The 49,175-nt window shown below is 65.3% G+C and carries 44 protein-coding genes, 1 tRNA gene and 1 pseudogene (1 of these 46 running past the window's edge); 24 read left to right on the top strand and 22 right to left on the bottom strand.

The genetic code is table 11. The annotated features are described in order from the left end of the window. Positions 1-367, top strand: a pseudogene (locus QX010_RS17140) (hypothetical protein); the annotation flags it as partial. A 240-nt stretch (positions 368-607) separates the two neighbouring features. Here the strand turns inward: QX010_RS17140 and ybaL are convergent. Next, positions 608-2,356, bottom strand: a complete 1,749-nt coding sequence (ybaL, locus tag QX010_RS17135; protein WP_316180731.1) for a YbaL family putative K(+) efflux transporter — start codon at positions 2,354-2,356, stop codon at positions 608-610. 165 nt (positions 2,357-2,521) lie between these two features. On the opposite strand from ybaL, the gene QX010_RS17130 reads away from it, so the two are divergent. Further along, positions 2,522-3,085 carry a DinB family protein gene (locus tag QX010_RS17130; protein WP_316180729.1) on the top strand — a complete coding sequence of 188 codons (564 nt, stop codon included), beginning with the start codon at positions 2,522-2,524 and terminating at the stop codon, positions 3,083-3,085. 142 nt (positions 3,086-3,227) lie between these two features. Here QX010_RS17130 and QX010_RS17125 read toward each other — a convergent pair whose 3' ends face one another. From QX010_RS17125 to QX010_RS17100, 6 genes are all read right to left on the bottom strand, one after another. Next, positions 3,228-4,397 carry an acetyl-CoA acetyltransferase gene (locus tag QX010_RS17125; protein ID WP_316180728.1) on the bottom strand — a complete coding sequence of 390 codons (1,170 nt, stop codon included), beginning with the start codon at positions 4,395-4,397 and terminating at the stop codon, positions 3,228-3,230. Between the two features lie 75 nt (positions 4,398-4,472). Continuing rightward, on the bottom strand, positions 4,473-5,456 hold the full coding sequence (gene denD / locus QX010_RS17120; protein ID WP_315803138.1) for a D-erythronate dehydrogenase: 984 nt from the start codon (positions 5,454-5,456) through the stop codon (positions 4,473-4,475). Between the two features lie 271 nt (positions 5,457-5,727). Beyond that, a complete protein-coding gene (locus tag QX010_RS17115; RefSeq protein ID WP_316180726.1) occupies positions 5,728-6,663 on the bottom strand; it encodes a carbohydrate ABC transporter permease in 936 nt (311 codons plus the stop codon). Next, the gene (locus tag QX010_RS17110) at positions 6,660-7,616 is read right to left on the bottom strand and encodes a sugar ABC transporter permease (protein ID WP_315803136.1); all 957 of its coding nucleotides are present in this window, start codon (positions 7,614-7,616) and stop codon (positions 6,660-6,662) included. The genes QX010_RS17115 and QX010_RS17110 overlap by 4 nt, the downstream gene beginning before the upstream one ends. 242 nt (positions 7,617-7,858) lie before the next feature. Next, positions 7,859-9,181 carry an ABC transporter substrate-binding protein gene (locus QX010_RS17105; RefSeq protein ID WP_315803135.1) on the bottom strand — a complete coding sequence of 441 codons (1,323 nt, stop codon included), beginning with the start codon at positions 9,179-9,181 and terminating at the stop codon, positions 7,859-7,861. A 69-nt stretch (positions 9,182-9,250) separates the two neighbouring features. Beyond that, complete coding sequence (locus QX010_RS17100) at positions 9,251-10,312, bottom strand: sn-glycerol-3-phosphate ABC transporter ATP-binding protein UgpC (RefSeq protein WP_315803134.1); 1,062 nt, start codon at positions 10,310-10,312, stop codon at positions 9,251-9,253. Between the two features lie 288 nt (positions 10,313-10,600). Between QX010_RS17100 and QX010_RS17095 the strand changes: the two genes are divergently transcribed. The 7 genes from QX010_RS17095 to QX010_RS17065 all read left to right on the top strand — a co-directional run bounded on the left by QX010_RS17095 (position 10,601) and on the right by QX010_RS17065 (position 17,075). Continuing rightward, positions 10,601-11,680: a LacI family DNA-binding transcriptional regulator gene (locus tag QX010_RS17095; RefSeq protein ID WP_316180724.1), complete on the top strand. Its 1,080-nt coding sequence runs from the start codon at positions 10,601-10,603 to the stop codon at positions 11,678-11,680. Between the two features lie 138 nt (positions 11,681-11,818). Next, a complete protein-coding gene (locus QX010_RS17090; RefSeq protein WP_316180723.1) occupies positions 11,819-13,642 on the top strand; it encodes an IlvD/Edd family dehydratase in 1,824 nt (607 codons plus the stop codon). A gap of 137 nt (positions 13,643-13,779) precedes the next feature. Further along, a complete protein-coding gene (locus tag QX010_RS17085) occupies positions 13,780-14,514 on the top strand; it encodes an SDR family oxidoreductase (RefSeq protein ID WP_315803131.1) in 735 nt (244 codons plus the stop codon). A gap of 126 nt (positions 14,515-14,640) precedes the next feature. Beyond that, positions 14,641-15,387 carry an SDR family NAD(P)-dependent oxidoreductase gene (locus QX010_RS17080; protein WP_316180721.1) on the top strand — a complete coding sequence of 249 codons (747 nt, stop codon included), beginning with the start codon at positions 14,641-14,643 and terminating at the stop codon, positions 15,385-15,387. Positions 15,388-15,484: 97 nt separating this feature from the next. Next, entirely contained in the window at positions 15,485-15,874 is a 390-nt protein-coding gene (locus QX010_RS17075) for a GFA family protein (RefSeq protein ID WP_316180720.1), read from the top strand. 54 nt (positions 15,875-15,928) lie between these two features. Beyond that, positions 15,929-16,609: a site-2 protease family protein gene (locus QX010_RS17070; protein WP_316180718.1), complete on the top strand. Its 681-nt coding sequence runs from the start codon at positions 15,929-15,931 to the stop codon at positions 16,607-16,609. Between the two features lie 61 nt (positions 16,610-16,670). Continuing rightward, positions 16,671-17,075, top strand: a complete 405-nt coding sequence (locus tag QX010_RS17065; RefSeq protein ID WP_316180740.1) for a hypothetical protein — start codon at positions 16,671-16,673, stop codon at positions 17,073-17,075. Positions 17,076-17,096: 21 nt separating this feature from the next. Here QX010_RS17065 and QX010_RS17060 read toward each other — a convergent pair whose 3' ends face one another. From QX010_RS17060 to QX010_RS17030, 7 genes are all read right to left on the bottom strand, one after another. Further along, a complete protein-coding gene (locus QX010_RS17060) occupies positions 17,097-17,885 on the bottom strand; it encodes a TonB family protein (RefSeq protein ID WP_316180716.1) in 789 nt (262 codons plus the stop codon). Between the two features lie 16 nt (positions 17,886-17,901). Further along, on the bottom strand, positions 17,902-18,381 hold the full coding sequence (exbD, locus tag QX010_RS17055; RefSeq protein WP_316180715.1) for a TonB system transport protein ExbD: 480 nt from the start codon (positions 18,379-18,381) through the stop codon (positions 17,902-17,904). A 6-nt stretch (positions 18,382-18,387) separates the two neighbouring features. Continuing rightward, positions 18,388-19,347: a tonB-system energizer ExbB gene (gene exbB / locus QX010_RS17050; protein ID WP_316180714.1), complete on the bottom strand. Its 960-nt coding sequence runs from the start codon at positions 19,345-19,347 to the stop codon at positions 18,388-18,390. Between the two features lie 11 nt (positions 19,348-19,358). Then, positions 19,359-20,048, bottom strand: coding sequence for a Fe2+-dependent dioxygenase (locus QX010_RS17045; RefSeq protein WP_316180712.1), 690 nt, complete (start codon positions 20,046-20,048; stop codon positions 19,359-19,361). Positions 20,049-20,050: 2 nt separating this feature from the next. Next, positions 20,051-22,471, bottom strand: coding sequence for a TonB-dependent receptor (locus QX010_RS17040; RefSeq protein WP_316180709.1), 2,421 nt, complete (start codon positions 22,469-22,471; stop codon positions 20,051-20,053). A gap of 259 nt (positions 22,472-22,730) precedes the next feature. Further along, the gene (locus QX010_RS17035) at positions 22,731-22,991 is read right to left on the bottom strand and encodes a hypothetical protein (protein ID WP_316180739.1); all 261 of its coding nucleotides are present in this window, start codon (positions 22,989-22,991) and stop codon (positions 22,731-22,733) included. A 375-nt stretch (positions 22,992-23,366) separates the two neighbouring features. After that, positions 23,367-23,828, bottom strand: coding sequence for a MarR family transcriptional regulator (locus QX010_RS17030; protein WP_315803121.1), 462 nt, complete (start codon positions 23,826-23,828; stop codon positions 23,367-23,369). A 146-nt stretch (positions 23,829-23,974) separates the two neighbouring features. Here QX010_RS17030 and QX010_RS17025 point away from each other — a divergent pair, with 146 nt between their 5' ends. Both QX010_RS17025 and QX010_RS17020 read left to right on the top strand, forming a co-directional pair. After that, positions 23,975-25,156: an efflux RND transporter periplasmic adaptor subunit gene (locus QX010_RS17025; RefSeq protein WP_409997941.1), complete on the top strand. Its 1,182-nt coding sequence runs from the start codon at positions 23,975-23,977 to the stop codon at positions 25,154-25,156. Then, positions 25,153-28,299, top strand: coding sequence for a multidrug efflux RND transporter permease subunit (locus tag QX010_RS17020; protein WP_316180707.1), 3,147 nt, complete (start codon positions 25,153-25,155; stop codon positions 28,297-28,299). The genes QX010_RS17025 and QX010_RS17020 overlap by 4 nt, the downstream gene beginning before the upstream one ends. A gap of 26 nt (positions 28,300-28,325) precedes the next feature. Here the strand turns inward: QX010_RS17020 and QX010_RS17015 are convergent, their stop codons facing one another. Then, complete coding sequence (locus tag QX010_RS17015) at positions 28,326-30,605, bottom strand: arylsulfatase (protein WP_316180705.1); 2,280 nt, start codon at positions 30,603-30,605, stop codon at positions 28,326-28,328. A gap of 168 nt (positions 30,606-30,773) precedes the next feature. Here QX010_RS17015 and QX010_RS17010 point away from each other — a divergent pair, with 168 nt between their 5' ends. The 3 genes from QX010_RS17010 (at position 30,774) to QX010_RS17000 (ending at position 34,195) form a co-directional block, all read left to right on the top strand. Continuing rightward, complete coding sequence (locus QX010_RS17010; protein WP_316180704.1) at positions 30,774-31,484, top strand: TetR/AcrR family transcriptional regulator; 711 nt, start codon at positions 30,774-30,776, stop codon at positions 31,482-31,484. 181 nt (positions 31,485-31,665) lie between these two features. Further along, a tRNA-Gln gene (locus QX010_RS17005) sits at positions 31,666-31,739 on the top strand. Positions 31,740-31,966: 227 nt separating this feature from the next. Next, the gene (locus QX010_RS17000) at positions 31,967-34,195 is read left to right on the top strand and encodes a tetratricopeptide repeat protein (RefSeq protein ID WP_316180701.1); all 2,229 of its coding nucleotides are present in this window, start codon (positions 31,967-31,969) and stop codon (positions 34,193-34,195) included. Positions 34,196-34,215: 20 nt separating this feature from the next. On the opposite strand, the gene QX010_RS16995 is transcribed toward QX010_RS17000, so the two are convergent. Continuing rightward, the gene (locus QX010_RS16995) at positions 34,216-35,520 is read right to left on the bottom strand and encodes a sulfotransferase (protein ID WP_316180700.1); all 1,305 of its coding nucleotides are present in this window, start codon (positions 35,518-35,520) and stop codon (positions 34,216-34,218) included. A gap of 265 nt (positions 35,521-35,785) precedes the next feature. Between QX010_RS16995 and QX010_RS16990 the strand changes: the two genes are divergently transcribed. Further along, entirely contained in the window at positions 35,786-35,941 is a 156-nt protein-coding gene (locus tag QX010_RS16990; protein ID WP_315803114.1) for a hypothetical protein, read from the top strand. A gap of 26 nt (positions 35,942-35,967) precedes the next feature. On the opposite strand, the gene QX010_RS16985 is transcribed toward QX010_RS16990, so the two are convergent. The 3 genes from QX010_RS16985 to QX010_RS16975 form a co-directional block, all read right to left on the bottom strand. Continuing rightward, positions 35,968-36,486 (bottom strand): hypothetical protein, encoded by a 519-nt coding sequence (locus QX010_RS16985; protein ID WP_315803113.1) that lies wholly within the window; start codon positions 36,484-36,486, stop codon positions 35,968-35,970. Between the two features lie 168 nt (positions 36,487-36,654). Continuing rightward, positions 36,655-37,572: a 3,4-dihydroxyphenylacetate 2,3-dioxygenase gene (gene hpaD, locus QX010_RS16980; RefSeq protein ID WP_315827378.1), complete on the bottom strand. Its 918-nt coding sequence runs from the start codon at positions 37,570-37,572 to the stop codon at positions 36,655-36,657. A gap of 170 nt (positions 37,573-37,742) precedes the next feature. Then, a complete protein-coding gene (locus QX010_RS16975) occupies positions 37,743-38,264 on the bottom strand; it encodes an Hsp20/alpha crystallin family protein (protein ID WP_315714485.1) in 522 nt (173 codons plus the stop codon). A 488-nt stretch (positions 38,265-38,752) separates the two neighbouring features. On the opposite strand from QX010_RS16975, the gene QX010_RS16970 reads away from it, so the two are divergent. Both QX010_RS16970 and QX010_RS16965 read left to right on the top strand, forming a co-directional pair. Beyond that, on the top strand, positions 38,753-40,507 hold the full coding sequence (locus QX010_RS16970) for an ATP-binding protein (protein WP_315803111.1): 1,755 nt from the start codon (positions 38,753-38,755) through the stop codon (positions 40,505-40,507). 158 nt (positions 40,508-40,665) lie between these two features. Continuing rightward, on the top strand, positions 40,666-41,250 hold the full coding sequence (locus QX010_RS16965) for a peroxidase-related enzyme (RefSeq protein WP_315803110.1): 585 nt from the start codon (positions 40,666-40,668) through the stop codon (positions 41,248-41,250). Positions 41,251-41,255: 5 nt separating this feature from the next. Here the strand turns inward: QX010_RS16965 and QX010_RS16960 are convergent, their stop codons facing one another. Next, on the bottom strand, positions 41,256-41,882 hold the full coding sequence (locus tag QX010_RS16960) for a ParB-like protein (protein ID WP_315803109.1): 627 nt from the start codon (positions 41,880-41,882) through the stop codon (positions 41,256-41,258). Between the two features lie 239 nt (positions 41,883-42,121). Here QX010_RS16960 and QX010_RS16955 point away from each other — a divergent pair, with 239 nt between their 5' ends. The 7 genes from QX010_RS16955 to QX010_RS16925 all read left to right on the top strand — a co-directional run bounded on the left by QX010_RS16955 (position 42,122) and on the right by QX010_RS16925 (position 47,450). After that, the gene (locus tag QX010_RS16955; protein ID WP_315803108.1) at positions 42,122-42,472 is read left to right on the top strand and encodes a hypothetical protein; all 351 of its coding nucleotides are present in this window, start codon (positions 42,122-42,124) and stop codon (positions 42,470-42,472) included. A gap of 216 nt (positions 42,473-42,688) precedes the next feature. Beyond that, positions 42,689-42,970, top strand: coding sequence for an acyl carrier protein (locus tag QX010_RS16950; RefSeq protein ID WP_006609130.1), 282 nt, complete (start codon positions 42,689-42,691; stop codon positions 42,968-42,970). Between the two features lie 9 nt (positions 42,971-42,979). Beyond that, entirely contained in the window at positions 42,980-43,450 is a 471-nt protein-coding gene (locus QX010_RS16945) for a 3-hydroxyacyl-ACP dehydratase FabZ family protein (protein WP_315803107.1), read from the top strand. Further along, positions 43,447-44,652 (top strand): beta-ketoacyl-ACP synthase, encoded by a 1,206-nt coding sequence (locus tag QX010_RS16940; protein ID WP_315803106.1) that lies wholly within the window; start codon positions 43,447-43,449, stop codon positions 44,650-44,652. Before QX010_RS16945 ends, QX010_RS16940 begins: the two co-directional genes overlap by 4 nt. Positions 44,653-44,690: 38 nt before the next feature. Further along, positions 44,691-45,965 (top strand): beta-ketoacyl-ACP synthase, encoded by a 1,275-nt coding sequence (locus tag QX010_RS16935; RefSeq protein ID WP_409997940.1) that lies wholly within the window; start codon positions 44,691-44,693, stop codon positions 45,963-45,965. 16 nt (positions 45,966-45,981) lie between these two features. Next, the gene (locus QX010_RS16930) at positions 45,982-46,914 is read left to right on the top strand and encodes a lipid A biosynthesis lauroyl acyltransferase (RefSeq protein WP_315803105.1); all 933 of its coding nucleotides are present in this window, start codon (positions 45,982-45,984) and stop codon (positions 46,912-46,914) included. A 158-nt stretch (positions 46,915-47,072) separates the two neighbouring features. Further along, complete coding sequence (locus QX010_RS16925) at positions 47,073-47,450, top strand: VOC family protein (RefSeq protein WP_315803104.1); 378 nt, start codon at positions 47,073-47,075, stop codon at positions 47,448-47,450. A 102-nt stretch (positions 47,451-47,552) separates the two neighbouring features. Here QX010_RS16925 and QX010_RS16920 read toward each other — a convergent pair whose 3' ends face one another. After that, positions 47,553-48,659: a polyamine ABC transporter substrate-binding protein gene (locus tag QX010_RS16920; protein ID WP_316180696.1), complete on the bottom strand. Its 1,107-nt coding sequence runs from the start codon at positions 48,657-48,659 to the stop codon at positions 47,553-47,555. Positions 48,660-48,671: 12 nt separating this feature from the next. Then, on the bottom strand, positions 48,672-49,175 hold the 3' portion of the coding sequence (locus QX010_RS16915) for an aminotransferase (RefSeq protein WP_316180694.1). It continues 660 nt past the right edge of the window; 504 of the gene's 1,164 nt are visible here — the last part of the coding sequence; the start codon falls outside the window, past its right edge — the gene reads right to left on this strand; its stop codon occupies positions 48,672-48,674.

Raw genomic sequence — 49,175 nt, 5'->3', positions numbered from 1 at the left:
GAAGGCGGTGGCGCGCCTTCGCGCCAGCCTTGAGGCCGGCCGATCACCGGTCTACAAAAAAGACAGTTGCTCCTCGGTGCACCGGCTTTTGGCCACCGTCGCCCTTGGGCTCATCATCACCCGCAGGCTTGGCATCAGCGTCGGGATGCCGGGACCACGCGACTTCACGTCCGCAACCTGCCGTTCGTCCACGCGAGCCAAGCTGCGCTGCGACACGTCGCGGCCACCGCATCCCTGCCTCAACGTTCGTGACGATCGCGAAGCGCCCCTCGTGGCGAAGCAGGATGGGGAGAGTGAAACATATTTTCTGGAAAAGCGAAACATGAATATTTTCCGCGCAGGGACTGGACAGCCCAAATCAGCTTGAACGCGCACGAGAAATTCGCCGCTCGGCGCAGCCACGGTCACCGTCATTCCACCAATCTGAGTTTGTTGCGAAACGGTTCCACGTCGTCATGCCCGGGCTCCGTCCCGGGCATCCACGTCGTTCTCGGCACGCCGAGCGATGTGGATGGCCGGGACAAGCCCGGCCATGACGACGCTGAGGGAGATGGGCACAAAACAAAGCTGCAGCCCTTGAATCCGTAGTGACAAGCCTGCGCCCGGGCTACGCCTGGACCTGCACGCTCTCCGCCGCTCGCTGCGGCGCCAGCTCCGGCGCTGGATCAGGCGGCCGCGTATCCAGCTCCTCGATCATGCCGCGCGCGATCTCGCGCTCGCCCATGATCACCATATCGGCGCCGAGGGATCTGAGATGCTCGACCTCGGCATCGGAATGGGCGCGCGCCACGATGTGCAGCGCCGGATTGGCGGCGCGGGCCTGCTCGACGATCTGTCCGGCCTCGAACGCCTCGGGAATGGCAATGACGAGCGCATGCGCGCCGGCCAGATTCGTCGCCCGCAGCACGTTGCTGCGCGCGGCGTTTCCGGTGATGGTCTCGACACCCGCGCTCTTCAGCTGCTTCAGGATGTCCTCCGACGTTTCCACCGCAAGGAACGGATGCCCGCGCTGCTGCAGCGCCTCGCCGACGAGGCGTCCGACGCGGCCATAGCCGACGATGATCGTGTGCTCGGTCAGTTGCGTCACCGGGATCTCGGCCGGCGGTGTTGCTGAAGGCGTCGAGGCATCGGCCCGGCGGCGCTCCAGCCGCGGCATCAGCCAATCGAGCGCAGCGAACATCAGCGGATTGAGCATGATCGAGATGATGGCGCCGGCCAGGATCAGGTCGCGCCCGGCTTTCGGCAAGAGATTCGAGGCGCCGCCGATCTCGGCGAGGATGAAGGAGAATTCGCCGATCTGCGCAAGGCTCGCGGAGATCGTCAGCGCGGTCGAAGCCGGGCGGCGGAAAGCGATCACGATCAGGAACGCGGCAACCGATTTGCCGAACAGGATGATGAACAAGGTCGCGAGCAGCGGCCAGGGCTCGCGGATCACGCTTCCCGGATCGAACAGCATGCCGGCGGAGACGAAGAACAGCACCGCGAAGGCATCGCGCAGCGGCAGCGATTCCTGCGCGGCGCGCTGGCTCAGCGGGGACTCGCCGAGCATCATGCCGGCGAAGAAGGCGCCGAGCGCGAGCGACACGCCGAACAGCTTTGTCGAGCCGAAGGCGACGCCGAGCGCGATTGCGAGCACCGCCAGGCGAAACAGCTCGCGCGAGCCGGTGTGGGCGATGTAGTGCAGGATCCACGGGATCAGGCGGCGGCCGACCAGCAGCATCACCGCCATGAACACGCCGATCTTGACGAAGGTCAGCAGCAGCACGCCGGTCAGCCCGAGGCCGAAGCGGGCGGCGAGCGGGTCGGCGGCGGCGATGTCGCCATTGCCGTTCTGCAGGCTGGCAAAGGCCGGGATCAGCACCAGCGCCAGCACCATCGCGAGATCCTCGACGATCAGCCAGCCGACCGCGATGCGGCCGCGCTCGGTGTCCATCAGCCGGCGCTCCTGCATCGCGCGCAGCAGCACCACGGTGCTGGCGACCGAGAGCGCGAGACCGAACACGAGGCCCCCGCCGATCGACCAGCCCATCGCCCAGCTCAAGGCCATGCCCATCAGGGTCGCCACCGTGATCTGCACGATCGCGCCGGGCACGGCGATGGCGCGCACCGACATCAGGTCCTTGAGCGAGAAATGCAGGCCGACGCCGAACATCAGGAGAATGATGCCGAGCTCGGCGAGCTCGGTCGCCAGCGCCTGGTCGGCGACGAAGCCGGGTGTGAACGGGCCGACGGCAACGCCGGCGAGGAGGTAGCCGACCAGCGGCGGGAACCGGAACCGCTGCGCGAGCGCTCCGAAGACGAAGGCCAGTCCAAGGCCGGCGACGATGGTCGCGATGAGGGGTGTGTCGTGCGGCATCTCAACTTGTTGCACAGGAGGCGCAGCGATGCACCGCGACCAATTGTGGCAGAGTTCCGCAAATGCGCATGGGGATGGTGCACGGACGGCTGCGGAAATCGGTGGTGAATGGCGTCATCAGTTCCGTATGATGTGAAGCGAGCCATCACGGGGTGCCCTGTCCCAATGCCCGCCGATCTCGTTCAGACGTTTCGCGCCTTCGCCTATAACAACGCCTGGGCCAATCACCGGCTGCTGACCTCCTGCGGCCAGCTCAGCGCCGAGGACTTCGCCGCCGAGCGCACCGGCTTCTTCCCGAGCCTGCAGAAGACGCTGAACCACATCTACATCATCGACCTGTTCTACGTCGACGCGCTGGAAGGCGGCTGGCTCGGCCCGATGGCGTGGCAGAACGAGGTGCCGTTCCCGCGCCTCGCAGATCTTGCGAAGGCGCAGGGCGCGATGGACCGCCGGCTGATCGCATTCTGCGAGGCGCTGACGCCGGCCCGGCTCGACGACACCGTCCGCATCAACCGCGAGAGCCGGGTGCAGAACGAGCGCTGCGACCGGCTGCTGCTGCATCTGTTCCAGCACGACATCCATCACCGCGGCCAGGCGCATGCCATGCTGTCGAGCACGTCGGTGAAGCCGCCTCAGCTGGATGAGTTCTTCCCAGCGGACGATGCGGCCTTGCGGGCGAAGGACTTCGCCGAGCTCGGCTTCAGCGAGGAGAAGGTGTGGAAGCCGTAGCCCGGATGAGCGCAGCGATATCCGGGGTCACACGAGCTATCGCGATGGACCCGGATATCGCTCCGCCCATCCGGGCTACAGGGCGGCATGCGCGGCCCTGGATTGCGTCGCTGTGCTCGGAATGAGGGAGGACGGACCTCGCCTACTTCGTCGGCTCCAGAATCGACACATAGTTGGCCACCGCGGCGCCGCCCATGTTGAAGATGCCGCCGAGCTTGGCGTTGGGGAGCTGCATGCCTTCGGGCGCGGTGCCGGTGAGCTGCATCGCCGTCATGACGTGCATGGAGACGCCGGTGGCGCCGATCGGGTGGCCCTTGGCCTTGAGGCCGCCGGATGGATTGACCGGCAGCTTGCCGTCCTTGAGCGTCCAGCCCTCCTTGATGGCGCGGGCGCCCTGCCCCTTCGGGGTGAGGCCCATCGCCTCGTACTCGATCAGCTCGGCGACCGTGAAGCAGTCGTGGGTCTCGACGAAGGAGAGATCGGACAACGTGACGCCGGCCTTTTCCAGTGCGCGCTGCCAGGCCACGGTGCAGCCCTCGAAGGCGAGGATGTCGCGCTTGGACATCGGCAGGAAATCCTGCGCGTGCGCGGTGGCGCGCACGTTCACCGCTTTCGCGAAGGACTTCGCGGTCTCGCTGTCGGTCAGCACCAGAGCGGCGGCGCCGTCGGAGACCAGCGAGCAGTCGGTGCGCTTCAGGGGGCCGGCGACATAGGGGTTCTTGTCGCTCTCGGAGCGGCAGAACTCGAAGCCGAAATCCTTGCGCATCTGCGCATAGGGATTGGCGACGCCGTTCTTGTGGTTCTTGGCCGCGATCAGCGCCAGCGCGTCGGACTGGTCGCCGTACTTCTGGAAATAGCCCTGCGCGATCTTGCCGAACACGCCAGCGAAGCCGCCGACGGTGTCGCCGTCCTCCGGAAGATAGGACGCCTTCAGCAGGTTCTTGCCGATCTCAGGCCCCGGCGTGCGCGTCATCTGCTCGACGCCGACGACGAGCACGATCTTCGCGGCGCCGGCAGCGATGGCGCGGATGCCCTGGTGCACGGCAGCCGAGCCCGTGGCGCAGGCGTTCTCGACCCGGGTCGCCGGCTTGAAGCGCAGCGCGGGATCAGCCTGCAGCACCAGCGAGGCGGTGAAGTCCTGGGGTGAGAAGCCCGCGTTGAAATGGCCGAGCACGATCTCGTCGACGTCGCCTGCCGAAATGCCGGCGTCGGCGAGCGCCTCATTGGCGACCTTGACGACGAGGCTCTCGACGGTCTCGGCGTCGAACTTTCCGAACGGCGTATGCGCCCATCCGACGATGCTGGCGGTCATGCTCTCTCTCCCGAATGTCTCCCGTGCCTCCACATGGCGCTTTGCGCCATGTGAGTCCAGAGGCTGGTGGCGTTCTCAGGCCACGAACTTACCACCGAGCTCGTCCTCGATGTGAATCCGGATGATGTCGTCGAACGTCTTTTCCTCGGTGGTGAAGCCGAGCTCGCGGGCCCGCTTGGCCTCGAAATTCCGCGGCCAGCCGGCGACGATGCCGATGATGAACGGATCCGGAACCCTCTGGATGCGGTTGGCAACGTTGTCGCCCGCCACGCGCCGAAGCGCGGCGATCTGCTCGCCGACGGTGGCCGTCAGGCCGGGCATGGTGAGATTGCGGCGCGGGCCGATCTTCGCGGTGTCCATCGTCGCGGCATGCAGCAGGAAGCCGACCGCCGAACGCGGCGTGGCATGCCAATGCTGGACGTCCTCGGACACCGGCAGCACGGCCTCCTTGCCGGCGAGCGGCTCGCGCAGGATGTTGGAGAAGAAGCCCGAGGCGGCCTTGTTCGGCGCGCCGGGGCGGATGCAGATGGTCGGCAGGCGAATGCCGACGCCGTCGAAGAAGCCGCGGCGGCTGTAGTCGGCCAGCAGGAGCTCGCCGATCGCCTTCTGGGTGCCGTAGCTGAGCAGCGGCGCATTGACGAACTCGTCGCCGATGGCGTCGGGGAACGGCGCGCCGAACACCGCAATCGACGAGGTGAAGACCAGGCGCGGCTTGTAACCGTCGCCGATCAGCCTGACCGCGTCGAACAGCATCCGCGTGCCGTCGAGATTGATGCGGTAGCCCTTGTCGAAATCGAGCTCGGCCTCGCCGGAAACGATCGCGGCGAGATGGAAGATCACGTCGGGACGCGCGGCGACCAGCTTCTCGGCGAAGCCCGGCACGGCAAAGTCGCCGGCGATGGTCTCGACCGCGATGGGCGTGTCGGGCTTCGCCGGCGCCACGATGTCCTGCAAGGTCATGCGGGTGATGGCTGCCTGGCCGAGGCGGCCGTCGCGGACCAGACGCTCGACCAGCTTGCGTCCGACCATGCCGGCGGCGCCGAGAACGAGGATATGCAAGGGGATGCTCCTTGTTTCTTGTTGTTTCACCATGCGCGACGACGATCATCGACGCAAAGCGGTGCTCATGACTGCGCCCTCTCCCCTTGTGGGAGAGGGCTACACTGCCGGTGCCGCACGCTCGCTTGGGTGAGGGGTTTGGTCCCACAAACTCCGCCATCGCGGAGAGAGACCCCTCACCCGGCGGCGCGCTTCGCGCGTCACCACCCTCTCCCACAAGGGGAGAGGGTGCACCGCCCGTGCGGTGAGATTGAAGTGCTGTGCGAGCGCCCTACTCCTTCACCGCGCCGGTCATGGCCGACACATAATGCTCGACGAAGAAGGCGTAAAGGATGACCAGCGGCAGCGAGCCGACCAGGGCGCCGGCCATCAGCGATCCCCATTTGTAGATGTCACCGTCGACGAACTCGTTGACGATGGCGACCGGCACGGTCTTGTTCGGCGTCGACTGCAGGAAGGTCAGCGCGTAGATGAACTCGTTCCAGCACAAGGTGAACGAGAAGATGAAGGCCGAGATCAGGCCGGGCACGGCGAGCGGCACTACGATCTTGACCAGGATCTGCCAGCGGCTGGCGCCGTCGATCAGGGCGCATTCCTCGAGCTCGAAGGGGATCGTCTTGAAGTAGCCCATCAGCAGCCAGGTCGAGAACGGGATGAGCAAGGTCGGATAGACCAGGATCAGCGACAGCGGCGAGTCGAACAGCCCGTAGGCCTGGATCACCGAGGCCAGCGGGATGAACAGGATCGACGGCGGCACCAGATAGGCGAAGAAGATCAGCACGCCCACCGTGTCGGCGCCCTTGAAGCGCAGCCGCACGATCGCATAGGCCGCGAGCACGGATGCGAAGATCGACAGCGTGGTGGCGCCGACCGCGACATACATCGTGTTCCACAGCCAGCGCGGATACTGCGTCTCGAACAGCAGCTTCGAGATGTGCTTGAAGGTCGGATGCACCACCCAGAACGGGTTGTACTTCTCCATGTCGATCAGCTGCTCGTCCGGTTTGATCGACGTCAGCCCCATCCAGTAGAACGGGAACAGCAGCACCAGGAGAATGATGCCGAGCGGCAGATACAGCGTGATCAGCCGTCGCGGCAGCGACTCGAGATAGCTCATGCCCTCGCTGTCGTCGTCGGCCGCGAGCGCGGCCGCCGTCGTCGTGGCGTTGGATTGCGTCTTGGATTGCAGCGCAGCAGTCTCGGTCATTGGTCGGATCCTTGCTGCCATTTGCGCCGTTGCATGCCGAACCAGGAGATCGCGATCGCCGCGAGCAGGAACGGGATCATGGCGGTGGCGATCGCTGCACCCTCGCCGAGGCGGCCGGAGATGATGCCGCGCTGATAGCTCAAGGTCGCCATCAGGTGGGTGGCATTGACGGGACCGCCGCGGGTCAGCGCCCAGATCAGCTGGAAATCGGTGAAGGTGAACAGTACCGAGAACGTCATCACCACCGCGATGATCGGGGTCAGCAACGGATAGGTGATGAAGCGGAAGCGCTGCCAGCTGGTGGCACCGTCGAGCGTGGCGGCCTCATACAGGGAGGGCGAGACGGTCTGCAGGCCGGCCAGCAGCGTGATCGCGACGAACGGTACGCCGCGCCAGATGTTGGCGATGATCACGGAGGCGCGTGCCCAGTTGGTGTCGCCCAGGAAGTTGATGTTCTGGCTGATGAGGCCGAGCTTGATCAGCGACCAGGAGATGATGGAGAACTGGGAATCGTAGATCCACCAGAACGCGATCGCCGACAGCACCGTCGGAACGATGAAAGGCACCAGCACGATCGCACGGACCATGGCCTTGAACGGCATCCGCCGGTTCAACAGCAGCGCCAGATAGAGGCCGATCGCGAATTTGATGGCGCTTGCGACGATCGTGTAGAGCAGCGTGTTGAACACCGCGAGCCAGAAGATCGCGTCATCCCACAGCCACTCGTAGTTCTCCAGCCCGACGAAGACGCCGGCGCGGCCGATCTTCTCGTCGGTGAAGCTCATCCAGACGCCGAGGCCCAGCGGATAGGCCAGGAACAGGATCAGGAATGCTGCCGCCGGCAGCATGAACCAGAGCGCGACGAAGTTGCGGTTGGTCTTGATGCGTTCCCACGCGGAGGGCTCGCCGGTCACGGCCGCGCCACGTGGCAGCGAAGTCTGAATGGTACTCATCGTATCGAGCAGCTCCCTTCGAACCTTGGGATGGGCAAACCGCAGCATGCCCACCGGCGTTCGGGACGGATGGTTCTGGTCCGCCATTGCGAGAAGCCCCCCGGGTCTCGCCGTCGGCGAGCCCGTGGGCAGGCTCCGTGACGAAGCAATCCAGAGTCGAGCGCACTGCCCTGGATTGCTTCGCTCGCAATGACGGCGAGCACGGCGGGTTGCGCCCTTGCCCACCCTACGCAGTCATCACCTCAGCGGAAGATGCGCTTGGCGGAGCGCTCGGCGCTCGCCATCGCCGTCTTCACGTCCTCGCGGCCCGTGCAGTAGTTCGCGAACATGTCGACCACGACGAAGTCGGCGATCGCGGCGGCTGCTGCCTCGCCGAGCTTGCCGACGCCGGCCGGCGTGACAGCCGTCGCCGCGACGTCGCGATACGGCGTGTTCTTCGGATCGGCGGTCCAGATCGGGTTGGCGTCGTAGGCCTTGAGGAAATGCGACAGGTAGCCCTGCGCCGCCTCGATCCACGGGTTGAACTGCTCCGGCTCCAGCAGGAAGGCCGTGAACGCCTTGCAGGTCTGCGGGAACTTGGTGAAGTTGTAGATCAGGATCGGGAAGCCGAGATGCAGCTCGCGGGTCTTGCCGTCGAGGCCCGCCGGCAGATGCGCGTGGTTCATGTCCTTCGCGACTTCCGGATTGTCCTTCTTCGCCGCGACGTAGATCGAGATGCCGTTCACCGTCAGATAGAGCTGTCCGGCCACGAACGCCTTGTTGTTGGACGAGTCGTTCCACGACGCGGTGCCCGGCACGAAATTGTCGTACAGGCCCTTGACGTATTCGAGCGCCTTGGCGGTCTCCGGCGAGTTGATGACGACCTTGTTGTCCTTGTCGATCAGGTTGCCGCCATGCGCCCACAGCGCCCAGTGCAGCCAGCCATTGGCGTCGCCCGAGGCGTGGCCGAGCGCCATGCCGCCCGGCGTGCCGTTCTTGTTCATGCCCTTCACAAGGTCGGCGAAGCCCGCGAGATCCTTCGGAAACTCCTTGTGGCCGGCCTTCTCCATCGCCGAGATGCGGTAGTTGACGAGGCCGCCGGTGGCCGCCACCGGGATGCCGATCCACTTGCCGTCGAGCATGCCGTAGGCCTTGCCCGAGTCGGTCCAGCCGCCGCACTTCTTGCCGAGATAGTCGGCCACGTCGCTGACATCGGTGACCTTGTTGGAGAACAGGAACGGCAAGGTGTAGAGGCCCCACACCATGTCGAGGCCCTGACCGGTGTTGGCGGCGACCGAGGCCTTCGGCTGGATGTCGTCGTAGGATTCGTTGGAGACGTTGATGGTGACGTTGTTGGCCTTCTGGAACGCATCGACGATCTTCATGAAGGCCACGTCCTCGGCCTCGACGAAGCGCTTCCAGCGCAGAAGATTGATCTTGGCACCGGCTTCCGGCTTCCACGGCGAGGTCTGCGCCCAGGCCTTGGCATAGCCGAGCAGTTCGTCGGCCGACATCGTCGCCGCGGCCGCCAGCAAGGTCGCGCCACCCTTGAGCAGGGACCGGCGATCGGTGGGGAAATGAGTCATCTGAAGTTTTCTCCCGTTGAGTATTTGCTTGTTTTGTTTGTTGTCAGTTCTGCGCCTCGAGCGCCCGGATCAGAGTCTCCGGCCGCTGTCCTTGTCGAACAGATGCGCCGCCGACGCGCGCGGGCGCAAATGGATCTTCTCCCCGGGATTGACCTCGTGGCGGTCGCGGAAGACCGCGATGATGTCCTGGGTGCCGATGCGGGCGACGATCTGCGTCTCCGAGCCGGTCGGCTCGACGACGACGACCTCGGCCTCGATGCCGTCATCGGCAAGCTCGAGATGCTCGGGCCGCACGCCGTAGACCACGGGGCGGCCGTCGGAGGCGGCCGGCGCGGTCAGCAGCGGCAGCTTGGCGCCGTTGTCGGTCTCGACATAGACCGAGCCGTTCGACTTGAGGTGGCCGTTGAGGAAGTTCATCGCCGGCGAGCCGATGAAGCCGGCGACAAACTGGTTGTCCGGCTTGTCGTAGAGATCGAGCGGCGAGCCCATCTGCTCGACGATGCCGTCATGCATGACGACGATCTTGTCGGCCATCGTCATGGCCTCGATCTGGTCGTGAGTGACGTAAACGGTGGTGGTCTTGAGCCGCTGATGCAGCTCCTTGATCTCGGTGCGCATCGCGACGCGCAGCTTGGCGTCGAGATTCGACAACGGCTCGTCGAACAGGAACACCTGCGGATCGCGCACGATGGCGCGGCCCATCGCGACGCGCTGGCGCTGGCCACCGGAGAGCTGGCGCGGATAGCGGTCGAGCAGCGGCGTCAGCGCCAGGATCTCGGCGGCGCGCGCGACGCCCTTCTTGATGTCCTCGGGCCGTGCGCCGCGCAGCTTGAGCGAGAAGCCCATGTTGTCGGCGACGGTCATGTGCGGATAGAGCGCGTAGTTCTGGAACACCATCGCGATGTCGCGCTCTTTCGGCTGCACGTTGTTGACGACGCGTTCGCCGATCGAGATGGTTCCGGAGGTGATGTTCTCGAGCCCTGCGAGCATGCGCAGCAGCGTCGACTTGCCGCAGCCGGACGGCCCGACCAGCACGACGAACTCGCCATCCTCGATCGGAATCGTCACGCCGTGCAGCACCTCGAATCCGCCGAATGATTTGCGCACGTCGCGAATTTGCACCGACGACATCAATTTCCTCCTCAAAGACCGACAGCATTGGCTGCTTGCCGGCGGCATTCTGACCGTTGTTCTCGACCGTTTGATCAGGCCGTTTGTCGTTTTGTAGTCCTGGTCGTGCAGTCTTGTTCTTGGTGGTCTTGTTGTTGGCTCCGGTCGCTCCGACTGGCTCCGAAACAGGGCCAGCTCGGCTGGCATTGTCCGCAGTTCAGTTCGCTTCCGCAATGTCTCGCTTAGCAACCGCGTGATAGCGCTGTCAATATCGCTTGTGTACCAGACCGCCTATGCTATGAGCGAGGCATGGGACGGAAACGCATCGAGCCGGGCAAAGTCCGGCTGACCGAAGTTGCGGCACTGGCGGGCGTCAGCCCGATCACGGTGTCACGCTTCTTCCGTAATCCCGCCACGGTCTCGGCCGGCCGCCGCACGCGGATCGAAAGCGCCGCCAAGGAGCTCGGTTACGTGCCGAACCTCGCCGCGCGCGCGCTCGCATCGCAGCGCACCGAAGTGATCGGCGTGCTGATACCGTCCCTCACCAACAACGTGTTCTCCGACGTGCTGCGCGGCATCTATGATGCGTTCGAAGGCAGCCGCTACAGCATCCAGCTCGCCAACACCCGCTACAGCGTGTTGCAGGAGGAGCGCCTGCTGCGGTTGTTCCTGATGCAGAAGCCGGCCGGCTTGATCGTGACCGGTCTCGACCAGACGGCGGAGAGCCGGTTGATCATCCAGGCGGCGGACTGTCCCGTCGTGCAGATCATGGAGCTCGGCGCCGACCCGATCGACATGATGATCGGATTTTCGCACGTCGATGCCTGTTTTGCAGCCATTTCACACCTTCTCGCGCAGGGCTGCCGCCGCATCGGCTTCATCGGCGCCCGCATGGACCCAAGGGTGCAGCGCAGGCTGCAGGGCTATCAGAACGCGATGAAGGGGGCCGGTTTGTTCGACCCGCGTCTCATCGTCACGGCGCCTGTTCCGACCTCGACCACGATGGGCGGCAGCCTGTTCTCCGATCTGCTGATGAAGGCGCCGGATCTCGATGCGGTGTTCTGCGCCAATGACGATCTCGCGCTCGGCGTGCTGTTCGAATGCCAGCGCCGGCACATCGCGGTGCCCGAGCAGATCGCGATCGTCGGCTTCAATGACATGGAATTCATGGCCGCGGCGGTTCCGACGCTCACCAGCGTGCGCACCAATCGCTACGAGATGGGTCGGCGTGCGGCGATGATGATCATGGACGCCGTGGAAGGCCGTCCCGTGGCGCAGCGTGTCGTCGATCTCGGCTTCGAGGTGATCGAACGGCAGAGCTCGACCTTGCAGCGCGGCACCGCAAATCCGCAGCCTGCGTCGGGGCGCGCTGCCGGAACAAAATGGTAGCGCAACCAAAAACCATGCACTAGAACCACTCGAACCAACAACGACTTGAACGAAAGACGTAGGCGATCCTCGACAGCGGGCCGATGGCGCACAGACGACGGACCGGCCTCGCCACGTTTGCACTGCGGGAGAAAACACATGACGAACTCGAACGGGCATGCCGGCAACGGCGCTGACAAGAGCCGCAAGCTGCGCTCGCAGGCGTGGTTCAACGATCCGCACAATCCGGGCATGACCGCGCTCTATCTCGAGCGCTACCTGAATTACGGCCTGACCCGGGCTGAGCTGCAGTCGGGCAAGCCGATCATCGGCATTGCCCAGACCGGCAACGATCTCTCGCCCTGCAACCGCCACCACATCGAGCTGGCGCACCGCGTCCGCGAGGGCATCCGCGCCGCCGGCGGCATCGCGATGGAATTTCCGACCCATCCGATCCAGGAGACCGGCAAGCGCCCGACGGCCGCGCTCGACCGCAACCTCGCTTATCTCGGCCTGGTCGAAATCCTTTTCGGCTATCCGCTCGACGGCGTGGTGCTGACCACCGGCTGCGACAAGACGACGCCGGCCTGCCTGATGGCCGCGGCGACCGTGAACATCCCCGCCATCGTGCTGTCGGGCGGCCCGATGCTGAACGGCTGGCACGAAGGCCAGCGCACCGGCTCCGGCACCGTGGTGTGGAAGTCGCGCGAACGGCTCGCCGCCGGCGAGATCGGCTATGAGGAGTTCATGGAGATCGTCGCCTCCTCGGCGCCGTCGGTCGGCCATTGCAACACCATGGGCACGGCCTCGACGATGAATGCGCTGGCCGAGGCGCTCGGCATGTCCCTGCCCGGCTGCGCCGCGATTCCAGCTCCATATCGCGAGCGCGGCCAGATCGCCTACGAGACCGGAACGCGCATCGTCGACATGGTGTGGGAAGACCTGAAGCCGTCGGACATCCTGACGCGCAAGGCATTCGAGAACTGCATCGTCGCCAACTCTGCGATCGGCGGCTCGACCAACGCGCCGATCCACATCAACGCGCTGGCGCGCCATGTCGGCGTCGAGCTCGACATCGACGACTGGCAGAAGGTCGGCCACGACGTACCGCTGCTAGTCAACATGCAACCGGCCGGCTTCTATCTCGGCGAGGAGTTCCATCGCGCGGGCGGCGTGCCGGCCGTGATCGGCGAGTTGATGCGGCACAAGCGCATCCACGAGGACGTCATCACCGTCAACGGCCGCAGCATGGGCGACAATTGCCGCGAGGCGCCGAAGCCGGACAACGACGTGATCTGGTCCTACGACAAGCCGCTGGTGAAGGATGCCGGCTTCCTGGTGCTGCGCGGCAACCTGTTCGATTCCGCGATCATGAAGACCAGCGTGATCTCCAAGGAGTTCCGCGACCGCTATCTCGTCAATCCGAAGGACCCGAACGCCTTCGAAGGCCGCGCCATCGTGTTCGAAGGTCCGGAGGACTATCACGACCGCATCGACGATGCATCGCTCGAGATCGACGAGCACTGCGTGCTGTTCATCCGCGGCGCCGGCCCGATCGGCTATCCCGGCGGCGCCGAAGTGGTGAACATGCAGCCGCCGGCAGCGCTGATCAAACGCGGCATCCTGTCCCTGCCCTGCATCGGCGACGGCCGGCAATCCGGCACCTCGGGCTCCCCGTCAATTCTCAACGCGTCGCCAGAGGCCGCCGCCGATGGCGGGCTCGCAATCCTCAAGACCGGCGATCGCGTGCGCATCGACCTCAACAAGGGCTCGGCCAACATCCTGATCTCGGACGAGGAGCTTGCGACGCGGCGCGCCGAGCTGAAGGCCAAGGGCGGCTTCCCACACCCCGCCAACCAGACGCCGTGGCAGGAGCTCTATCGCAACACCGTCGGCCAGCAGGCCACCGGCGCCTGCATGGAGCTTGCCACGCGCTATCACAACATCGCTGGCACTGTCGGCGTGGCAAGGCATAATCACTAGACACGCCGCGCAAAGCCGGCCACCGTCATTGCGAGGAGCGAAGCGACGAAGCAATCCAGAGCCGCGCGCGCAGCCCTGGATTGCTTCGCTGCGCTCGCAATGACGAAAGAATCAACGAGCATCCCAAGGGAGACCCCATGTCCGACCGCCTCAAGGGCAAGCGCGCCTTTGTCACCGCCGCCGCAGCCGGCATCGGCCGCGCCTGCGCGATCGCTTTCGCGCGTCAGGGCGCGACCGTGTTCGCCACCGATATCGATGAGAACGGCCTGAGCACGCTGAAGAGCGAAGGCATTGCCGAGGTCGCGACGCTCGACGTGCGCAACACCGCGGCCGTGAACGCGATGGCCGATCGCGTCGGCAAGGTCGAGATCCTGCTCAACGCTGCCGGCTTCGTGCACAACGGCACCATCCTCGACTGCTCCGACGACGACTGGGATTTCTCGTTCGACCTGAACGTCAAGTCGATGCATCGCACGATCCGCGCCTTCCTGCCTGACATGCTCGATCAGGGCGGCGGCGCCATCGTCAACATCGCCTCCGCCGCCGGCGTGTTCAAGGCGGCACCGAACCGCTACGTCTACGGCGCGACCAAGGCGGCGGTGGCGGCGCTGACGCGCTCGGTCGCAGCCGATTTCGTCGGCAAGAAAATCCGCTGCAACTGCATCTGCCCCGGCACGATCGAAACGCCCTCGATGCTCGGACGGGCGGCCTCGGCCGGCCCGAACGGGCTCGAGATGTTCATCTCGCGCCAACCGATGGGCCGGCTCGGCACGGCGGAGGAGATCGCCCATCTCGCGGTCTATCTCGCCAGCGACGAGAGCGCGTTCACGACCGGCGTCGCGCACACCATCGACGGCGGCTGGACACTGTAGCTTCTCCTCATCCTGAGGAGCCGCGCAGCGGCGTCTCGAAGGATGAGGCCCGGATGTCAGGGGCCTCATGGTTCGAGACGCGCTGCGCGCTCCTCACCATGAGGGTCGAAAGAGGAGTCTTTCTTCATGAACCACATCGATCTCGCCAACCGCTGCGCCGTCGTCACCGGCGGCGCGCAGGGCTTTGGCCGCGCCATCACCGAGCGCTTCAAGGCCTCCGGGGCCAAGGTCGCGATCTGGGATCACGACATCGCGCTGGCGGAGAAGACCGCGCAGGAGATCGGTCCGGAGGTGCTGGCGCTGCAGGTCGACGTCACCGACACCAAAGCGGTCGAAGGCGCGCGTGACGCGACGCTGGCCGCGTTCGGCAGCATCGACATCCTGGTCAACAATGCCGGCATCGCCGGCATCAACAAGACGGTGTGGGAGACCGATCTCGATGAGTGGCGCAAGGTGCTGCGCATCAATCTCGACGGTCCCTTCATCTGCGCCAAGGCGATCGTGCCGGTGATGCTGAAGCAGGGCTATGGCCGCGTCGTCAACATCGCCTCGATCGCCGGCAAGGAGGGCAACCCGAATGCCGCGCACTACTCGGCGTCCAAAGCCGGCCTGATCGCGCTGACCAAGTCGCTCGGCAAGGAACTGGCGCAGCACAACATCACGGTGAATGCGGTGACGCCGGCGGCGGCGAAGACCGCGATCTTCGACCAGATGACGGACGCGCACATCAACTTCATGCTGTCGAAGATCCCGAAGGGCCGCTTCGTGCTGGTGGAAGAGCTCGCCGCGCTGGTGTCGTGGCTGGCCTCGGAGGAGTGTTCGTTCTCGACCGGCGCCGTGTTCGACATTTCCGGCGGCCGCGCGACCTATTAGTTTGCGGCGGGGCGAGCAAAGGTGCCAACGCAGACGGCGATGGGCCCACCTTCGTCTCGCTGGCGATACGGATGTCCCGATCCATGGAGCTTGCCTGATGACCCACCACGGCGGCTGCTTCTGCGGCGCGGTGCGCTTCCAATGCACGGGCGAGCCGATCAATGTGCGCGTCTGCCATTGCCGCAACTGCCAGCGGGCGACGGGCGCGCCGTTCTTCGCCCGCGCGCTGTTCTCGCACGACGCTTTGACGATCACCGGCGAAACCGCGCGCTTCCCCTCCTCCGACGCGCTCGACCGCATGTTCTGCCCGCGCTGCGGAGTCAGGCTGTTCTCATGGCGCACCACGCGCCCGGTGGTCGGCGTGGCCCTGGCCTGCTTCGACGACCGCAACGCCTTTGCCCCGACCGAGCACATCTGGGTCTCGGAAAAGATCGATTGGGTGCAGCTCAGCGACGGCCTGCCGCAATTTCCGGAAAATCCCGCGTAGCATCAAGGAACCATCGTGCCTATGTAGGGCACAACGCGTCCGGAAACCCGATCCTTGAACATCTCGCTCTACGGCATTTCCGTCTGGATCCTGCCGATCATCATCGCCATCACCTTTCATGAGGCTGCTCACGCCTTCGTCGCCTGGCGGTTCGGCGACGAGACCGCGTTGCGACTCGGTCGCGTCAGCTTCAACCCGGTCCGGCACATCGATCCGTTCGGCACGATCCTGCTGCCGGGCATGCTGCTGCTGTCCGGCTCGCCGTTCCTGTTCGGCTACGCCAAGCCGGTGCCGGTCGATTTTCGCAATCTGCAGCCGCTCCGCGCCGGCATGGTGATGGTGGCGCTGGCGGGACCCGCCACCAACATCGCGCTCGCGCTGGCGGCGGGACTGGCGTTCCACGCCCTTCCGCTGGTTCCACCTGAGGCCGCGCGGTGGGTGGCGAGCAATCTATGGAATATTTTCTCGTTCAACATTCTGCTCGCCGTGTTCAACATGCTCCCGATACCGCCGCTCGACGGGGGCCGGGTCGCGGTCGGTGTCCTGCCGGCGGTGCTGGCGCGGCCGCTGGCCCGGCTCGAGCCGTACGGCATGCTGATTCTGATCGGATGCCTGATCCTCCTGCCGCTGGCGGGTTCCCAGTTCGGTCTCAATCTTGATCTTGTGTCGGGGCTGCTCCGCGCCACGACCGATTCTCTGAAGCAGCTGCTTCTGCTATTAACGGGTAATGTCTAGATCTACCCGTCAGGGATGGTAACGAACGAGCCCCGAGGCACTCTTGGTCAAAGCCGCTGACATGATGATCGCACGCCGCGCCGACACCCGCGCCCGTGCCGATTTCGCGACCTGGAAGATGATCGCCAAGCTGAACGGCGCCTCCGGCCTGCCGCCGGCGGCGCAGGAATTCCTGGCCAGCTACAAGGCCCGCCTTGGCGACATGCCGGAGGACGAGGCGACCGAGGCCACCATCCGCGAGATGTACAAGGCCTATTATGCCGAGATGGGCGGCGGCGGCGCCCCGCCCGAGGTCAAGCCGGTCACGGCTGAGCCGGTGACCGACAATGTCACCGCCTTCCGCAAGCTGCCGCCGAAGCCGAAGGCGGCGCAAAGCGGGACGACCGCTCCGCGCAAGCTGCCGGTCGGGCTGATCTTCGCCGCGCTCTGCGTGGTCTATGTCGGGATCAGACTGTATTGGCAGTGAGGCCAGCCGAACCCCACCCGCTCATTTCGGCGGGTTGAACTTGACCGGCAGGATGAAGGAGAACTCGTCGTCGGTGAGGCCCGCGGGAGGCTTTGGCACGGGATCCGAACGGCGGACCATGCTGACGGCGGCCTGATCGAACTCCGGATCGCCGGACGTTTCCCTGACGTCCACCGAGACGACACGGCCGAGCCGGTTGAGCACGAGCGCCAGCTTGAGCTGAGCAGCGGTCTTCTTTCCGGATGGATACTTCTTGTGCAGCTCGAAATAGGCGCTGATCTTGCGGCCCCAATTGGCCGTCAACCTTTGCACGTCCTTGCCGATGCCGGCATTCGGCGCTTTGGTCTTCTCGGCTTCAGGAACCTTCTCGTCCAGGGCCTTGCGCGCGCTGTCCTCGGAGGCTTCCTGTGCCTCTGACGCCTGCGTCTGGACCGTCGCGACCTTCTGCTCCTCGGTCTGCTTCTTCACGTCAGAGGTCGTGACCTCGCGGTCGGCCTCCTCGGTCGTGGTCGGGACATCCTTCTGCAGATCGGTCTGCTCGACCTCGGCCTTCTGCTCCTGCATCTGCGGAGCGGCGGTCTGCGCCACCGAGTCCTGTCCGACCGGTACCTCGTCGTCGTCGACCTTCGGCGAGCCCATATCGATGTCGATGACCTCGGCGCCCGCCGCGCCGAGGCCGCCGACGTCCTCGTCGTCCTTCAGATGTGTCAGCGCCAGCGCGGCCCCGCCGACATGCAGCATCAGCGCGCCCATGATCGCCAGAAACCAGAGACGGCGCGAGGGGGAGTGCCCGACGTCGAGGTCGCTCATCACACGTCGGCGCTCCTCACGGCTGCGCGGGCTGGGCCGGCGGCGCTGCCGCAAGTCCCTGGGCAGCCGCGGCTGGCGGCGCTTCCAGGGCCACCAGCTTGATCTTGGTGTAGCCGCCGGCGCGCAGCAGCTCCAGAACTCCCATCAGCTCGCCATAGGGCACCAGCTTGTCAGCGCGCAGGAAGATCGGCCGGTCCTTCGGCCGATCGGTCATGGCATCGAGATCGCGCACGAGATCGACGCGCTTGACCAGATTTTCCCCGATCGCCAGCGTGAGGTCCGGCTTGATCGAGACGTAGGTCGGCTTGTCCGGCTTCTTCTGCGGCGTGGCGCTCGAGGACGGCAGGTCGATCGGCAGGTCGACGGTCGAGAGCGGCGCGGCCACCATGAAGATGATCAAGAGCACCAGGATGACGTCGATGAACGGTGTCACGTTGATGTCGTGGGTCTCGTCGAAATCGTCGTCGAGATCGCCTTCGGAGAGCGAGACGGCCATCGCCTGCTACTCCGCCGCCCGGACGTGAAGACCGCCATGGCTGCGATCGAGATCGCGGGAGCCGCGATCGAGATCGCGCGACAGCAATCGTCCGGTGGTGCCGGAGGCGCGGTTGACGAGCTCGAGATAGCCCTTCGTGACCCGCGAGAAGTGGTTGTAGATGATGACCGCCGGGATCGCGGCAGCGAGACCGATCGCGGTCGCCAGCAGCGCTTCCGCGATGCCCGGCGCGACCACCGCGAGGTTGGTGGTCTGCGATTTGGAAATGCCGATGAAGCTGTTCATGATGCCCCAGACGGTGCCGAACAGCCCGACGAACGGCGAGATCGCGCCGACGGTGGCGAGCAGGCCCATGCCAGTGCGGACGCGGCGCGCTTCGGCGCGGACGATCTCGGTGAAGCTCGAGGCCGCGCGCTCCTTGATGCCCTCGTCACTGCCGAGCCCGGCCGAGAGCCGCGCCTCGGCGATCGCAGCCTGCAGCAGCACGGTCGCGACGTTCTTGCTCTGTCCGAGCGCGAGCTGGGCCTCGGCCAGCGACTTCGCCGCGGACAATTTGCGCAACGCCCCGACCAGCCGGCGACGCAGGACGGAAAATTCGAGGCTCTTGGCGATCAGGATCGTCCAGCTCGCGACCGAGGCCAGCGCCAGCATGATCATGACCGCTTTGACGACGATGTCGGCCTTGAGAAACATGCCGAGCGGTGACAGCTCGTCGAGCCCGGTGCTCACCGACTTGCCAGCTCGGGTGGCGCTCTCACTGCCCGCCGGCGCAGCGGTCGTTGCGGCCGTCTGGCCCGACGCAGGAGGAGCCATCGTCTGCGCTGTGCCCGGTGCCGGCGCGGAGAGATCGGTCGAGACCGCCGGCGCGGACCTGGCCGGCTCCTGCTGCGCATGTGCAGGTAGCCCCGCAGCAACAGACAGACATGACAGGACGATTGCAAACCTAACGAGGAACGATGTCATCATATCTCGGCCCATTAGACCTCGGCCCACTGCCGGATCAGATTGTGATAGATGCCGGTCAGCTTGACAGCATCGGGATCGTCCCTCCCGAGGCGTTCCGCCAAGCTCTGGATCGCCGTGTCCAGATCGAAGATCATGCTCCGGACGTGGGCATCCCGTATCATGCTCTGCATCCAGAAAAAAGAGGCGACCCGGGCGCCGCGCGTGACCGGCGTGACCATGTGAAGGCTCGATGACGGATACAGCACCGCCTGCCCCGCGGGCAACTTGACTTCGTGTGAGCCGTAGGTGTCCTCGATCACAAGCTCGCCACCGTCATAGCTGTCGGGCTCGGCCAGGAACAAGGTCATCGACAGATCGGTGCGGATGCGCAGGCCTGTCAAGGGATCGCCGCGCACGGCATTGTCGACATGGATGCCGAAATGGTCGCCCCGCGAGGCGGTGTAGCGGTTGAACAAGGGCGGAAAGATCTGCAGCGGGATCGCTGCCGACAGGAAGCGCGGATTTTTCGTCAGCGCCGTGATGATGCGCTGGCCCAGCACCCGCGCCGCCTCGCCGTCCGGCGGCAGCTGCTCGTTGCGCTTGACCATGGCCGACTGCGCCCCGGCCGTCGAGCGGCCGTCCTCCCACTCCGCCGCATCCATGATGCGGCGGAAGTCGGCGACCTCGTCTTTGGACAGAGCGTCCGGGATGCAGATCAGCATGATCAGAACTTCGCAGTGGTGACGATGTAGAAGGCGCGCCCCGGGGCCACGGCGACGAACGGCACCGCGCTCCGATACAGCGTGTCGTAGTACAGCTTGTTGGTCAGGTTCTGCGCGTAGAGCTTCATCGTCCAGTTCTTGTCGAGCTGCTTCTCGACGAAGGCGTCGAAGCGCCAGTAGCTCGGCAGCTCGTTGCCGGTGTTGGCCGCGAAGGTGCCGCCATAGACCTTGGAGCGGTAGACCGCCTGCCCGCCTATCTCCCAGCCATTGTCGAGCTTGTACTTCGACAGCATGCTGAACGACTGGTGGGCGATATTGGCGAGCTGTAAGCCGATGTTGGAGGCGACGCCGCTCTGCGTGACCTTCGACTGCATCAGCACCAGGCCGCCGAAGATGCTCCAGCGATCGGTAAGCTTGCCTTCCGCCTCGATGTCGATGCCCTGGATGCGGTAGGCCGCGCCCGAGGTGAGCAGGCCGCCGACGGTCTCGCGCGCGTTGTCCTTGGTGGTCTGGAACAGCGCGGCTGACACCAGCAGATGGCGGTCGACCAGCTCCCATTTGGTGCCGAGCTCGGCCGCCTTGTTGCGCTCCGGCCCGAGCAGGACGGCGGTGTTGGCGGGCACGCCGCCGTAGTCGGTGCCGGTAGCGTCGAGCTCGGAGCCGAACGGATTGGCCGAGGTCGCGTAGGCCGCATAGAGGCTGCCGATCGGCATCGGCTTGTAGACCAGGCCGACATTGTAGTTGACCAGGTCGGCATTCATCTTGAGGTATTTCGGCGAGTTGGTCGACGAGCTCATGTTGTAGCCGTCATAGCGCACGCCGCCGTTGAGGATGATGATGTCCCGCCAATTGGCGGTATCCATCGCGTAGACGCTGTTGGTGTTGACGCCGTAGCGCGTCGGGTTGCCGGACAGCGACGGTGTGTTGCTGAACGGAATGTAGGTATATTGCGGCGAGTAAACGTTGACGCCGGTGACGGCGCCGTTGCTGGTCGAGCCGCCGCCGAACAGCTCCGATGACAGTCCGGTGTAGCGGTCGATCGAGATGTTCTCGTTCGAGAACTCGGTGCCGAGCACCGCAGTGTGCTTGACGCCGCCGGTGTCGAGCTTGAACGTCGCATCGTTCTGGTTGGCCCAGACGTCCACCGTCTGGTAGCGGCTCTGCGCACTCGCCGTCGTGGTCCAGAGCAGCGGATTCGCGTTGGTCGTGTTCGGACCCTGCGGCAGCGTGCCGATATAGTTGAGAAGCGAGTGCTCGCCGCGGAACTTGCTGCTGAGGGTGATCGCCTCGTTGACCTTGTACTCGGCTGCGGCAGTGCCGAAATCCTGCCGCGCGGTCTGGAAGTCGCGATTGAGGAAGCCATACCAGGTGCCGCGCGGAATGCCGGCCGAGGTCACCGGCACGTTGCCCTGCTTGTAGTAGGGCACGCCGAAATCCGGATAGCCGGAGAGATCGGTGTGGACATAGTTGGTCGTGATCTTCAGATCGTCGATCGGTGTCCACTTGGTCGAGAGAAAGGCGCCCCAGCGGTCGTCGGTGACGAAGTTGCGCCCCGCGACGTTGGAGTCCTGGAACAGGCCGCCGGTGCGCACCGAGACGGTCGGCGAGATCACCTGGTTCACATCGAGCGTGACGCGCTTCTGCTGGTCGGTGCCGAACTCGGTATCCATCCGCTTGAAGTTGGTATCGCCAGCCTGCTTGGTGACGATGTTGATGGCGCCGCCGGCGGTGCCGCGCCCGGCATAGGACGACGCCGGACCGCGCAGGATCTCGATCTGCTCGGTGAAGAAGTTCTCGCGGATCGACACCGCGGGATCACGGATGCCGTCGATGAACACGTCGTTACGGGCATCGAAGCCGCGGATGAAGAAGCGGTCACCGAATGCGTTGCCGCCCTCGCCCGAGCCCAGCGTGACGCCGGCGGTCGAACGGCCGATCTCCTTGAGCGCGGTGACGTGCTTGTCGGCAAGCACCTCCTTGCTCATCACCGTGATCGTCTTCGGCGTGTTGAGCAGCGGCTCGGGAAACTTGCCCGACGCCTGCACGCGGTTGACCTTGTAGGGTTCGGCTGCGTCCGCGTAGGGGTTGGCGTCCGGCGCGGACAGGCCGCCTGCGTTCGGGAACGCCACCGCGGCCTGCTGCGCCGCCTGCTGGCGGGCCGCCGCGCGGCGCAGGGCATTGCGCGCGCGGACCTGCTCGGCGGTCGGCTTGGAGGACGTCGGCTTGGCCCGCGCGATCGGCGCATCGACGTTGACGGGCGGCAGGTCAGATGCCGGCTGCGCCTCGGCCGAAGACATCGACGCCACCGCCATCAGCCCGGCCACCGCCGACACCTTGGTGACGGAAGGCCCCTCTCCTCGTCCGTCATTGAACTTCATCGCTGCGACCCCACGCAGCGATAGCGGTGCTCTCACTTGTCCCATTTATTTTCACGCGCCCCAGATTTTCGTTCCACATCGCTCACGCGGATCATTCGCAGTGCGACGATGGGTCGTTGGTATCGGGCGCGTTTCAGGGGGTCAATTTGAGGAGCCCTAATTTGGCCTTGAATAGTTCCAGATCAAAACAATTCTAAAAATGCTCAACTAACAACATGCGGAACTTGAAATCGTTCTAAACAGCGCGATTTTGACTCGCGCTGTCGTCGAATCACCACTGCGTCGCGCGCAACTCCGGCGCAGGTCAGTTCGACGAGCCAGCCGGCCCGTCGCTGCTCGGCGGCTTCATTAACGAGAAGAGCTCGTCCACGGTCTGCACGGCGATCTGGCGCACGCGATCGGAATCGTCGATGCCGGCGATCCGCACGCCCTTGACGACGGCCCTGATCTCATCGCGAAAATCGGTCAGGAAGCGCAACGGATCGCGCTGCTCGTTGGCGACGCGTGCGATCAGGCCAGTGACCAGGATCTGGCACGCGAGCATCTTTCCATTCAGTTCTTCCATCGTGAGCTCCCCATTCGCTATCGTCGCACGGCGCATCGTCGGACGATGCAGCCTCGCTCCGGTTGAATCCTGCCGATGCCCGACGGCGCCATGACGGCGGCCGGACTCATCGGCTTCTAATCAGCTCCCATCGGGCGCGACAAGACGGCGAGAATAGGTCGGAGTGCGGCGTTCGCACGAGAGACCCGCGCGGCCCGCGAATGGTCCGGAGCGGCGCGCTGCCCGACGATGGCGGCAGAGGATCGCCACAGACCGCCCTGCTCTCGCGCAGGCCACGCTGCGCGGCAAGGCCAAGCTTGTCCGCGGCTTTTCGCACTCAAGATGTTTTACGATACGACACAACTCAAGATGAGACCGGTCTGCGCTGCGCCTCGGCTATTTGAGCGCCACCTCGGCTTTCGGATCGGACAGCGTCTTGATCCGATCCTTCAGGTCCCTGAGCGTCGACAGGCTGGTGGCGACGGCCTCGTCCGGAATGTCGTGCAGAACGTCGCCGGCGATCGCATCGCGCAGCTCGTCGAGATCATCGACGAGCTCTCGTCCCGCGGCGGTGAGATGGAGACGGTTCGCGCGGCGATCCCTCGGATCGTGCCTGCGCTCCAGCAACCCCTGCTCCACCAGCCTGTCGAGCAGACGCACCAGTGAAATCGGCTGCAGTTCCAGCACTTCTGCGAGATCGACCTGTGACATCCCCTCATGCGCGCGCAGCCGAAACAGCACCACCCATTGGGCGCGGGTCGTGCCGCGCTGTTTGGCACGATGATCAATATAGTTGCGCAGGATGCGCGAGCTTTCGACAAGCTGCGTAACGAGCTGCCGTCTCATATCCAGCGACATGGCTGTGAACTCCCTTGCGATCCCTCGAAGCTTGCCGATTGTTTAGGTTTGTCCACGCGCTCGTGTGTTTACACATTAATTGCGTGCGTACTATATCTGGCATGCTGGGAATGGTTTTAAAGACCGGTTATCCTGTTCGTCTCAGCATGTGGGCCAGCATGAAGACATCACGAACCCTCGGTTGGATCCTGCTTGTCGCGGCTCTCGGCGGCGCCGGCTATTATGGCTGGCAGCGTCATCAGGGCGCCGAGGCAGCGAAGAAGACCGCTGAGCAGAAATCGGCCCGACCGCAGGCGGTTCGGGTCTCGACCGTGCCGGTCGAGAAGACGGACTTTCCGGTCTTCCTCACCGGCCTGGGGACCGTGCAAGGCTTCAACACCGTCCAGGTCCGCACCCGCGTCGACGGCCAGATCGACAAGATCGCCTTCACCGAAGGCCAACTCGTCAAGGAAGGCGACCTGCTGGTCGAGATCGACCCGAGGCCGTTCCAGGCCGCGCTCGACCAGGCCAAGGCCAAGCGGGCGCAGGACGAGGCCAATCTCAACAACGCCAATCTCGACCTGCAGCGCACCACCAAGCTCGGCGAGTTCGCGACCCGGCAGCAGCAGGACACCCAGCGCGCCACCGTCGCACAGCTCACGGCGCAGATCGCCGCCGACGACGCCGCGATCGCCAATGCCCAGACCCAGCTCAGCTACACCCAGGTCAAGGCGCCGATCTCCGGGGTCGCCGGCCTCCGCCAGGTCGACATCGGCAACATCGTCAACGCCTCGAGCCAGACCGGCATCGTCTCGATCGCGCAGATCGAACCGATCGCGGTGATCTTCACCGCGCCGGAAGAGCAGTTGCCCTACATCAACGAGGCGCAGAAGACCGCCCCGTTGAAGGTGATCGCGTTCACCACCGACGGCAGGAAGCAGCTCGCCGAGGGCAAGCTGATGGTCGTGAACAACCAGGTCGACACGTCCAGCGGAACGATCCGGCTGAAAGCGGTGTTCGACAACAAGGACCACGTGCTGTGGCCCGGACAGTCGGTCTCGACGCGGCTCCTGGTGCGGACGCTGAAGGACGCCACGGTGGTTCCTGACGACGCGGTCCAGCATTCGACCAGCGGGCTGTATTCCTACACGGTGAGCCCGGACAACAAGGCCGAGCTGCGCAAGGTGAAGGTCGGCGTTTCGCTCGATGGCCGGACCGTCGTCGAAGAAGGGCTGACGCCCGGCCAGCAGGTGATTACCGGCGGTCAATTCAAAGTGCAGCCAGGCTCGGTCGTGACCACCGCGGTGGCCAGCTCGGAGCCGGCGCCAGCTAAGGTCCGGCAGGAATGAACGGCGGCGGCATCTCGGCACCCTTCATCAAATACCCCATCGGCACCTCGCTGCTGATGGCAGGTATCCTGTTCATTGGCCTGGTCGCCTACCCGCTGCTGCCGGTCGCACCGCTGCCGCAGGTCGACTTCCCGACCATCCAGGTGACCGCCAATCTGCCGGGCGCCAGCCCTGAGACCATGGCGACCTCGGTCGCCCAGCCGCTGGAGCGGCAATTCGCACAGATTCCCGGCATCGCCCAGATGACGTCGACCAGTTACCTGGGCACCGCATCGGTCACGATCCAGTTCGACCTGAATCGCAACATCGACGGCGCCGCTAACGACGTCCAGGGCGCCATCAACGCCGCCTCGGGCCAGTTGCCCAAGACCCTGCCGTCGCCGCCGACCTACCGCAAGGTCAACCCGGCGGACGCGCCGATCCTGATTTTGTCCGCCACGTCCGAGACGCTGCCGCTGACGACGGTCTCCGACTCCGTCGATGCGCAGCTCGCGCAGCAGATCAGCCAGATCTCGGGTGTTGCCCAGGTGATCATCGGCGGCCAGCAGAAGCCGTCGATCCGTATTCAGATCGACCCGGCCAAGCTGGTCGCCAAGGGCCTCTCGATGGAGGACGTGCGCAGCCAGATCGCGATCACCACGGTGGACAGCCCGAAGGGCAACATCGACGGCGAGCGTCGGGCCTACACCATTTACGCCAATGACCAGCTCACCGAGTCGAAGGACTGGAACGACGTCATCATCGCCTACCGCAATGGCGGTCCGTTGCGCATCCGTGACATTGGCCGGGCGGTGACCGGACCGGAGGATGCCAAGCAGGCCGCCTGGGCCAACGGCAAGCGCGGCGTGTTCCTGGTGGTCTTCAAGCAGCCTGGCGCCAACGTCATCGAAACCGTCGACAAGATCAAGGCGACGCTGCCGCGCCTGGTTGCGGCGATCCCGCCGGCCATCAAGGTCGAGCTGATGTCGGATCGCACGACGACCATCCGTGCCGCGGTCGAAGACGTCCAGTTCACGCTGCTCCTGACCATCTTTCTGGTGGTCATGGTCATCTTCATCTTCCTGCGCAGCTTCTGGGCCACGGTGATCCCGACGATCACCGTGCCGCTCGCCCTGCTCGGCGCCTGCGCGATGATGTGGGGGGTCGGCTATTCACTCGACAACCTCTCGCTGATGGCGCTGACGATCGCGGTCGGCTTCGTCGTCGACGACGCCATCGTCATGCTCGAGAACATCTCTCGCTATGTCGAGGAAGGCGAGTCCCCGATGGCTGCCGCCTACAAGGGGGCCAAGGAGATCGGCTTCACCATTGTCTCGATCTCGATCTCGCTGGTCGCCGTGCTGATCCCGCTCTTGCTGATGGGCGGCATCATCGGGCGCCTGTTCCGCGAATTCGCGGTCGTGCTGGCGATGACGATCTTCGTCTCGATGTTCGTCTCGCTGACGTTGACGCCGATGATGGCCTCGCGTTTCCTGCGCGGCGGCCACCAGGCTCATGGCAAATTCTACCAGTGGAGCGAGCGCGGCTTCGAGGCGCTGCTCAGGGCCTACGAGAAGGGATTGGACATCGCACTGCGCTGGCGCTTCACCACGCTGATGGTGTTCTTCGCCACGCTCGGCCTGTCGATCTACCTGTTCGTGCTGATCCCCAAGGGTTTCTTCCCGCAGCAGGACAACGGCCTGATCACCGCCGCGTCGGAGGCGTCGCAGGACATCTCCTTCAAGGCGATGCAGTCGCGCCAGGAGGCGCTGGCCAAGATCGTGCAGGATGATCCGGGCGTGGCCAGCGTCGCAATGGCGATCGGCGGCTCCGGCCGCGCCGGCAATACCGGCAATCTGTTCATCACGTTGAAGCCGCGTGACGAGCGTAATGCATCGGCGCAGCAGATCATCACACGCCTGAGGCCGCAGCTGGAGAAGGTCGAAGGAGCCCGGCTCTACATGCAGGCCGCGCAGGACGTCCGCCTCGGTGGCCGGCCGTCCCGAACCCAGTTCGAGTTCACGCTGCAGGACTCCAATCTCGCCGAGCTCAACGAGTGGGCGCCGAAGATCCTGGAGAAGATGCGCTCGCTGCCGCAGCTGCGCGACGTCGCCACCGACCAGCAGGCCGACGGCACCACCGTGCAGCTCACGATCAACCGCGACACCGCCTCGCGCTACGGCATCTCGCCGCAGCTGATCGACGACACGCTGTATGACGCCTTCGGCCAGCGACAGGTCGCGCAGTACTTCACCCAGCTCAACTCCTACCGCGTGATCCTGGAGATCCTGCCTGAGCTGCAGGGCAATATCGACACGCTCAACAAGCTCTACGTGAAATCGCCGACCACCGGCGACCAGGTGCCGCTCTCGACCTTCGCCAGTTGGACCAACGTGCCGGTGAGGCCGCTGTCGATCAGCCACCAGGGTCAGTTCCCGTCGATCACGATCAGCTTCAACCTCGCCCAGGGCGTCGCGCTCGGCCAGGCCACCGATGCGGTGCAGCGCGCGATGGTCGAGCTCGGCGCGCCCGCAACCTTGAACTCGAGCTTCCAGGGCACCGCGCAGGCGTTCCAGCAGTCGCTGTCGACCGTGCCGCTCTTGATCCTCGCCGCCCTCGTCGTGGTCTATCTGATCCTCGGCATCCTTTACGAGAGCTACATCCACCCGATCACGATTCTCTCGACGCTGCCCTCGGCCGGCGTCGGCGCGCTCGCGATCCTGATGGCGTTCGGCTACGATTTCAGCCTGATTGCGCTGATCGGCGTCATTCTCCTGATCGGCATCGTGAAGAAGAACGGCATCATGATGGTCGACTTCGCCATCGCCGCCGAACGCGACCAGCACTTGCCGCCCGAGCAGTCGATCCGCCAAGCCGCCCTGCTGCGCTTCCGTCCGATCATGATGACGACGATGGCAGCCCTGCTCGGCGGCGTGCCTCTGATGCTCGGCAACGGCACCGGCTCGGAGATCCGCCAGCCACTCGGTTATGCGATGGTCGGCGGCCTGATCGTCAGCCAGATGCTGACGCTGTTCACGACGCCGGTGATCTATCTCTATCTCGACAAGGTCAACAACGCCTTCGCGCGCTGGGGCCGCACGCATATCGACCACGAGCCCGACGCGGCCGCTCCCGGCGGCGCCGTGAAGGAAGCGGCGGAATAACGATCCGCCGCTTCCCTGGTCGTCAACTATTGTCGCGCCATCTCGGCGTTGCCGACGCTTTCGCCGTCCAGGCTCTGCTCGTTCTGCATCGTCACGGTCACGTGCGACAGCCGTCCGGTGAATGCGAACGGCGCCGCGTAGTCCGACACCGGGCTGCCGCGGTCGTGGCCGATGTCGAGCCCCGACCATGAGATCAGCGTGTGAAAGGCCAGCTGCGTCGTCAACGCGCCGGCCTCCTCGCCGTCGATCAGCAATGTGTACTGGCTCAGGCCGGTGCGCGCGCCCTTGGCCGGCTCGGTCTGCCGCCTCAGACGTTCGACGCGCACGCCCAGGCGATGCGATCCCGCCGGCACCGGGCGGGCCGATCTGACGATCTCGTGGCGGCCGCCGATGTTGAGATCGTGCACGAGATGGCCGTCCTTGACGTAGAGGCTGTAGCCTGACGTGGCATCGCCATGGGCGATCAATACGCCGGATGCGCCCTCTGCATCGATCTCGACATGGGCCTCGATCAGATAGTCGCGGCTGCGCACGTCGGGGGCGACGTCGGTCGGCACATGGCCCATGCCGGCGTGGAACGTGAAGCGCGTACGCGCACCGTGGAAACGCGCGGCGTTCTCGGCAAAGCGCGGGCCGAAGCGATCGTCGAGCGGCAGCACCTGGTGCGCCTCCGCCTGCTCCCACCACAGCTTCACCAGTGCCGCGAGCCGCTCCGGCTCGGCGGCGGCGAGATCATGCGTCTCGGAGAAATCCTGCGCCAGATGGAATAGCTCCCATTTGTCGTTGTCGAACGGCGTACCGGTGGGGTGAAACGCCACCGCCTTCCAACCGTCGTGCCAGAGGCCGCGATGGCCGAACATCTCGAAATATTGCGGCACGGGCTTCGACGGCGCGGACGGATCGGTGATGGAGGCGGCGAAGCTCACGCCCTCGAGCGGCATCTGCGGCACACCCGCGATCGTGGCCGGCGCATCGATGCCGATCAGGTCGAGCAGGGTCGGCACGAGGTCGCAGGCATGGACGAACTGGTGGCGGACTTCGCCGCGCGCCGCGATGCGCTGCGGCCAGGAGACGATGAAGGGATCGCGGATGCCGCCGCCATGGGTGTTCTGCTTGTAGCGGCGCAGCGGCGTGTTCGACGCCATCGCCCAGCCATGCGGGAAGTTCGAGTGCGTATCCGGCCCGCCGATGTCGTCGATCCGCTCGAGCTTCTCGGCGACCGGCTCCGGCTTGAAGTTGAATGGTCCCATCGCGTTGACGAAGCCGAGCGGCCCGCCCTCCTGGCTGGCGCCATTGTCGGACATGACGATCACGAGCGTGTTGTCGCGCTGGCCGGTCTTGTCGAGAAAGGCGAGCAGCCGCGCCAGATGCTGGTCGGCATGATCGAGCATGCCGGCGAAGGCCGATTGCAGCCGGGTGAAGACGCGCCGTTCGTCGTCGGAATGCGCGTCCCAGGCCTTCACGCCGTCATTGCGCGGCGGCAGATCGGTATTTTCCGGCACCAGCCCCATCGCCTTCTGCCGTGCCAGCCGCTGCGCGCGCTCGGCGTCCCAGCCATGAGCAAAGGCCGGGTCGTAGCTCTCGATGATCTCGCGGGGCGCCTGGTGCGGCGCGTGGCAGGCACCGAGGGCGAGCCAGGTCAGCCACGGCAATTCCGGTCGGTCGGCGGTGTGGTCGGCGATGAAGCGAATGGTCTGATCGACCAGATCGGCAGTCAGATGATAGCCGTCGGCGTAGCTGCCGGGCGGACTGACATGGGTGTTGTCGAGCACGAGCTCCGGCGCATATTGATCGGTTTCGGCGTCGAGGAAGCCGTAGAAGCGGTCGAAGCCGCGCCCCAGCGGCCAGCCGTCGAACGGCCCGGTCGCGCCGCTCTCGGTCAAGGGCGTCACGTGCCACTTGCCGACCATGTAGTTGCGATAGGCATGGGTGCGCAGCATCTCCGCCAGCGTCCCTGCCTCGCGCGCGATCTTGCCGCGATAGCCGGGATAGCCCGAGTCGAAATTGGCAAGGCAGCCGACGCCGACCGAATGATGGTTGCGGCCGGTGAGGAGCGCCGCCCGCGTGGTCGAACACATCGCGGTGGTGTGGAAGCCCGAATAGCGCAGGCCCTGCGCGGCCAGCGCGTCGATCGCGGGGGTGCGGATGGGCGAGCCGTAGCAGCCGAAATCGGAAAAGCCGACATCGTCGAACAGCACCACCAGGATGTTGGGCGCGCCCTTCGGCGGCTGCTGCGGCGCCGGCCACCACGGCCTGGAGCCTGCAATGGTCCTGCCGATCGTGCCACCGAATGCGGGCTCGCTCATGCCTCGTCCTCCCTCTTGCTCGCGTCCCGGCCGCGCCTGGCAGCCCGCACGAGTTGTATCGTTCTGATGGCTCTGGGATCCGCGACGTCCCGGGCAGGGGCGGCACGGCCAGGCTTGCCTCAGATCATAATCATAATTATGATTATTGTTCTAGAGGGAGCCAGCGACATGCCTCAGCGGATCGCGCCGGACCACCTGCCCGGCGTCACCCCGTCGCGGCAGCAGCGCAGCCGCGAGACGACGCTTGCCCTGCTGACGGCCGGCGCGGAGTTGCTGCACACGCGCGGCCTCGCGGAGCTGTCGATCAGCGACCTCTGTGCGCATATCGGGGCAACGGTCGGCGCCTTCTACAGCCGGTTCGACAGCAAGGAGGCCTACTTCAACGCCCTGCTCTCGCTCACCCTGGCGGACGGGCGGAAGCAGCTCTTGAGACTCCAGCCGCCCGATCCCGCCCGCGCGGGCGACCTGAACCGGCAATGCCACCTGCTGGTGCGCGGCACCGTGCTGTGGATGCGGCGTCACAAGGGCGTGCTGCGCGCCGCGCTGGTGCGCAGCGAGCGCGGCGCGAACCACTGGAGCGGCTTCAAGGAGCTGGCACAGGCACTGTCGGAGCGTGCGGCGCTGCTGCTGCCTGGGGGCGGGCGCGCCGGCGCGGCGTCGCGCACGCGGTCGGGAACAGCGGACGCGCGAAAGACGGTCGCGTTCGGCGTCCAGGTCGTGCTCGGCACCCTGGTGAACGCCATCCTCAACGATCCCGGCCCGCTGTCGATCGACGACGACGAGATCGCGGAACGGCTCGGCGCCTGTCTGGTCCTGCTGGTGCGCGGCGGCCCGGACGGCACGCCGCGAAAGCCGCGGGCCGCGAGAGGCGAGCGCTAGACCCGGCCAGCCCGTGGCGCGACGGGCGGCAGAGCACGTTAGAAATCCGTCATCCAGCGGCTTGCCAAAGCCTGATACATGCGGGTAGAAGGACGCGTCGCCGCCGCCCGAGCTTTGCCGGTCGGCGCGCAGAACGGTGCCAAACAGTCCGGCAATTGCTTGAAACTGCAGGGCATTCCGTTGGGGAATGGTGTAACGGTAGCACAACAGACTCTGACTCTGTTTGTCTTGGTTCGAATCCAGGTTCCCCAGCCAGCTTGATCATCGCCGCGACGGCTTGAAGCTCCACCGCCTCGTCCTTGTGATCTGAGAAGCATCCGGCTCGGTTTTGCCCTACGCCCGAGATTGCATGCCCATGCGGGACACGCTGCGGCGTCCGCCCCTTCGGCACGCGGTCCCGCGCGTTAACGTCTGCTCATTGCGAATCGGCGAGAACGGAACAACCATTGCGAGCAATGGACCGGTTCCGTGGAGGAAAACACTTGCAAAGCAGCGTCGGCTCCCGCGCCTTCCAGAACGCAAGGCTGCAAAAGCGGGCCAAGAAACAGGCGGACGTGCTGCTGCCGGCAGCGGTCAAGGCCTACCGCGAGGGCCGGCATCCGGAGGCTCAGGCCCTGTGCCAGCAGATCCTGCAGGACCTGCCGCACCATTTCGGCGCCCTGCATCTGCTCGGCGTGTCCGAGCGGGACTGCGGCCGCTTCGACCAGTCGGTGCGCGTGCTGACACGCGCGACCGAGATCGATCCGCGCTCGGCCGACGCCCAGTCTGATCTCGGCCTGTCGCTGTCCCGGCTCGGCCGCCACGAGGACGCTCGCGCCCGCTTCGAGCGCGCCATCGCGCTCAGGCCGAACTTCCCGACCGCGCTCACGCATCTGGGCAACGCGCTGATGAGCCTCTTCCGTTTCGAGGAGGCGATCTCAGCGCATGACCGCGCCATTGCCCTGAAGCCCGACTATGCCGAGGCCTACGCTAATCGCGGCATGGCGCTGCTGTTCACGAGCCGCAACGACGAGGCCGGTCAGAACTTCGATCGCGCGCTGGCGCTGCAGCCGCGGTTGCTGACGGCCCTGTTCGGCAAGGGCGTGGCCAGCATGAACCTGCGGGAGTTCGATTCCGCGCTGGCCGCGCTGGATGCGGCGCTGGCGATCAATCCGAAGGCCGCCGCCGTGCTCGCCCAGCGCGGCCGGGCGTATCAGGAGATGGGCAAGTTCGACCAGGCGGAAGCCGATTTCGACGCCGCGCTCGCGCTCGAGCCGCTGCTGGAAGAAGCACTTTGCGGCAAGGCCGCGGTGACTCTCGTCCATGGCAATATCGCGCTCGCGATCTCCGTTATCAACAAGGTGCTGGCACAGAACCCGGACTCGGAGATCGCCTGGACCCTGCTCGGCGTCTGCGCTGCAGCGCAGGGCGACACCGCCACGGCGATCGAACATTACGACCGCGCGCTCGCGATCCGACCGAACCATGAGGACGCGATCACCAAGAAGATCTTCGCGCTGGATTTCCTGCCCGACACCGGGGTGGAACGTCTTCAGGAAGCGCGGAGATATTGGTGGGATGCGATCGGCTCGCGGTTAGAGCGCCGCGCGCTCGGCGTGCGAAACATCGACCCCGACCGGCGGCTTGTCGTCGGCTACGTCTCGTCCGATTTCCGCGACCATTCAGCGGCCTTTGCCTTCCTCCCCCTCCTGCGCCACCACGATCGCAACAAGTTCGAAATCCTCGCCTATTCCTGTTCGCCGATGAAGGATGCCAAGACCGACCTGTGCCGCTCGCTGGTCGATCGCTTTGTGGACGCCTCGCTGTGGGGCGACGACAAGCTCGCCGATCAGATTCAGGCCGACAAGGTCGACATCCTCGTCGACCTCTCGGGGCATTCCGCCGGCCACCGGCTCACGATGTTTGCGCGCAAGCCCGCCCCGGTCCAGGTCTCGGCCGTCGGCAGCGTCACCGGGACGGGCCTGCCCGTCATGGATTATCTGCTGGCCGATCCGGTGACGATTCCACCCGCAGTCCGGCATCTGTTCGCCGAGAAGATCTACGACCTGCCGTCGCTGATCACGATCGAACCCCCGCCTCCCATTCCGCCATCGCCGCTGCCGATGCTTCGTAACGGCCACGTCACCTTCGGCGTGTTCAATCGCATCGAAAAGATGTCCGAACCTGCTCTCAGACTCTGGTCGCAGCTGATGGCTGCAACGCCCGGCTCGATCATCGTCGTCAAAAACCACTCGATGGGCGATCCCCTGCTGCGCGACCGATTGGTTGCACGCTTCGTCGCTCACGGCATTACCGCGGACCGCGTCCGTTGTGCAGGAAAGACGACGCGCCAGGAGCATCTTGCGATGTTCGCCGAGATCGACATCTCGCTCGATCCGTTCCCGCAGAATGGCGGCATCTCGACCTGGGAATCGCTGCAGATGGGCGTGCCTGTGGTCACCAGGCTCGGCAGCGGCCCTGCCGCCCGCGCGGGCGGCGCGATCGCCAAGGCAGTGGGCCTGGACGCGTGGGTCGCCGATGACGACGAAAGCTATCTCGCGACAGCGCTGAAATTCTGCTCGCGGCCTGCCGAGCTTGCCGCGCTCCGCGCCGAGCTGCCGGCCAGGGTCTCGCATTCAGCGGCCGGAAACGGCGCGCTCTACACGCAGCATGTGGAACAGGGATATCGGACGTTCTGGCGCGACTATTGCCGGCAAGCGCCGATCCGCTAGCGTTTCCTGTTTTGATTGGATCAGGACCGACCGGGCCGGCAGAGCATCGCGCCCGTGCGCCGCTCCACCCATGCGAGATACTCTTCCGACCGGGCTAGCACCTGCGCCCGCGACAATCCGAATTGCTCGAGCGAGTAGACATGCTTGAAACGGCGGCTGATGGACTCCGCCTGCAAGTGCCGTCGCATGAGGGTCTCGAACTCGCCCGTGAAATCGTAGCCGAACTTCGCATAGATGGTGCGAACGGTCGCGATCGGGTCGCGAGTCAAATCCTCGAACAGGACATCGATGAATTGGCCGGATCTCCCCTCCTCGTCGGCCTGCATCATCCGGGCCATCGACTGCTCGAACAGCTCGAGCATGCGCTGGCCGAGGTCGTGGGCATCGAGGCGCGGCGTATAGGCGATCTGCATCTGCGCGATCAGGCTGGCGAGGGCCGGAATGATCTGGCAGGGATCCCGATGCAGCCGAACGATCCGTGCGTCGGGAAAGCTCTTGAACAGCACCGGAAAGAACTGCGCATGAGCCAGCGACTTGCTGACCCAGTGCCCGCCGCGATGAAACAGCTGCAGGTGCTGAACCTGACGTCTGTAGCCGGCGTACAGCATGTCCAACTCTGACGGACTCACCCCTCGGAACCATTGCCAATAGTCCGGTGACCTCAGCCCGAGGATCATGTGCTGCGGGCCGTGCCACATCATGAGCTGGCACTCCTCGGGGGCCGCGGGGGCGAACTCATGGATCTTGTGCAGATCCGGCATCACGGCCGACCTAAAATCGGCGTGCACGCGAAGCCGGTCGATCCGCGGATCCGTCTCATACGTCTCCCGACGAGGCGGTGGCGACGGCTCCTGCAACTCCCAGAGCCGCGGTGCCCGCGCCTGGGGATCGAGGGCCAGCAGATGATGCAGAAACGTGCTTCCGGTCCGGCCGAAACCGACGAGAAACAGAGGCTTTGCAACGGGCACGTCGACGATGTCGGGGAAGTCGGCCACATCCTGCTCGAACTGAAGGTACCGCTCGAGCCAGCCATAGATGTAGTGGCTCGCCATGTAGCGGCCGAGATCGTCATAGTGGGTATCGCGTGCGATCGAGCCTGCCAGGCGCCTGATCCCTTCGAGATGCAGTTCGCTGTGCGTCCCCAGCGGCACCGAGCCGACGCGGCTTTGCGCCAGGTCGAGCAACTGATCGACGTCCAGCACTTGCCTCGCGCCAAGTTCGCGATCCAGGGAGAGCATCCTCGTCAGGAGCTGTACAGCCTTGGGCGAGCGCAGCTCTGGAGCGACGACGATGGTTTCGTCGGAATCGACTTTCCGGCGAGGCATGGAACGCTTCCCTGGGCGCGGTGAGGCGTCCATGCTAGCGAACGGCCCGCCCGATCACAACAGAGGCGCCGCGATCGAGGCTGAATGCGACGCTTGCGCTGCGTCGACGACGCTGTCCTGCCGGTCCCCGCCTCGCATCGTCTCCTCGACTTCACGATCTCGCCAAGGTGCGCCCGATCACGGAATTAACCCGTCATTCACCACGATCCTCATCCGGCCGGAACGATGCAATTTGCTTCAAATTGTCTGGCCAGGGAGACGGGACATGACCAAGCTGATGGACCTCGAAGACCAGATCGAACGCGCCGAGCGACTCGCGCGCAGCATCACCGACACGCTGACGATCGAGCGGCTGCGCCAGTTCGCGGCCGAGTGCCGGTGCGAGCGCGAGCGGCTGTCGCATCAACGCCACGCGGCCTGAAGGATCGCATCAGAGGGCGCAGCCGCTCACGAGCAGGTCGTCACCATGTTGGTGCAGAGCTGCCGCGTCCAGCCGACGCCTTTCTTGACGCGGATCCTGGCGAAGTCGCCGAAGCAGCCGAGCAGCTCAACCGCCTGGTCACCGCTCGCATGCGGGTCGAGCTTCGCGCTCGATGTGGCGTGATCGCGGTAGATCGCCGCGCCGTTCTGCAGGCCGCCGGCGCCGACGATGCTCCGATGCAGGAAGCCCCTGCCCTGAAAGATCACGGTCTCCTTGCCTTGCTCGACGTCGTTCAGCACGGCCCGGTCGATCTCGAACCAGTCACCCTGCTGCGCGGTGAGATGCACGACGATCCAGCCGTCGCTGGTCGGGTTCTTCAAGGCATTGACGATGCCGCCGCCTGGCTCCGCGCGGACATTGGCGCCGTTCGGATCGCGGTCGATGATGTCGGCCTCGACGTTGCAGGCCTCGCGATGCGGCACTTGCGCCGCCGCCATGCCCGGCACGATGAGCATCGCGGTCAGCAACAGAATTCTCGTCAGCATTGAGCGGTCACCGGCCTCCGGTCCATCCCGCATTGGTCGCGCCGCCGACGCCGCGGTTCAACACCGAGCAAATGGCGGCGACCAGCCGGGCTCACGGCGACCGCCGATCAGGTCTATCCGGAGGACATCATCGAGATGCTCCGGCATCCGGAGGTCTGGTGAGCGGCGCTACAGCCGACCGCCCGCGAGCGCGGCGGCGCGCGGCCGGCCGACGTCGTCCAGCGCCTGCGGCATCGGTGAGACCGGAAACACCGCGTTGATCTGGCCCGTCCCAGATGACGGGAAGAACGGCGTCACCACCTCGACGCCGCGGTCGTAGTGGTTCCAGCCGAGCGCGCCCAGCAGCATGGCCGTATCGTGCATGAAGCCCTCGCCATGGCCCTTGCTGGCATATTCCGGCAGCATGTCGCAGAAATCCGGCCACTCGCCGTGCTCCCACATCTGGATCACCTCGTGGTCGAGCCGCTCCAGGAACGGGCTGAACATCCGGTCGCGATACTCGTCGGCGGTGCCGTTCTGGGCGAAGCGGTGGCTCAGCGAGCCCGAGGCGAAGAAGGCGACCGTGCCGTCGTAATGATCCTCGACCGCGCGGCGGAACGCCCAGCCGAGCTTGGCGCTGTCGGCGAGATAATGCGAGGTGCACAGCGCCGAGACGGAGACGACCTTGAAGTGGCGGTCGGGGTTCATGTAGCGCATCGGCACCAAGGTGCCGTATTCCAGCGCCAGCGACGTCGCATCGTGGGCCATGGTGGCAACACCATGGGCGTTGGCGCCCTCGGCGAGGATGTGGCCCAGCTCCGGGTTGCCATCGTATTCATAGGTCATGTTGGCGATGAAGTGCGGCAGCTCGTTCGAGGTGTAGAGCCCTTCGAAATGCGGCGCGCAATTGATGTGGTAGCCGGCATTGACCAGCCAATGGGTGTCGAACACGACGATGGTGTCGACGCCGGCCTCGCGGCAGCGCCGGCCGATCTCGATATGACCGTCGATCGCCGACTGTCGCTTGCCCTTGGCCGGACCATCCAGCTCGCTGAGATACATCGACGGCACATGCGTGATCTTGGCCGCCAGTGCGAGCTTGCCCATCCTCTCGTCTCCCTTCCGGTCGTTCCCCGGTCCGGCATCGCCGACCGTTTGCTTGGGAGGCAGATTACCCCTGCAGCTCCGCGAAAAAAAGGGCCGCGCGCGCGGCCCTTCCTCGGCGTCCGATCCATCGTCTGTCCCATGATCATGGGACAGAAAGCCACAGGATGCGGTCACGCCGCCTTGATGTCGATGGTCTTGGCGGCCTTCTGTACCTCGGGTTTCTTCGGCAGGGTGACCTTGAGCACCCCCTGCTTGAACACGGCCTCGATCTTGTCGGTGTCGACGCCGTCGGGGATCTGGAAGGAGCGTTCGAACGAGCCGAAGCTGCGCTCACGGACGTAATAGTCCTTCTTCTTCTCCTCCTTGTCCTCCTGCTTCTCGCCCTTGATCGAGAGCACGCCGCTCGCAACCTTCACCTCGACGTTCTTCTCGTCGAGGCCGGGCAACTCAGCCGTGACCTCATAGGCATTGTCGTGCTCGGCGACGTCGACCGCCGGCGCCACGGCAAAGGACCGTGCGCGGGCCAGACCCGGCAGTTGGTCGAACAGCGACGGTGTGCGCCAGATCCCGCCATGGAAGTCCTCGAACACGCGATCGATCTCGCGGCGCAGGTTCTCGAACGGCCGCCATCCCTGCATGGAGGGCGCACCTGCCTTCTCGGTGTTGACGGGCAGCTTGGTAGGTTCAGCCATAACATCATCCTCCTGCTTCACGCGAGGATCAGGTCTGCAACGGCATGGGCGCGACCAATGTCATCCGACGAGATCGGCCGGCATCCGCTCCCTCGCGCTTGACGGGAAAGATATAGCCGGCACGCCCGGGTTCCAGATTGATTGCGATCAAATCGCTGAGCGGCCGGACGGCTTTCGGATCGGTGCGGCAACCCATCCAGGTTGCTTTCGGGGTCGGGGCGTCCAGCGCCGAAGAGCCCTGAAGGAAGAGCCTTGGAGATGGTGAACCGGACGTTAACCCGAACGGCTCGCGCAACGCTTTAGGGAAGGATGCAGAAATCCTTACACTCCAAAGTGTTAGGCCCCATTAAGGAGGCGCGATCGCAACGCTCCGCGCGACCCTCCGACGGCCGGACCGGGCGCCGGCGCGTTCACAAACATTGCCCGCTTAACAAATTTTCCAGTCCCAGCAGAGAAGGTGTCAGCTCAACAATTTCACCACAGGTTTCATGACCGTGACATCCTTCGGACGTGTGATCTCGGTGCGGGGCTCCCAGGCCCGCGTCGGCATTCTGTCGAAACAGCAGATGAACGTCTCCGATATCCGCGCGACAGTCGGCCGTTTCATCAGCATTCGCTGCCCGAGCGCCACGATCATTGCGATCATCACCGAGGTGACCAGCGAGGACCTCTCGCATGCCAGCGAATACGTCGCGACGGCGTCGGTAGACCTGCTCGGCGAGATTCTCGGGCCGGCCGAACGGCCCAAGTTCCAACGCGGCGTCACCCACTACCCGACCATCGGCGACGCCGTCGACATGATCACGAGCGAGGAGCTGCGCACGATCTACACGCCGACCGCCGGCGACCACATCGACATCGGCGCGCTGCAGCAGGACACCTCCGTGCGCGCCTGTGTCAATGTCGAGGAAATGCTGTCGAAGCATTTCGCGGTGCTTGGATCGACCGGCGTGGGCAAATCGACCGGCGTGTCGCTGCTGCTCAACGAGATCCTGAAGGCGCGGCCGAACCTGCGCATCTTCCTGCTCGACGTCCACAACGAATACGGCCGCTGCTTTGGTGAAAAGGCGCTGGTGCTGAACCCGCGCAACCTGAAGCTGCCGTTCTGGCTGTTCAATTTCGAGGAGATCGTCGACGTCCTGTTCGGCGGCCGGCCGGGCGTGCCGGAAGAGCTCGACATCCTTGCCGAAGTGATCCCGTTGGCGAAGGGCATCTACACCCAGTACCAGAACACGGACCGCATCGGGCTCAAGCGCGTCGACCCCAAGATGGTCGGCTACACCGTCGATACGCCGGTGCCCTACCGCCTCGTTGACCTGATCAACCTGATCGACGAGCGGATGGGCAAGCTCGAGAACCGCTCCTCGCGCATCATCTATCACAAGCTGATCTCGCGCATCGAGACCGTACGCAACGACCCGCGCTACGCCTTCATGTTCGACAACGCCAATGTCGGCGGCGACACCATGGCCGAGGTCATCAGCCACCTGTTCCGCCTGCCCGCCAACGGCCGGCCGATGACGGTGATGCAGCTCGCCGGCTTCCCGGCCGAGGTTGTCGATTCCGTCGTGTCGGTGGTGTGCCGCATGGCGTTCGATTTCGGGCTGTGGAGCGACGGCGTCTCGCCGCTGCTGTTCGTCTGCGAGGAGGCCCACCGCTACGCCTCCGCCGACCGCTCGATCGGCTTCGGCCCGACCCGCAAGGCGATCTCGCGCATTGCCAAGGAAGGCCGCAAATACGGCGTCTATCTCGGCCTGATCACCCAGCGGCCGGCCGAGCTCGACGCCACCATCATCTCCCAGTGCAACACGCTGTTCACGATGCGCCTCGCCAACGAGCGCGACCAGTCGCTGCTGCGCTCGGCGGTGTCGGACGCCGCCGCCAACCTGCTCTCCTTCGTCCCCTCGCTCGGCACCCGCGAGGTGCTGGCGTTCGGCGAAGGCGTCGCGCTGCCGACCCGGCTGCGCTTCAAGGAGGTGCCGCTGCATCAATTGCCGCGCAGCGAGGCGACGATCGCCACCGTCCGCTCGGTGAATGCCGGACACGACATGCATTTCGTCAGTGCCGTGCTGGAGCGCTGGCGCGGAGCGACCTCGAGCCGGGACGCCTCGAGCGGCGACGGCGGCGCCGGCAACCTCGGGGATCGAGGAAGTATGTCCGCATCGCTGGACGCGCCAATGCTGCAGCCGTCGATGGGGCTCGATCCGGACCGCTTCTCCCTGTTGAAGAAGCCGCTGCGCTAAACACGGCGGCCGCCGCTCTCAAATCCCGGTCGATGACGCCCCGAGGAGGCGTTGCGGGCACGTCGCCAAAAGCAAGGTGATGGGCTGAGCTGGACCGTTGCGCCTGCGCGGCGATCGACTAAGGTTCGCCCCCTGCCACGCACGCCGGACCCGTTGCCATGACGCAAGCTCCCATCAGCCGCTTTCCCGTTCCCGCAATCGACGCCTTGCCGGACGATATCCGCACCCGGCTGCTCGGCGTGCAGGAGAAGAGCGGCTTCGTGCCCAACGTGTTCCTGACACTCGCGCACCGGCCGGACGAGTTCCGCGCGTTCTTTGCGTATCACGACGCGCTGATGGAGAAGGACGGCGGGCTGACCAAGGCCGAGCGCGAGATGATCGTGGTGGCGACCTCGAGCGCCAACCAGTGCCAGTATTGCGTCATCGCGCATGGCGCGATCCTGCGCATCCGCGCCAAGAGTCCCCTGATCGCCGACCAGATCGCGATCAACTACCGCAAGGCCGACATCACGCCGCGGCAGCGGGCGATGCTCGATTTCGCGATGAAGGTGGCGCTCGAGGCGCAGACCGTCGGGGACGCCGATTTCAAGGCGCTGGCCGGCCACGGTTTCAGCGACGACGACATCTGGGACATCGCCGCAATCGCGGCATTCTTCGCGCTGTCGAACCGGATGGCGAATGTCACAGGCATGCGGCCCAACGACGAGTTCTACCTGATGGGGCGGCTGCCGAAGACCAAGTGAGACGATCAATCGTCCGACGCCGGCCCGCACCAGCCGGGCAGATAGACCGCGTCGTGGCTCTTTGCGGCCGCCAGCGCGTGCTCCATGGCGGCGGCGAAATGGGTCTCGACCGTCTTGCGCTTGACCTTGCGGCGCAGGAAGTCGGCCCATAGGAACTCGCTGAACGGCGTCGTGTCCTTGGCAAAGCCGCCGGCGCGGCGCAGCTCACCGGCCAGGCTGCGGAACGGATCGTCCTTCAGATTCGCGACGGTCTTCGGCAGGTCCTTGAAATGCCGCCGCACGCCCTTGGCGTCGTAAGGATAGACCCAGCGCTTGTTGTCCATCACGCCCCAGAACGCCTCCCGATCGACCATCGAGAGGTCGCCGATCACCGTGACCAGCACATCCTTGACGCCCTCGTCATGGAGCGCGCGGGCGAGGTGATGGTGGTCGACGACGTAGTGCCGCTCGTCGGGACCGAGCACCACCGGGATCATGTGCTTGCCGAGCAGCTCGGCCTGCTTCTTCTTCGACTTGTGCTCGCGCCAGCGCTCGCGCTTCTCCTTCACCTCGCGCATGCCGACGGTCATCTGGGTCGGGCGCAGCGACAGGATCGGCACGGGATGAAGCAGCGGCTCGCGGGTATTGGCCATGGCTGGGCTTCCAGGGGGATGATCAGCATTATGCCACGCCTGCCGAGCCGTTCCAGCGCATCTTCCCCGAGCTGCGACGCCGTTCGGACCGACCGCGGCAGGTTCCAATCACCCGCGGAGCAGGCGCCGACTGGATGCATCCGAGGAGGGAGATGTTTTGCTGATGCAGCTCAATTATGGCAAAGTTTCTTTGTGAGAGGTTGGGCCCGCGTGCTAAAAAGGACCATCGGAGTCGAGGCATGAAGTCCCAGCGCCCCATTGCAGCGGAGGAAGAGCATCGCGTGGTGCCGTTCCGGCCGCGCAGCAGTCCGGTGCGGCGCGCGGCCGAGGGCGGCAGTCCGCCGATTCAGCTGCACCGGCGCGAGCAGCCGACACTCGATCTCTCCCGGTATGAGCAGCCGCGTGAGGAGCCCGATGACTTCCGTCACCGCATCCTGGCCAACATCGCCGCCATCGCCTTCACGGTCGCGTTGACCGCGATCGGCATCTGGCTGGCGATGAGCATTGCCGACCTGCGCAAGACCCAGGACTGCCTGCTGACCGGACGGCGCGACTGCGCCCGCATCATCACCGAGACCTACACGCCCTGATCCCCTGCTGGACGCGGCTGCCGCGGCCGGCGGGGCATCACAATCCCGCCACAACCGCCGTGTCCGGCTCCATTGAACTCACCGCGTCGCTCCGATATACGGGCACACGACTCCCCGGGCGACGGGGGTAAAAGGGCTCGCATCAGACGCCCCGGGGGCGCGGTGTCCTCCCGTCGCCACCTACCGGATTAGCTCCAAAATATCAAAGGCTTAGTGATGTCCTCAACATTCGATCAGGTCGCCACGATCATCGCTGAAACCTGCGACATCCCGCGCGACACGATCACGCCGGATAGCCACGCCATCGACGATCTGGGCATCGACAGCCTCGATTTCCTCGACATCGCGTTTGCGATCGACAAGGCCTTCGGGATCAAGCTGCCACTCGAGAAGTGGACGCAGGAAGTCAACGACGGCAAAGCCAGCACCGAGCAGTATTTCGTGCTGAAGAACCTGTGCGCCCGCATCGACGAGCTGGTCGCCGCCAAGGGCGCGTGAGCGCCTGCCATGCAGATCGAATACTTCCTGCTCATCGACCGCATTCTCGATCTTCGGCTGGACGAGAAGGCCATCACCGTCGAAGCCAAGGTCCCCACCGAAAGCACGATCTTCGAAGGACATTTCCCGGGCTATCCGATCATGCCCGGCGTTCTCCTGATCGAATCGATGGCGCAGACATCGGGCTGGCTGCTGCTCGCGCTCATGAAGTTCGAGCGGATGCCGTTCCTCGCCGCGGTCAAGGAGGCCAAGATGCGCGGCTTCGTGTCGCCGGGCGAGGTGCTGACCGTCGAGGCCAACGTGCTGCACGAGGGCTCCGGCTATGCCATGACCGAAGCGCGCGTGAAGGTCGGCGGCAAGCTACGCTCGAACGCGACGATCACCTTCAGCCACGTCCCCTTCCCCAATCCGGAGCTGCGCGGACACATGGACGCCGTCGCCGAGCGCGTCGGCTTTCCGCAACAGGTCCTACAGCGATGAGTGAGACGACAGCCGTGACCTCCGAGCCCGTCGAAGTCTGGATCACCGGTATCGGCCTTGCGACCTCGCTCGGCGAGGGACTCGATGCGAACTGGGAGGCCCTCAACGCCGGCCAGATCAACGTCGACGAGCAGGGTTTTGCACCCTACATCGTGCATCCCTGGGCCAAGGTGAATCTGGAAGCGCAGATCCCGAAGAAGGAGCAGCGCCAGATGGAGGCGTGGCAGCGCATCGGCACCTATGCCGCCGGGCTTGCGCTGGATTCCGCCGGCCTCAAGGGCAACAAGGACATCCTGTCCCGGATGGACATGATCGTGGCCGCGGGCGGCGGCGAGCGCGACATCTCCGTCGACACAGCGATCCTCAACGCGGAGGCCCAGGGCAATTGCACGCCTGGCTTCCTGAACGACCGGCTGATGAGCGACCTGCGCCCGACCCTGTTCCTGGCGCAGTTGTCCAACCTGCTCGCCGGCAACATCGCGATCTCGCACGGCGTCTGCGGCACCTCGCGCACCTTCATGGGCGAGGAGGTTGCGGGCGTCGACGCGTTCAAGATCGCCTTGGCCCGCATCGCCGGCCGCCAGAGCGACATCGCGCTGGTCGGCGGCTCGCACAATGGCGAGCGCAAGGATCTGCTCGTGCTGTACGAGTTCGGCGACTACAATCTGAAGAACGAATTCAAGCCGGTCTGGTCCCGCAAGGACCATCCGGGCTTCGCGCTCGGATCGGCCGGCGCGTTCCTGGTGCTGGAATCCAAGCCGCATGCGGAGGCCCGCGGCGCCAAGCCGCTGGCGCGGCTCAGCAAGGTCGTCGCCGACCGCGCCCGCCGCAAGGAGGCAGGCGCGGTGACCGGAACGCTGGACCGTCTATGGTCGGCGCTCGACGTCCACGAGGCCCCCGGCGCCATCATCACGGGCGCGACCGGTGCGGAGCCGGTGACCTCGGAGGAGCGCGCCTTCCTCGACCATCACAAGGCGTTCGCGGTGCGCTCGAGCGGGACCCGTTTCGGCCACACGATGGAAGCGCATTTCGCGCTTGGTCTGGCGCTTGCCGCACTTTCGATCTCGCGCGGCGCCCTGTTCGCACCGGGCGACGCCTCGGGTGTGGAGGCAGAGATGAAGGAGGCTCCGACCCAGATCGTGGTGGTCGGCGCCGGCCACTACCGCGGCGAAGGCATGGCCTTGGTCGAAGCAGTCAAGTGAACACGGTACGGCCTTAAGAAGACGCGACGGGGGACATCATGAGTGTACGCGACAAGTTTGGACGCCCCATCGTGGTCGTGACCGGGATGGGCATCGTCACCTCCCTTGGGGCCGGCAAGTCCGATAATTGGAACAAGCTCGTGGCCGGCGAGTCCGGCATCCGCACCATCACGCGCTTTCCGATCGACGGCTTGAAGACGACCATGGCCGGCACGGTCGATTTCGTCCCCGTGGCGCCGTTCACGTCGACGGGCCTGTCCGAGCGGCTCGGCCACATGGCCGTCGAGGAAGCCATCGCGCAGGCTGGAATCGGCAGCAAGGGCGACTTCCCGGGCCCGCTGTTTCTCGCCGTGGCGCCCGTCGAGATCGAGTGGCCGCAGCGCCTGGAGCTCGCGCATGAGGTTGGCGGCACTCAGTTCACCTATGACGACCTGCTGAAGGTCTGCGGCGGCGGCAAGTTCGTCAACTATCATCACCGCTTCCTGTTCGGCTCCGTCGCCGATTCGCTGTCCGACACCTTCGGCACCAAGGGCTCGCCGATCTCGCTGTCGACTGCCTGCGCCTCCGGCGCGACCGCGATCCAGCTCGGCGTCGAAGCCATCCGGCGCGGTGAGACTGACGTCGCGCTATGCGCCGCCACCGAAGGCTCGGTCAATCCGGAAGGGCTCGTGCGCTTCTCGCTGCTGTCGGCGCTGTCGACCCAGAACGACCCGCCGCAGGCCGCCTCCAAGCCATTCTCCAAGAACCGCGATGGTTTCGTGATGGCCGAGGGCGCCGGAGCGCTGGTGCTGGAAAGCTACGACGCGGCCGTGGCGCGCGGCGCCAAGATCCTCGGTGTCGTCGCCGGCTGCGGCGAGCTGACCGACTCCTTCCACCGCACCCGCTCCTCGCCGGACGGCAAGCCGATCATCGGCTGCATCCGCAAGGCGCTCGCCGATGCCGGCATGGCGCCGGAGCAGATCGACCATATCAATGCCCACGGCACCGCCACGCCCGAGAACGACAAGATGGAATATGTCGGCGTCTCCGCCGTGTTCGGCGAGCACACCGGCAAGATCCCGGTGTCGTCGAACAAGTCGATGGTCGGCCACACCATCTCGGCGGCCGGCGCGGTCGAGGCGATCTTCTCGCTGCAGACGCTCGAGCATCAGCGTATTCCGCCGACCATCAACTACGACATTCCGGATCCCGCGATCCTGTTCGACGTCGTCGGCAACAAGGCCCGCGATGCGCGCGTCACCACCGTGATGTCGAATTCGTTCGGCTTCGGCGGCCAGAACGCCTCGCTGATCCTGACGCGCGAACCGGCCTGATCCGCCTGTCACATCGATGAGTCTCCTGCCCCTCCGGACCAAGCTCGTGATCCGCCGAGCCGTGAAGTCGGCCGGGGCGTCCGCCGTCGGCGCGCTGACGGTCGGCATGCTCAGGACCACGCGCTATTTCGATCCGCAGAAGACGGCCGACCGCTTCGCGCGCCTCGCGCAGTGGATCGGTCCGCGGCTGCGCGAGCAGCGCATCGGCCGCGACAATCTCACGGCGGCCTTTCCGGAGAAATCGCCCGAGGAGATCGAGAAAATCCTCGCCGGCGTGTGGGACAATCTCGGCCGCGTCGGCGCCGAGTTCGCCCATCTCGACAAGATCTGGGATTACGACGAGGCTCATCCGGAGCGCAGCCGGATCGAGCTGTCGCCGCGCACCCATGAGCTGTTTCATCAGCTCCGTCTCGACGGCAAGCCGGCGCTGATCTTTGCCAGCCACCTCGCCAATTGGGAGATGCCGGCGCTGGCGGCGGTCGCCCATAAGCTCGATACGGCGATCCTCTATCGCCGGCCCAACATCGCCGCCGCCGACCGCATCATCCAGGAGATACGGCAGGTCAAGATGGGCACACTGGTCCCGGCCGGCCGCGACGCGCCGCTGCGGCTGGCACAGGCGCTGAAGAACGGCCAGCACGTTGCCATGCTGGTCGATCAGTACCTGACCGGTGGCGTCGAGGTCACCTTCTTCGGCCGCAAGACCCGCGCCAATCCGATGCTGGCCCGTCTGTTACGCCAGGTCGAATGCCCCGTGCACGGCGTCCGCATCATCCGCCTTCCCGGCAACCGCTTCCGCGCCGAAGTCTCGGAGGAGGTGAAGCCGGTCCGGACGGCCGATGGTCAGATCGACATCCAGGGCACGACACAGGCGATCACCGACGTCGTCGAGAGCTGGGTCCGCGAATATCCCGAGCAATGGCTCTGGCTGCATCGGCGCTGGCGGTAGCCCGCGCCCGGACAAACTCCGCTGCGGGGAAGCAGCGCTGCAGCACCACTTACCGCTGACGGGCCGTTCAAAGAAAACGCTTACCTCAACCATCGACGCTCGCTACCTTGGTCGCGTATCCGACGGCTGTTCGGAAGCTGCAGGGAGGACAAGCGCGAATGTTTTCGCATGTGATGATCGGCACCAACGACCTCGACAAGGCCAAGGCCTTCTACGACAAGCTGCTGGGAACGCTCGGCGTGAGGCCGGCACGGGTCGACGGCCACCGCATCTTCTACATCACGCCGACCGGCATTTTCGGGGTGTCGAAGCCGATCAACGGTGAGCCGGCCACGCACGCCAATGGCGGCACGATCGGCTTTGCCTGCAACTCACCTGAGCAGGCAGACGCCTGGCATGCAGCCGGGCTCGAAGCCGGCGGCACCAGCTGCGAAAATCCGCCCGGCGTTCGTGAAGGCTCCGCCGGCAAACTTTATCTGGCATATCTGCGCGACCTCGACGGCAACAAGCTCTGCGCGATGCATCGGCTGGGGTAATCCCGCGGAGTCATTGCGAGGAGCAACGCGACGAAGCAATCCAGATCTTCTTCTCAGCCCTGGATTGCTTCGCAGCGTTCGCAATGCCGGCAGCAGCGCTGGCTACCGCCCGGTCTTCACCTTCGTCCAGAGCCGGTTGATGACGCGCTGCGTCGCGGGCTCGCGGGCGGTGATGACGAACAGCTTCTTCAGCGTCGTCTCATCCGGATAGATGTTCTTGTCGCCAAAGATTTTTGGATCGATCAGCTTCTGGCTCGCCAGGTTGCCGTTGGCATAGGACAGGAAGTCGGAGTTCTTGGCCGCGACCTCGGGCCGGTAGAGATAATTGATCAGCGCATAGGCTTCGGCCACGTGCGGAGCGTCAGTGGGAATCGCAAAATTGTCGAAGAACATCTGCGCGCCCTCTTTCGGGATTGCGTAGCCGATCTCGACGCCGTTCTTTGCTTCTTCCGCGCGGCTGCGCGCCTGCATGATGTCGCCGGACCAGCCGACGACGAGGCAGATCTCGCCGGTGGCGAGCGCGCTTAAGTATTCCGACGAATGAAACTTGCGCACGGATGGTGCGACCTTGCCGACCACCTCGGCCGCCTTCTCCAGATCGGCCTGCCTGGTCGAGTTCGGGTCGAGGCCAAGATAGTTCAGCGCCGCCGGAAAGATGTCGTCGGCGGAATCCAGCATGTGGACGCCGCAGTCCTTGAACTTGGCGAGGTTCTCCGGCTTGAACACCATGTCCCAGCTGTCGATCCGCGCGCCGGGCCCCAGGATCTTCTCGACCGCCTTGACGTTGTAGCCGATCCCGGTCGTGCCCCACATGTAGTTGGCGGCGAACTGATTGCCGGGGTCGTAGGTGGCCAGACGCTCGGTCACGGCGGGCCACGCATTGACGAGATTGGGCAGCTTCGACTTGTCGAGCGGCTGGAATATCTTGGCCTTGATCTGGCGCTGCAGGAAGTATGCGGTCGGCACCACGACGTCGTAGCCGGATTTGCCGGCGAGCAGCCGCGTCTCCAGGGTCTCGTTGGCGTCGAATGTGTCGTAGACCACCTTGATGCCGGTCTCCTTGGTGAAGTCGTCAAGGACACCGGGCGCCATGTAGTTCGACCAGTTGTAGAAGTTGACGACGCGCTCCTCTGCGCGACCGGCCGCCCCCGTGAGCGTCAGCGCCGCGACAGCCAGCGCCAGAGCCGAACCCATGCAGCCGCGCGTCATCACTCGTGTCTCCTAGCGCCGGTGGATGGCGTCCGAGAGGCGCTCCAGCGCCGTATCCAGGGTGGCGTCCTTCTTGGCGAAGCAGAACCGCACCACGGACGTCACGGCATTCGTCTCGTAGAACGCCGACACCGGGATGGCGGCCACCTTGTAGTCGTTGACGATGCGGCGGCAGAACTGCTCGTCGGTCTCGTTGAGGCCGAGCGGCGAAAGGTCGACGGTCAGGAAGTAGGTCCCCTGCGCCTTCAGCACGGGAAAGCCCAGGCTTTCGAGACCGGCCGTGAGCCGGTCGCGGCTGCGCGCGAGCTCGCTGCGCATGTTGATGAAGTAGTCGTCCGACTTGCCGAGGCCGTAGGCGACCGCGACCTGCAGATTCGGTGCCGTCGTGAAGGTCAGGAATTGATGCACCTTGGCGGCGACGCGCAGCAGATGCGGCGCGGCGCAGACGAAGCCGATCTTCCAGCCCGTCAGCGAGAAGATCTTGCCGGCCGAGCCGACCTTGATGGTGCGGTCGCG

It is taken from the genome of Bradyrhizobium sp. SZCCHNRI1009, from assembly GCF_032487575.1.
In the GTDB taxonomy this organism is placed as follows: Bacteria; Pseudomonadota; Alphaproteobacteria; order Rhizobiales; family Xanthobacteraceae; genus Bradyrhizobium.
This window is presented reverse-complemented; position numbering and strand designations above follow the sequence as displayed.

Coding starts and splice junctions, on each gene's coding strand:
- ybaL (WP_316180731.1), bottom strand. CDS start 2,356: ATGCCGCACGACACACCCCTCATCGCGACCATCGTCGCCGGCCTTGGA.
- QX010_RS17130 (WP_316180729.1), top strand. CDS start 2,522: ATGCCCGCCGATCTCGTTCAGACGTTTCGCGCCTTCGCCTATAACAAC.
- QX010_RS17125 (WP_316180728.1), bottom strand. CDS start 4,397: ATGACCGCCAGCATCGTCGGATGGGCGCATACGCCGTTCGGAAAGTTC.
- QX010_RS17115 (WP_316180726.1), bottom strand. CDS start 6,663: ATGACCGAGACTGCTGCGCTGCAATCCAAGACGCAATCCAACGCCACG.
- QX010_RS17110 (WP_315803136.1), bottom strand. CDS start 7,616: ATGAGTACCATTCAGACTTCGCTGCCACGTGGCGCGGCCGTGACCGGC.
- QX010_RS17105 (WP_315803135.1), bottom strand. CDS start 9,181: ATGACTCATTTCCCCACCGATCGCCGGTCCCTGCTCAAGGGTGGCGCG.
- QX010_RS17100 (WP_315803134.1), bottom strand. CDS start 10,312: ATGTCGTCGGTGCAAATTCGCGACGTGCGCAAATCATTCGGCGGATTC.
- QX010_RS17095 (WP_316180724.1), top strand. CDS start 10,601: ATGGGACGGAAACGCATCGAGCCGGGCAAAGTCCGGCTGACCGAAGTT.
- QX010_RS17090 (WP_316180723.1), top strand. CDS start 11,819: ATGACGAACTCGAACGGGCATGCCGGCAACGGCGCTGACAAGAGCCGC.
- QX010_RS17085 (WP_315803131.1), top strand. CDS start 13,780: ATGTCCGACCGCCTCAAGGGCAAGCGCGCCTTTGTCACCGCCGCCGCA.
- QX010_RS17080 (WP_316180721.1), top strand. CDS start 14,641: ATGAACCACATCGATCTCGCCAACCGCTGCGCCGTCGTCACCGGCGGC.
- QX010_RS17075 (WP_316180720.1), top strand. CDS start 15,485: ATGACCCACCACGGCGGCTGCTTCTGCGGCGCGGTGCGCTTCCAATGC.
- QX010_RS17065 (WP_316180740.1), top strand. CDS start 16,671: ATGATGATCGCACGCCGCGCCGACACCCGCGCCCGTGCCGATTTCGCG.
- QX010_RS17060 (WP_316180716.1), bottom strand. CDS start 17,885: ATGAGCGACCTCGACGTCGGGCACTCCCCCTCGCGCCGTCTCTGGTTT.
- exbD (WP_316180715.1), bottom strand. CDS start 18,381: ATGGCCGTCTCGCTCTCCGAAGGCGATCTCGACGACGATTTCGACGAG.
- exbB (WP_316180714.1), bottom strand. CDS start 19,347: ATGATGACATCGTTCCTCGTTAGGTTTGCAATCGTCCTGTCATGTCTG.
- QX010_RS17045 (WP_316180712.1), bottom strand. CDS start 20,048: ATGCTGATCTGCATCCCGGACGCTCTGTCCAAAGACGAGGTCGCCGAC.
- QX010_RS17040 (WP_316180709.1), bottom strand. CDS start 22,471: ATGGGACAAGTGAGAGCACCGCTATCGCTGCGTGGGGTCGCAGCGATG.
- QX010_RS17035 (WP_316180739.1), bottom strand. CDS start 22,991: ATGGAAGAACTGAATGGAAAGATGCTCGCGTGCCAGATCCTGGTCACT.
- QX010_RS17030 (WP_315803121.1), bottom strand. CDS start 23,828: ATGTCGCTGGATATGAGACGGCAGCTCGTTACGCAGCTTGTCGAAAGC.
- QX010_RS17025 (WP_409997941.1), top strand. CDS start 23,975: ATGTGGGCCAGCATGAAGACATCACGAACCCTCGGTTGGATCCTGCTT.
- QX010_RS17020 (WP_316180707.1), top strand. CDS start 25,153: ATGAACGGCGGCGGCATCTCGGCACCCTTCATCAAATACCCCATCGGC.
- QX010_RS17015 (WP_316180705.1), bottom strand. CDS start 30,605: ATGAGCGAGCCCGCATTCGGTGGCACGATCGGCAGGACCATTGCAGGC.
- QX010_RS17010 (WP_316180704.1), top strand. CDS start 30,774: ATGCCTCAGCGGATCGCGCCGGACCACCTGCCCGGCGTCACCCCGTCG.
- QX010_RS16995 (WP_316180700.1), bottom strand. CDS start 35,520: ATGCCTCGCCGGAAAGTCGATTCCGACGAAACCATCGTCGTCGCTCCA.
- QX010_RS16990 (WP_315803114.1), top strand. CDS start 35,786: ATGACCAAGCTGATGGACCTCGAAGACCAGATCGAACGCGCCGAGCGA.
- QX010_RS16985 (WP_315803113.1), bottom strand. CDS start 36,486: ATGCTGACGAGAATTCTGTTGCTGACCGCGATGCTCATCGTGCCGGGC.
- hpaD (WP_315827378.1), bottom strand. CDS start 37,572: ATGGGCAAGCTCGCACTGGCGGCCAAGATCACGCATGTGCCGTCGATG.
- QX010_RS16975 (WP_315714485.1), bottom strand. CDS start 38,264: ATGGCTGAACCTACCAAGCTGCCCGTCAACACCGAGAAGGCAGGTGCG.
- QX010_RS16970 (WP_315803111.1), top strand. CDS start 38,753: ATGACCGTGACATCCTTCGGACGTGTGATCTCGGTGCGGGGCTCCCAG.
- QX010_RS16965 (WP_315803110.1), top strand. CDS start 40,666: ATGACGCAAGCTCCCATCAGCCGCTTTCCCGTTCCCGCAATCGACGCC.
- QX010_RS16960 (WP_315803109.1), bottom strand. CDS start 41,882: ATGGCCAATACCCGCGAGCCGCTGCTTCATCCCGTGCCGATCCTGTCG.
- QX010_RS16955 (WP_315803108.1), top strand. CDS start 42,122: ATGAAGTCCCAGCGCCCCATTGCAGCGGAGGAAGAGCATCGCGTGGTG.
- QX010_RS16950 (WP_006609130.1), top strand. CDS start 42,689: ATGTCCTCAACATTCGATCAGGTCGCCACGATCATCGCTGAAACCTGC.
- QX010_RS16945 (WP_315803107.1), top strand. CDS start 42,980: ATGCAGATCGAATACTTCCTGCTCATCGACCGCATTCTCGATCTTCGG.
- QX010_RS16940 (WP_315803106.1), top strand. CDS start 43,447: ATGAGTGAGACGACAGCCGTGACCTCCGAGCCCGTCGAAGTCTGGATC.
- QX010_RS16935 (WP_409997940.1), top strand. CDS start 44,691: ATGAGTGTACGCGACAAGTTTGGACGCCCCATCGTGGTCGTGACCGGG.
- QX010_RS16930 (WP_315803105.1), top strand. CDS start 45,982: ATGAGTCTCCTGCCCCTCCGGACCAAGCTCGTGATCCGCCGAGCCGTG.
- QX010_RS16925 (WP_315803104.1), top strand. CDS start 47,073: ATGTTTTCGCATGTGATGATCGGCACCAACGACCTCGACAAGGCCAAG.
- QX010_RS16920 (WP_316180696.1), bottom strand. CDS start 48,659: ATGACGCGCGGCTGCATGGGTTCGGCTCTGGCGCTGGCTGTCGCGGCG.